Raw genomic sequence first — 57370 nt, forward strand, 5'->3', positions numbered from 1 at the left:
ATGTCCGTATTTGATGATTTGAGGAGATTGGCACTTAGGACAGTTCATCAATTTGGCTGCAATGCTTGATGCTCCTAGCATATCAACTCGCCATTACTATTCATTACTACCCAATGGTAAAGGACCGGCAGGTATGTGCCAAAGACAATGATTTCCGTCAGCAAGTTCACTGACCTTGTCGACTGCCTTCCATCTCTGCCGATAACCGTTGTCTGGCAAGTCGTGAAACGAAAAGCTCGACCCTTCAGGAAACTTTTCTCTGATACTATTGATCGCCATGGTCAAGCGGTCGTGGTATGCCTCTTGAACGGATCGTTGACCGTCGGCGACAATGATCGCAATCTCGGGATCTGCATTAAGTTGCTCCAGAAGAAGAGCGACATCTTCGTCGTCAATAAAACACGAAAGGGCTGGCATCTGCTCTACTTTCTTGTCGTTGAACGGTTCAGATCAGCGGTGGAAAGTAACCTCGAACTCAGTACCGTTGATTTTCGATTGCTTGCCTGCATTCGAAGTATATGCGATCGCACTTTCAAGTTCTGCCTTTCTCCAATACCGAAAAACACTTAGAGGCACAGCCGAGCCTCTAGGATAGGCAAAACACAATTGTGTAAGTTTGGTTGAGGCTCTGGGAAACCCAGCAGTAAGTCTGATAGGCTGCGTTCGCAGAGCGTAACGCATCAAGTTCTAGTATAAGTCTGCATTAGCGCCAGCATAACGTAGACTACCAGTGCTGCTAGGCTGCAAATATGTCTTGAAATCAGCGCTCAACGTTCTGCCGCGTCGAATCATCCCTCCAAAGCAAGTAAGAGTAAATTATTAAAAACAGGCTGATACCAACAGACCCACCTAGAGCCAGCATCAAAAATATCTGACTTGCATTTGTCAGCGCTGCCAAGATGCAGCTAATCCCTAAACCAAACAATAGCCGTCCCCCTAATCTATTTGTTTTGTTCCAGGAGTGCTCACTGCTAAGCGTCCAAGGCGTGCGAACCCCAAAGAAGAAGTTGCTGCGAACTTTTCCTAAATAATTGCCAATGATGGTAAAAAGAACACCGACACCAGCAGAAACGATCGTAACCACATCTACTTGCCAACCTAGTGCTTGGAGAATCATTGCAGCTTGAAGCACTAGAAGTAACACAGTGACTGCTAACCAGGTGATGGAATAGGCTTTTTTAGAACGAATTAGATTGTGGGCACGAGGGTCAATGCGTGGGATGACCGCAAACAGCATGGTCAAAACGGCTGCAATCAGGGGAATCAACAATAATCCTTCAAACTTACCGCCGTAACGGTCGGGGGTGCCATCAAGTCCATAGTGGACTGGCATGGAATAGCCCTCCGGAATCACTGTCCATGCCCATCCTGATAACAACAGCATTCCCAACACAATTAGGCTACTAATGGCGAAAGCATTTCTATTATTCATTGGTAATCTCTGTTGAATGGGAAGTTTGAGGCATTGGAAGATTAAATGTACTCATCAAAGACAAAAGGGCTTCTTCAAGTACGGAAATGTTGAGGTGGTAAATAATGGTTGTCCCAACTTTGTCGGCTTGGATTAAGTCTGCGGCTTTGAGAATGGCAAAGTGGCCTGACAACGTAGGTTTCGCAAGATCAAAATATGCCGCAATTTCACCGGCACTCAAATCACGATCGCGTAGAAGTTCTAAGATCCTACGGCGAGTAGGGTCGGCTAGCGCTTTGTACACAGAGTTCATATTTGCTATTTTGCTAAATACCAAAATAAATGTCAAGATCAGTTTTTAATGTGGCTATGGCCCTGGTAGCACACGGGCAGAGCAGGGTGACTTAAGGCTAACTTCTTATTGAAGGGAAACTTTCCACCTAATGCCCCACAGAGGAAGATTAGGTGGAAAGTTTCTGTAGAGTATTCTGCTGATGTGAGGATTGCTAAAAACTTTCAAACTCTCTTTAGCGTGCTTAGTGTTCAAGGTGCGATCGCACCTCCCCACCCCACCCCACCACCCCACAAAAAAGCGGGCCTCGCTAAGACACCCACTTCCTGATGTATCAGTTTTTACTTGAAATTGAGGATCAAATCGGCTAGGATTTTTCCCTATAGCTGTGTGAGAGCAGCTTGTCTTCCCCCGAAAACTTGGTCTGCGGCACTGGCAAATGCTACCAACATCAACCAGCGCCTAACCCGTTGACAGACAACCCCTGTCTCAGGGCTTTGCCTATTTTAGGTCGCTCTGTTAATTCAGTAATGTCAAGGGCTGCCATTTTTTCGGGGATTCCTACCCATTGATTTCAAAGGAATCCCTGGAATGCTTCAAATTCAATACTTCCTGCCGACTCCTCTAGGAGAGTTGGCACAGCCTCCTGCGTCTGTAAACGTTACAGTTCAGCCGAGGCGCAGACGGTTGCGGCTATATTTGGTCGGCTCCGAAGCTGATACCCGCAGCGCCATCGATAGCCTGCACATCTTGGGTTATGCCGAGCGCTTTGAGTGGAGCCGAGTCATCGCCATTCCCGAAAACGGTTTGCTGATTCGCCCCGACCCCGACGACGTGCTGCGCTATCTGCAACGCTATCGTTCGCCCTGACCTTCCCATTAGAGAAACCGGGTTCCTTCAAGAAACCCGGTTTCTAGGGCCTTTGCAATGTTGGGTTTTCGCTTCGCTTAACCCTACCTACACAACGAGAGAAAACCTACCGCACAAACTGCGGCATTACCTCAGCTGCCGTAAAGACACCATGCTGCCCCCGACGCTGTAGCTGCACACCCGCCTTGAGGTAGCCAAAAGCAGGGCCACAGACATTCGCCGCCATGCTAGTCTCATCGCCCAAGGTAAAGGTGTGCGTTGAGATCTTGCCTTCAAAGGTGCGTCCAGTCACCTGTACATTCGTGCTGAGCGGCTTTTTGGGGTTGCGAGTATCAACAATACCGCCCACCGTCACCTGATCTCGCGAGCAAATCCCGGCCAGCTCCAACATCAGATCGTCGGCGTGCTCCATGTTTTCCAAGTGCAGCAGGCCGTTGGTCTGGTCTAACAGGGCCTCAACTTCGGCGTCGCTCATCTGCTGCGCTGTCGGCACATTGTACCCTGGCATGTGAGCGATATCTTCGCGAATGGTAGCCCGATACGCCTCCCAGTTAGCAATGCCCACGCCAAAGGTGACTTTGACCTGATGGATCTCGGCGTAGCTCTGAGCCGCCAATGCAGCCGCTGCCGTCAGCAGTCCGGGCGTGGCCCCACAGCCAGTCATGTAAGTGATTCCGGCTTTGCGCAGGTCATCGCCCAGGGTCAGCATTTGCTCCATAGCGCTGGTGCGCTTTAGGGCATCTACCAGCACACCTTGCCAGCCAGAGCGAATGAACTGCTCCACCACAGAGGCCATAAAGGTATTGGGCAGGTTGGGCAGCGCTAAGAAATAGCCCTCGACCCCAGCCGCCGACTCAATCAATTCCTGAATGCTCTGCTGGCTCAAGGTGCCGCCGGGCTCTGCATAGCCGACCGACCCCTGCTCCTGGTAAGCGCGAACGCAGGCTTTGCGGTCAATGCCCGCTGGCGCGTACAGATATCCCTGCTTGTCAGCCACCGCCACCAGCGTCATCTCCTGCTTGGGTGCCAGTACTTGGGCTGCCGCCTGCCCCAAACCACCAAATCCTAAAACCCCAACGCGAATGGGAGTCCCCTGTGAATGCATGGGTCTTCGCCTCAAAACTGAACAAAGTTTATTATCGGGTGTTCTTCCCCCGCTTAAGCCATAACTAAAACAACCTTGCCCATGATGCTGCCTGCTTCGAGCTGACGATGGGCTTCAGCAGCCTGCTCTAGGGGGTAGGTCTGCCCGACATGAATCTTTAACTTGCCGACCTCAAAACAGCGGGCCCCTTGCTTCAAGATTCTGGCCTGCTGCTGACGAGCTTCGATCAAGTTTTGCAGCAGGGGGGTCAGCATCAGCTCATAGCTAATCCGCAGATTGTGGCTGCGGGCCGTTTTCCAATCGGTTTCTGCGGTGGTCGCATGCAGCGTTACCACATCGCCGTAGAGCCGCACGGCTGAAAAAGTTTTAGAGAGGATTGGCTCTCCGATCGTATCAAAGGCGGCATCGATACCCCGGTTGCCGGTCAGATGCAGCACTGCCTCGACAAAGTCGATGCGGGGATAGTAAATGCAGTGATCGGCTCCCAGCAGGCCGACAAAGTGGGCTTTTTCCTCAGAACTGATGGTGGTGCAGACCTCTGAACCGCGCATTTTGGCTAGCTGAATCGCCATGTGGCCGACACCGCCCGCCCCACCGTGAATTAAAATTTGCTGCCCCATTGCCAGCCGCACCCGCTCATACAGAGCTTCCCAGGCCGTAATAAGCACCAGCGGTACTGCTGCTGCTTCAGTGAAGCTGAGGGAGCGGGGCTTGAGCGCCACACAGCGCTCATCGACTAGCGTGTATTCAGCGTATGTGCCTGGCCGATCGCCTAGGCCACCATTGCAAAAGTAGACCTCGTCTCCCACGCTGAAGTGTCTGACTTCTGAGCCAACCGCCTCTACCACTCCCGCGCCATCTAGGCCCAAAATGGCAGGCAGACTGTCGGGGTAGTACGGGCCGCGCTGGCGGATTTTGATATCGATGGAATTGACGCTGGCCGCTTTCAGTCGCACCAGCAGATCGCTAGGATGCTGAATTTGAGGCTGGGGCAACTGCTGCACCTGAAGCACTTCCGGTGATCCGGTAGCCGTCATCACGACTGCTTTCATGCAGCGACTTTCTCCTGTTTATTTTGTCTTGGTTGAGTGACGTTTTTGACTGACGGGTGCTGGATAAATGGGTGGGCGGTGACTACTCTCCGCTTGAAGCTAGCGCTATTTCGGCGGCATTTCCCAGTGTTATGAACTGTCACACCCTGGATGTCGGCCTCTGTAGCAAGGCTTACCATGAGGGTGTCTGGTAAAACAGTTTAACCGCTGAAACGCCTGGAATTTGAGTTCTCCACAATGTCAGTCCGCGTTGCCAGATCATTCCGATAGAGATATCCTCCTACCATGTTACGCAAGTTTGCTTACTCGTCCCTGTTACTTGTTCTGTTAGTTTCGGCTGCCTGTGGTGGGACAAAAGCGCCGAGGGTAACTGATTCCTCTGCTTTAGAGGCTGCCCCAGCTTTAGAGGCTGCCCCAACCAAGAGCATGACGGCTCTGGCTAACGAAGCTGCTCTGCAGGATACAGTGGTGGTGCCTGGCGAGCGGGTAGGGCCGATTAGGCCAACGACGAGCCGAGCTGAGCTAGCAGAGCTATTTGGAGAAGAGCAGCTCAGAGATGAGGAGATCAACGTCGGAGAGGGTTTCACAGAGCCGGGAACGGTGGTTGATCTAGGCGAAGATAGGCGCTTGACCGTAGTCTGGACGGATGATAGCCGCTCCAAACCGCTAATGGCAAAGGATTTTGGATCTGACTGGAAGACTCCAGAGGGACTGGGACTGGGCACCTCTATGGCAGAACTTAAGCAAGAGCTGGGAGACTTTGAACTCTTTGGCTTTGGCTGGGATTATGGCGGCAGCATTGTGCTGGAAAACACTGCCCTAGATGAGTATCATGGCGATCTTTTCTTGCGGGTTCGTCCGTCACAAGCGACGATTGAACAGCACCGCGAAGCCTATGAGGCTGTTGTTGGAGATGCGGTTTTTGAGTCTACCGATCCGCACATGGAGCCGCTGGAGCCGGTTGTGTATGATATGACCGTCTATCTCAATCCTCTGGGCAGTTAAGAGTTGAGCCTATGACCGAACCTAAACGCACTGCATCTTTACCTCCTGGCCTAATAGTTCGTTCGGGCAAGTTTGTCTGGACCACGCTCTGGCACACGATGATGTCTCGAATTGCCCCGCGCAGCAAAGGTGGGGAATATATTCGACCTGCCAGCGAGTTTCGAGATTGGGTCGGGGAAGAGCCTTACCCAGCCTCTTCCCAGCGCTACCGGCTGATTGTCGGTCTGGGCTGTCCGTGGGCTCACCGGACGCTGGTGGTGCGGGCCTTGAAGGGGCTGGAGGGAACTGTTCCTACGGTGCAGGTTGCGCCCTCAGCAGATGAAGGGCTCTGGGTATTTAATCAGCCCTTTGAGGAGTGCCGCACCTTACCGGAGCTGTACCAGCTGTCAAAGCTGGGCTACCGGGGTCGCGCTACGGTGCCAGTTCTGTGGGACATGGTGACCCACTCGATTGTTAACAACGAGAGCGCTGACATTATTGTTAATTTGAACTCGGCTTTTAATGACCTGGCGACTCGGCCTGATTTGGATCTTTATCCTCAAGCGCTAAAAGCCGAAATTGATCGGTGGAATGACAGGATCTACCCAGCAATTAACAACGGGGTTTACCGCTGCGGCTTTGCTCAGTCTCAGGCCGCCTATGACGAGGCGTGTGAGGCGCTGTTTGCTGCCCTAGATGAAATTGATGAGGCGCTGGCCCGCCGCCGATACCTCTGTGGTGACAGGGTGACGCTAGCTGATGTACGGCTCTTTACTACGCTTTTTCGCTTTGATGCGGTCTATTACGGGCTGTTTAAGTGCAACCGCCGCCGAATTCAGGACTATCCCAACCTAGGGCCTTATTTGCGAGACCTGTATCAGCTGCCGGGGGTAGCCAGCACCTGCGACTTGGAGGCGGTTAAGCGAGACTACTACGGCAATCTCTTTCCGCTCAATCCGGGCGGCATTATTCCCAATGGGCCGGATATAGCTTATCTGCAAAGTCCTCACCAGCGGGAAACTGTGAGCGTGGGATAGGGTTTGGGTGCGATCGCACCCAACACCGCGCGCTCATACTCCCTAATCTAGAATTTCACTACAGGCCCGCTTGCCCCATGTCCCACTACTGCTTCTGACCTTTGGATTAGCAACATAAGGCTTAGCGTTGCGCTTTGCTAATTCCATTAAGTAATGGTAAGTAATGGTTGCTGTTGTTTATGCAGCTTGATGGTCAGCTCAAGGTCATGCATTGCCAGAAGTGATCTCAACCTCCCAAAAACATTTCAGCAATTTGAGGATTGCTGAGCAGGTTGGGGCCAGTGTCTTCGTAGCGGTTGGTGCCCATTGCTAGTACGTAACCCCGATCCGCCATCCGCAGGGCAGGTTTGGCGTTTTGCTCCACCATTAAAATGCTGACCCCTATTTTGTTGATGTCGTCGATGATGGCAAAGATCTGTTCGACGTAGAGCGGCGAGAGGCCAGCGGTAGGCTCATCTAGCAGCAGCAGCTTGGGATCGACCATCAGAGCGCGGCCCATTGCGACCATCTGGCGCTGACCGCCGGAGAGCGTACCTGCAGGCTGGCTGCGCTTTTCTTTTAGCGGGGGAAAGAGGTCGTAGATCTTGGCAATCTGATGGCGAAAGTCGTCTCTGCGAACAAATGCGCCCATCTCCAGGTTTTCCTGCACAGACAAGGTGGGGAAGACGTTTTGGGTCTGCGGCACATAGCAAATACCGGCTCGCACCAGTTTGTCACTCCGCAGATTGACAATGGACTGGTCGTTGAAAAGAATGCTGCCCTGGCGAACAATGGCGAGGCCAAAAAGGGACTTGAGTACGGTTGACTTGCCTGCCCCATTAGGGCCGACGATGACGACCATCTCCCCTGGCTCAACGCTTAGGTTGATGCCCTTGAGAATATCGACTTCACGGTAGCCGCTGTGGAGGTCGCGGATATCGAGTAATGGCATGGTATTTAAAGGTGGGGGTCAGGAGCAAGGGGCATGAGCGGTAGCGCAGCGCATCAAATTCCCAGTATAGGATGAGGGGGTACGACGACTATCTCAGACTCCATGCAAGGCCTTTTGGGGTTTTAAGTAGGGAGCTTTAAACGTTGCCTAGATAAGCTGCCTGCACTTCGACGTTTTGCCGCACGGTGGCCATGGTGCCTTCGGCCAAGACTTTGCCTTGGGCCATGACGACAATGCGATCGCACAGACGCTCCATCAGCTCTAGGTCATGGTCAATAATGCAAAAGGTGCAGCCGCGCTCTTGGTTTAGCCGCTCAATGATATCTGACAGCTCTCGCAGCAAAGTTTTGTTGACCCCAGCCCCCGGCTCATCTAACAAAATGATTTCGGGATCGATCATCAGCGTGCGGCCTAGCTCCAGCAGTTTTTTTTGTCCGCCTGAGAGCCCTTGGGCCAGGTCGTTGCGCAAGTGAGTCAGGTTTAAATAGTCTAAAACCTCGTCTGCTTTGCGACGAATATTGTCTTCTTCGGCTAACACTTTGCGCCAGCGCAGCCAGGAAGCAATCAGGTTTTCACCTAACTGTTGAGGCGGCACGATCATTAGATTTTCGAGCACAGTCATGCGGCCAAACTCGCGGGGAATTTGAAAGGTTCGCACCACTCCTAGCTTAAACAGCTGATGGGGCTGCAGGCCAGTGACATCTTGATCTTTGAGGGTAATGCGGCCAGCGGTCGGCTTGATAAAGCCAGCAATTATGTTGAAGAGGGTGGTTTTGCCAGCCCCATTGGGACCGATCAGGCCAGTGATTTTGGCCGATTCGACTTGAAAAGAGCAGCCGTCAACGGCGCGAACCCCAGCGAATTGTTTGGAAACGTTGTCGATGGTTAGCAATTGTTTAAGGCGGTAACTTATGCGCTAGTGTGGATCGGCTACTATTATCAACGCTGTATCAATCAAGCAGCAACTTTTAAGATTAAGACTATCAGTCTAATGTGCTCGCAATACACCCCATCGTCAAAGTTGAAATAGGAGGGAGAATGCAATGGCTGGTTCTTCACATAAGTCAATATTACAAACGTCAACACTGCGGCTTTGCCAGTTAGGTTTTACCGCATTTGTCACTGCGACTCTGGTTGCCTGTGGAGGCGGCCAATCTACGACAGGTGGCGAAACTGCTGCTGGAGAGGCGACTTCAACTGAGGCTGCTAGCGGAGAAGCGATTGAAATTGGGGCGCTGATGCCGCTAACCGGCGACCTACAGGCCTATGGCGAAAGCGCCATGAACGGCATCAACCTAGCCATTGAGGAAATTAATGCCGCCGGAGGCGTGCTAGGTCGGCCTATCAAGCTGGCCATTGGGGATACCCAAACGGCCCCTCAGCCCAGTATTGATGCCGCGCAAAAGCTGGTTTCGATCTCTGGGGTGCAGGCGGTGGTCGGCCCCATGTCGAGCGGTGAAGCAATTCCTGTGGCCGAGAGCGTCACCAGCAAAAACAATGTGCTGCAGATTTCTAACTCCGCTACCTCACCCGTACTGACAGACGTTAACGACAACGACTTCTCTTTCCGCACAGTGCCTTCTGATGCGTTTCAGGGGGTGGCGCTAGCCGAGGTCGTGCAGCAAAAGGGCATGGAAAACCTAGCCATTATCTACATCAACAATGACTACGGCCAGGGCCTAGCCGAGAGTTTTCAGGAAGCGTTTGAGGCGGCGGGCGGCGAGATTAGCGGCTCGGTGCCCTATGAACAGGGGCAGTCGTCTTATCGGGGCGAACTGCAGCAGCTGGCGCGGGGCGGTGCTGAGGCACTGGTCCTGATTGGCTACCCCGAAAACGGCATCACCATCTTGAAGCAGTCTCTGGAGGAAAACTTCTTTGATCGCTTTGTCTTTACCGACGGCATGAAAGCCCCTGAGGTGATTAGCGCCATTGGTGCTGACTTCCTCAATGGCTCGGTGGGCACTGCGCCCCAGGCCCTGACGGAAAGCGATGCCTATCAGAGCTTTGTCAAGAGCTATGAAGCCCAGTATGGCGAAATTCCGCCTAAGCCCTACATCGATACGGCCTATGATGCGGTCATGCTGATCGCCCTGGCGATGGAAAAAGCAGGCACCACTGATGGTACGGCTGTGCGAGACGCGCTGCGGGAAGTGGCCAACGCACCGGGTACGGAGGTTCGACCGGGAGAGTGGGCCAAGGCTGTTGAAGCGATTAAAAATGGTGAGACCGTTGACTATGTTGGCGCTTCGGGTTCCCTCGACTTCGACGACAACGGTGATGTGCCAGGCACCTTTGCCGAGTGGGCCATCGAAAACGGTGAAATCGTCACTGTCCGGGTGTTTGACCCAGCCAACAAGTAGGAACCGACTGAGTTAAAGACCTTCTAGAGATGCCATTAAGGGTATCTCTAGGAGGCAACAGAAATGATGTCGGGCAGCCATTCCTGGCGAAGTTTTGCGATCGCATCCTCCTTCCCCTTGGCCTCGACCTCAATCCAGGGCATCTGCCGAAACGCCTCGGGCATCGTCCAGATCAGGTCACTGTGGCGCGGGTCACGTAGAGTTTCGCGCCCGTTTGAGATGTGAACTAGCTGCCAGGTGGGATCAGGCCAGGTGGTTTGAGCCGCTGCGACCATTTCAGCCACGCTGGGATCGTCATAGCTCTCAAGCTGCTCATGAACCAGATGGTGATGGGCATCAAACACCATCGCCACTTGGGCGGCTCTACAAATATCAAAGATTTCAGCAGCGCTGTAGGTATGCTCGTCGTTTTCTAGCGTGAGCCGAGAGCGAATGGTCTCGGGCAGCGCTTGAATGTTCTGTACTAGGCGCTCGGCCCGATCGCCTTTGCCGCCATGAATATTCATCACTGTCCAAGACGACTGGGGTAGCCCCATCAGGTCAAACTGATAGGCCAGGGCCGAGAGCACCAGGATGCTGTTCTCGATCACGGTTGGGTTGTCAGAGTTGAGCACGACAAACTGCTCTGGGTGCAGCACCAGCCGCAGACCCAATTCCTCTGCTCGCTGACCTACCTGCCCTAGCGGCTCTACTAGCTCCTCTAAAACGGCCCGACCTACCGCCATATCGGCAAAGGGAAAGAGGCCAGAGGGCAGCCGATAAAGCCGAATACCCTGCTCCTGGCAAAACGTTAGGGCCAGATGCAGCCGCCGCAGGTTTTCGGCATAGAGCGATCGCAACGCCTCGGTCTGTTCTGCTGGGCTCATCAGCAGTAGCCGCTTGCGCGTGAGCGTCTTGTAGCGAACTGCTTGCGAGGTGGTAATGCAGACCAGACCTAGCTCTGGAGTCAGCGCCTGGGTGGCCGAAGAGGTTTGCAGCAGGCTAGGAGCAGGCATAGGGCAGTAGTTTACAAAGGCTACTACTAGTCTGACAAACCTAAGAGCCTGCTGAAATCGATGTTCGGGGGGATTCTACGGCTCCAAAAGTCGTAGCTGCCGCCTGTGTGCCGAACACTACTAATCAGGCTACAGCCTCAGGGCTGACCTTACATTTGGCCTGAGATCGCTTACCGAAACGCCTACTAGCCGACAACCTTTTCTGTTTTCACAGACAGCGATGCCTCGAATGCGATCTAGGGCTACCAGCGTCAGCACCTGGCTGCCGTAGTCAGCCTGTAGTTGCTGCACCAACCCAATGTAATAAACCCGATCCCCTACCTGGAGCAATGCTGCTGACGGGTCAGCGGCAAGGGCAGATCTAGCCATAGTAATAGCCCTGGTAGGTCGGGTCGCTCACGGCATTCACACACTGGGCTAAAGAGTTTTCAAGGGCGACTCGCTCGGCCGGGCTGAGCAGCAGCAGCTGCAGTCTGCCGTTGATGAAGTGCCGCAGGGCAAGCTGCACGCTTTCCAAATCGGCCCTCAGTCTAGCGGCTTTGAGTGCCTGTTCATGGGTGAGGTAGGTGCGCTCGTCGCTGACGACAAAGTTCTGCCCTGGATGTTGGCACCGAAATGAGTAGCCTGCCTGCCCTCGAACCAGTTCGATCAGCCATCCGTTGTACGGCTCTGCATGACTCATTTCGTGACCTACTTGACTATCTTGCAACAAAGGACTATCCCTAAAACCCCTGTGCCAGGCTCTATCAAAAGATAGGTTTTAGGGCCTTAACCCTGAGGATAAGACACCCCTCTGCAGCAACAGTGCAAAAGAGGTGCAGATTTTGTGCAGATGCCGTCCTATTTGAGGCGGTAGCCTAACCCATGCACCGTTTCAATGAAGTCATCGGCAGCGCCTAGGGCCTTGAGCTTATGGCGCAGCCCTCGCATATGGGAGGTGACGGTTTCTTCGGCTGGGGTATCGCCTACGGGCCAAAGCTTCTCAATGATGCCAGAGCGGCTGAGAATGCGTCTGCCGCTGGCGACTAGCAGCTCTAGCAGGGCATACTCTTTGGGGGTAAGGGTTAGCGGGCAATCGGCGTAGCTAGCTTCGTGGGTGCTGGGGTTGAGCTGCAGCTGACCCCAGCTTAGGCTGAGAGCGCTGTTTGCACTGCCGCGCCGCAGCAAGGCCCGCACCCGCGCCATCAGTTCTTCTAAATCAAAGGGTTTTGTCACATAGTCATCGGCCCCGGCGTCAAGTCCTAAAATTTTATCTGCCACGGTGTCTCGGGCAGTCAGCATGAGAACCGGCACGGCTCCCTGGTCGTGCTTGGGATCGGGCTTGGGGCCAGATATTTCTGCGGCTCGCAGCTGCTGACAGAGCTGAATGCCGTTCAGCTTGGGCAAGGTTACATCTAATACGATTAGGTCGTAGCGGATGGCATCGATCAAATCCCAAGCTGCCCGGCCATCGCGGGCTACGTCCACAACGTACTGCCGCCGGGTCAGCGCTTCGGTCAACACCTCTGAGAGCTGAACATCATCTTCGACAATCAAAATCCGCATGGTCTTTGGCTGAGGTGTATTTGGAGCAAATGTCTGTAGCGCACGAAGGGAACTGGGGAGAAAAAGCGATCGCAACTAGCTTCGGCCTGATCCTGCTGCTGCTAGGGTGGGTAAGCTCAATTTCTTCTAAAAATACAACAGAGCTGGTAGACAGTACGGTTAGGGTGCAGCAGACCTATGAGATTTTGGTCAACCTGACTGATTTCTTTGCCGCGATGAACGTTGCCGAGTCGGGTCGCCGGGGCTACATCTTTACCGGCAAAGACGTTGAGCTAGAGCGCCATAGGCAGGCTATTCGCAGCCTACAGTCTGAGCTAAATCAGCTGCAGCTGCAGTTGCAGCCTGAGCCATTGCAGCTGCAGCGACTGCAGCGGCTAGAGAGCCTAACCCAAGAGCGTTTAATCCTGTTTCAGCAGTCGATTGATCTCTACCAGCAGGAGCGCTCGGCTACCCCGGCTCAAAACGCTTTGACCGACCGTAGTGTGCAGGTAAGAGGTCGTATCCAGGTCGTTTTAGCCGAAATCCAGAATGAAGAGAAGCAACATCTCAATGCCTCTCTAGCAGAATCCAAGAAGACCATTGAGCAGCGGTTCGTGTTGGAGCAGGCGGGCACTGCCCTGATCTTTGTTTTCTTTGGTGTGACTGTTTTTAGCCTCTATCAGGAGCGGCTGCGCCGTCAGCGGCTGCAAACCCTGGAACAGACTCTGGCTCAGGAGCGGGAGCTAAGCGAACTCAAGCTGCGCCTGTTTTCGATGGTTTCCCACGAGTTTCGCACTCCTTTGAGCGTGATTTTGGCTTCTTCCCAACTGCTGGGAGAAATTCTAGAAACTCAGATTGAGCCGAGCTACCTCAAGAATCTTGACCGCATTCAATCATCGGCCAAGCTGATGAACCAGCTGCTGACCGACATTTTGACGCTGACTCGGGCCGAGGCTGGCAATCTTGAGTTCAAGCCAGAATGGCTAGATATCGAAGCCTTCTGTTTGAACTTACTAGAAGATATCCAGTCGGCTAATCTGACTCAGCACCCTTTGAAGTTTGTTAGCCAGGACTGCTGTGGGCGGGTGTACCTAGATGAAAAGCTACTGTATTGGGTGCTCAGCAACCTGCTGCTAAATGCGATCAAATACTCGCCGCTCTATAGCCCGGTGCAGCTGACGTTGAGTTGCGATCGCAACGGCACCCGCTTTGAGGTTCGCGATTGGGGCATGGGCATTTTGGGAACCGATCAGGCCCAGATGTTTGACCCGTTTTACCGAGGTAAAAACGTTGAAGGGGTAACCGGGAGCGGGCTGGGTCTGGCCGTCGTGAAGGAGTGTCTAGAGCTGTTTGGCGGCACCATTAGCTGGACTAGCGATGTCGGCCAGGGCACCACGTTTTTTGTGCAGATTCCTCGGCTAGACTCCTTAAAGGGATCTTCCAGCTAAGCGGGCCAGCACCGTGAGCAGCTGAATCGGCTCAATGGGCTTGGGCACGTGCACGTCAAAGCCAGACTCAAGGGCCTGAATGCGATCGCTCTCACGGGCGTAGGCTGTCAGCGCCACAGCAGGCACCCGGCCCCCCTGCTCTAGCGGCAAAGCTCGAACTTTCTGAATTAGGCTGTAGCCATCTTCACCGGGCATGCCAATGTCGCTCAAGAGCACATCCGGCTGCATCACCGACACCAAATGCAGGGCTTCTTGGGCCGAACTGGTTACCGTTACCCCAACGCCATACTGCTCCAAAAACACCTGCAAGAAATCTCTAGCGTCGGCCTCATCTTCTACCGCCAGGATCTTCAGCCCCTCTAGGCTGAAGGGAACTTCTCGCCGCGTTTGTCGAGGCACCGACAGCCTATTCCAGTCTTTAGGAGCGGCCTCGACGGAGACCAGCGGCAGCTGCACCGAAAACGTCGATCCCTGCCCTAGACCCTCACTGGTAACCGAGACCGACCCTCCATGCAGCTCAGCTAAATTCCTCACAATTGCCAGGCCCAGGCCCAAACCCCCCTGTCTTCTGGCAGTTGTGGCATCGGCCTGACGAAAGCGCTCAAATACGTAGGGCAGAAAATCTGGGTCAATGCCTTGGCCAGTATCGCTGATTGTAATTTGGGCAAATTTTGCAGGCTGATTTAGCGAGCCAGAACCGGCCTTGTCAGTGGCTTGAGACGGTTCTCCACTAGCTGATGACCCAGGCCGCATGACCAAAGATAGCCCTACCTCAACTCGCCCATTTTCTGGGGTAAATTTCACTGCATTAGACAGCAGATTCCAGATGATTTGCTGCAGCCGGTCAGGGTCTGCCGAAATGCAGTCTGCCGCTGGGTCAAACTGGGCTGCAATTTGAATGGCTTTGCTGCTAGCGGCAGGGCCAATCGTGTCTAGAGCTGCTTCGATGATGGGGCTTAGACGGGTGGGGCGCAGATTAAGGCGAATGTGGCCCCGAATAATCCGCGAAATGTCGAGCAGATCTTCAATCAGCTGGGTTTGGGCTTGGGCATTGCGCTCAATGGAGCTGAGGGCTTTTTCAATCACGTCGGGGCTAAGCTGACGAGTTCGCAGCAAACGAGCCCACCCCAAAATGCCGTTGAGGGGCGATCGCAACTCATGGGAAACAATAGCTAAAAACTCATCCTTGGTGCGGCTAGCTCGCTCTAAGGCCAGTCGCGCTGCCCGCTCTCGCTCCAGCAGCTGAACCCGGTTCTCCATCGCCAGCTTTTGGTCGTGGATGTCGGTAGAGGAGCCAAACCACTTAATAACTTGGCCCACCTGGTTGAAGATGGGTAGGGCTTGTCCCAAGTGCCAGCGATAGGCTCCGTCGGCAGCCCGACGCAGGCGATATTCCATGTTAAATTCTGCTTCTTGCTGCAGAGACTGGTGCCAGGCAGTCAGGGTTCGTGGCTGGTCATCAGGATGAATGCAGTCAAGCCATCCATCTCCCTGCAGCTGCTCTAGGGATTTGCCGGTGTAGTCGTACCAGTGCTGGTTGAGGTACTCGTAATTGTTCTGTTGCGGCGAGTCGCCGGGTCGGATCACCCAAACCAACTGCGGCAGGGTCTCTGCTAGGGTGCGGAACATTGACTCGCTGTGGCGCAGAGCTTCGGCCTGCTGCTTTTGCTGAGTTAGATCTAGCACGAAGCAGGCGTACTCATCTTCAGTTCCCGCCAGCAGCGTAAAGCCGATCAAAATCGGCACTCGGCTACCGTCTTTACGGATGTATTCCTTCTCAAAGGGGGCGCAAACGCCTCGGCGCTGCAGTTCTGCAGTGGCCTGTTCATCTAGATAGACGTACTCAGGAGGCGTGATGTCGTGCCAACTCAGCTGGGTGAGCTCGGATTGGCTGTAGCCGACCAGCTGAAGAAATGCCTGGTTGGCCTCTACAAACTGGCCCGTTGAGTTGGAGAAGACAATGCCAATGAGGTTGGAGGCTACGAGCTGATGCGATCGCGCCTCGCTGCGGCGCAGGGCCGCTTCTGCCTGCTGACGCTCTGCCTCGCTGCGCTTGCGCTCGGTGACATCGAAGTTAACGCCGACCATCCGCAGGGGACGGCCCTGATCGTCGTAAAAGATTTTTGCTCGGGCATGGAGCCAGTGAATGCTGCCGTCTTTCCAGACCACGCGCCAGTCAGTAAAAAATTCACCTGTGACCAGCGCTTGCTGAACGTCGGCTTCGGCTTGAGCTAGATCTTCGGGGTGGACACACTGCCGCCAGCTTTCGTAGGAGCCTGCAAACTCGCCTGGTTGAAGGCCGTATAGGGCTTCTAGCTGGGGCGACCAGATGTTGGTGTTGGCTTGAATATTCCACTCAAAGCTGCCAATGCCGGCCGCAGTTTCGGCTAAATCGAGCCGCTCCTGCTTCTGGCGCAGCGCATTTTCTATCTGCTGTCGTTCGGTGACATCAAGAAAGGCCCCAATCACACCGCAAACCGCGCCGGTTTCGTTGAGTAGCGGCACCGCTCTGCCGTGGAGAAAGCAAACATCGCCATTCTCAAAGACAAATTCATAGTCGTCTTCCTCAGCCTGCCCGCTTCTGCCCACACGCTGCATCAGCAGATCTGCAGGCGGGATCTCTTGCCCCTGGCGCTGAATAGTGAACTGAAAGGGATAGCTTTGATCCCTAGGGGTTGCCGTCATGGTCAAGCCTTCTGGGCGACGCATGATCTGGTGAGCAGTGCGGTTAGCGGTGACAGTATGGCACTGCGGATCGTGGGCAATCCAAACGCCTACAGGCACTGCCTCCATAAAGGCTTCTAGCTCGTGGGCCTGGGCTTTGGCACGGGCCTCGCTCTGGCTCAGAATTTCTTGATGACGCTTTTGAGCCTCAATGTCGGTAATGGTGCCCACCCAGCCAGAAACGGCAGACCCGCTCTCTCGCAGGGGTAAACCTCGATTGATAAACCAGCGGTATGCGCCATCGTGACGGTGAAGGCGATGCTCGATCTCAAAGGTGTCTCCAGCAGCTACGGCCTGGTTCCAACGTTGCAGCGTGCGATCGCGATCTTCCGGGTGGACAGCGTTGGAACCAGCTATTCCCATTGACTCAGCCTGGCTTAAGCCGGTGTAGTCGTACCAGTACTGATTAAAATAGTTGACTGCGCCCGTTTCATCGGCTGCCCAGACAATCTGAGGCATGGCCTCCATCAGGGTGCGAGAGCGATACTCACTTGCCTGCAGCTGCTGATTTGCGTCCATCAGCAGATCATTAAGGTAGAGTAGCTTTTGGTCGGGCTGGCGCTGAGCTCGCTCTGCCTTGACCTGCCCCTGTCTGGCTAAAAGAAAGGCCGCAACGCTCGCCAGAATGACTCCCAGCGGCGTGAGCCAGGGAAATGCTGCCGGTTGGACCCAATGAATCAGAACCAGGGTGTGGGCTAGAAAGAGTAGCAGTAGGCCGCCTAGCAGCGTTGGAGAGGGGTTGCGGGCCATAAGGTGCATGGAAGCAACGCAGTAGGTTTAACTAGCAATCTTGGCCAAAAACCGGGGCATACCGGATTATCCAGTCCCGATGCTAACCGAATTAGAAGGAAGACTGCTTCCAACTTAACCGATGTATATCCTCCCTCTAACAGAATAAGGTGTCTACCTTAAGAAAGAGGTTTGCCGCCAACATCCGTTGCAAATGGGCGCTTAATTCTAGCCAGTATACCCACTCTGGCTAAGCTATACCCTTGCTTCAGCTAGGACTTCAAAATTGGCGGGACCACTCCTTGGGCCAGCGCTCGACCACAACTTTGGTTTGGGTGAAGAACTCGATAGCGTGGTGGCCCTGCCCGTGGAGATCGCCAAAAAAGCTTTCTTTCCAGCCGCTAAATGGAAAGAAGGCCATTGGAGCTGCCACCCCAATGTTGATCCCGATGTTGCCAGCTTCGGCCTCGTAGCGAAACTTACGGGCTGCTGCGCCGCTGTTGGTAAACAGGCAGGCCATATTGCCCCAAGGGCTGCGGTTGACTAGTGCGATCGCATCGTCAATCGTCTCGACATGCATCAGCCCCAGCACTGGGCCAAAGATCTCGGTGCGGGCAATTTCGCCCTCTGGCGGCACGTCTTGCAGCAGAGTCGGCCGCACGAAGTTGCCCTTTTCTAACCCAGGAATCGTGGGGCTGCGGCCATCTACCAGCACGGTTGCCCCTTCCTCCACACCCTGCTGGATCAGCGCCTCAATTCGCTCTCGGCTGGCAGCAGTAATCACCGGCCCCATCTGCACTCCGGTATCGAGGCCATTGCCGACTATGCGACTGGCAGCGGTATTTGCGATCGCGTCTGTAAACGGCTCCTTGGCCTCTCCCACCGTCACCGCCAGCGATGCCGCTAGGCAACGCTGCCCAGCACAGCCAAAGGCACTGTCGGCAGCAATACGGGTTGTCATCTCCATATCGGCATCGGGCAGCACGATAATCGGATTTTTGGCCCCACCCTGACACTGCACTCGCTTGCCGTGGGCCGCCGCCTGGCTGTAGATGTAGCGAGCCACCGGAGACGACCCAACAAAGCTAATCGCCCGGATCACTGGGTGCTGCAAAATGGCGTCTACCGCCTCCTTTGCCCCATTGACCAAGTTGACTACCCCCGGCGGAAACCCCGCCTGATCGATCAGCTCAAAGATCTTCTGCATGGTCAGGGGCACCTTTTCCGACGGCTTGACAAGGTAGGTGTTGCCGCAGGCCAGGGCGTAGGGCATAAACCAAAACGGAATCATCGCCGGAAAGTTAAAGGGCGCAATCACCGCCGCCACCCCCAGCGGCTGGCGAATCATAAATTCATCAATGCCTCGAGCAATATCCTCCGACACCGTTCCCTGCATCAGAATTGGAATGCCGCAGGCCACCTCCACGTTTTCAATCGCCCGCTGCAGCTCCCCCCGCGACTCCGCCAGAGTCTTGCCACACTCCTGGGTCACTAGCTGGGCCAGAGCCTCCTGGTTAGCCTCTAGCAGGCCCTTGAGTTTAAAGAGATACTGCACCCGCTCCATAGGCGGCACTCGCCGCCACTCCCGGTAAGCGCTGGCAGCTGCTTGGGCCGCCTGATCGACCTCGGCCACTGGCGACAGCGGCACCGTCGCCAAAACATCTGCTGTCGCCGGATTGTCAACAGGAATCTGCTCCTGGGCGCTGGAGAGGCACCACTGACCGTTGATGTAGTTTTTTAGAAGACTGCTTTGACCCATGCCAAGACCTGTGCTGCTGTCTTCTAGTGAACCACACCTAGAGGAGTCCCCGCGTCTCTATGGCTAACCCAGCCTTCTGCAAACTAGACCACAGGCAATTTCCGCGGGCCAGACTAAAATGCCACACTAGAATGACAGAAGCCCTGTGCTCGGCTGGATCTCCTAACCTCACCCACGCTTTCAGCAGGTTTTTTGATGGCAACTCGCAAAGACACCCTGTTTGAACAGTTTCTGGCTCCTATCTTCAGCCGCTTGCTAGATCGGGAAGCCTTGCTGCGCTACCGCAACAGTATCGACTGGCAGGCGGCTACAGCCGCACTGCAAAACCCTCAGGTGGCCTACCCTAACTATTACCAGACAGCTCATTTTCACGGTATTGAGGGTGGCTACTTAACCCCTGATGCCGCAGTTACCTACGACCCCATCACCCAGCACGTGTTGCCTCCGGGAGAAAACTGGGTGCGGGAGCACGCAGTAAAGACCCTACAGGGCACGCCCCGGCGAATCCTCGATCTGGGCTGCGGCACCGGCTCTACCACGCTGATGCTGAAGCAGACCTTTCCCACCTCTGAGGTGATTGGGCTAGATCTCTCGCCCCACATGCTGGTTGTGGCCCAAGATAAGGCACAACAGGCCGGACTGGCTGTTCAGTTTATCCACGGTAACGCAATGGAGACGGGCCTTCCCCCCGCCTCATTTGATGTGGTGACAGCCTCGCTGCTGTTCCATGAAACGCCCACGGAAGTTGCCTGCACGATCTTAAAAGAGGCTTTTCGCCTGCTCACGGCGGGGGGACAAGTCATGATTTTAGATGGCAACCAGCACACGCTGCGGCGGGCCGACTGGCTCACTAATATCTTTGAGGAGCCGTATATTCAGGACTATGCCCGAGGCAGCGTTGATGCCTGGATGGGGGCTGCTGGTTTTGAGGCGGTGCAGACCGAAGATTTTTGGTGGCTACATCAGATTAGCCGAGCCCAGAAGCCGCTACCGGCCGGGATCAGTGTGGTTAGTCAGTCTGGGGTCGAGGCCACCTGGAACGATGGTTTCAGCGCCGGATCGTCTGCGCCCATGCCTGCCTGATGGGGCCTGTTAAGCTGACACAGCTCGAAAAGAGCCTCACGTAGGTTGGGTTGAGCCTGCGAAACCCGACATTAGACGGGCTGTTGGGTCACGCTGCGCTTGACGCCAACCTACTGCCAAGTTTGGGTTGGCTGCTGACTGCTGTAAAAACCTGGAGACTAGCGATCCCTTTTTCCCCGCGCTCATTATACTTTGGACACTCAGGGGCTTCTGTCTTGATAAGTCCTGATGTGTTGAGGAGTGGTAAGGGGAGTGCGATGACAAGGAATACCTTGAAGCAAGCGAACAAACTAAAGGCTGTGCGGGGACAGGCGGCTTGGTCAATTTCGGCGCGATGGCTGCTCTCGTTAAGTGGTCTTTTGGGTCTGCTAAGTTGGGGACTGCTGGCGGCTGCTAAGGCCGTTGAGCCGAGCGCCAGCCCTACCTCTACAGCGGCAACTTCGCTATTGGCCCAAGTCTCTGCGGTGGATGCGCCATCTTCTGTACCCCCAAGCGAGGCCCCCATCCTGCCCAATCCGGCAGCTGACTACCGGGTGCCTGCGCTCCAGCCCGACTTCACAGGTAGCCTTTGGATCGGCTCCTGGCAGGGGCTTTCTCGCATTAACCCGGAAACTGGGCAGGTGCAGGCGCGGGTCAACGTTCCCAGCCGCACTATTGGGTCGCTGGCCCAAGACCGAGTAGGCCGCATCTGGCTCGGCACCTATGAAGGGCTGGTGCGAGTCGATCCGCGCACTAACGAAATTACGGCTCAAAACTTCCGACTGCCCTCGCGTCGGGTGCTGTCGCTGCTGATTGACACGCGTGGCTTTCTCTGGGCTGGAACTGATGAGGGGTTAGCCATGATTAGCCCCGATCGCGGTCTGCTGATGACTACCGTGAGGGATCTGCCCGGCGTCAGCGCCAACGCTCTGGCCTTAGACAACCGAGGCTTCCTTTGGGTCGGCACCCTCAATGGCCTGGTAGAAGTCGATACGGCCAGTGGCTTCCCCCGCCGCCAGATCACGGGGCTACCGGGTCAAACCGTGCAAACTCTAGCTGTAGATGACCAGGGCCTGCTCTGGGCTGGTACCCCCAATGCCCTGCTGGTGGTTGATCCTGCTACTGGGCAGCTGCTGCGCTCAGTGACAGTGATGCGCGATCGCAACGTCCTCTCTGTCGCCTTCGACCGCTCCAGCAGCGTTTGGGTTGGCACCAGCAGCGGCCTATTCAGGCTTAACCCTCTCACTGGCGCAGTACTGGGCCAAGTGCCCAACCTCCCCTCAGGCCGAGTCTTGGCTGTGGCCCCCAATGTGGGCAACAAAGTCTGGGTTGGCACCAGCGAAGGACTGGCCTGGGTCAGCCTGACTACAGGGGCAGCGACACCCCATTTTGGGTTTGTCAGTCCAACGGTGTTGGACGTGAGGCGGTAGGAGCATCCCCTTGCTTTGCTATGCTGGCAACCATACCCCTATTTCGAGGGAAAATGGCTGTCGGCGTTCACCAGTTTAGGCAGTGGAAACGGGAGGGTCGCCCGGTTGCGGTTTTGACGGCCTGGGACTACATTTCGGCGCAGATTGCTGACCAGGCTGGGGCTGATGTGGTGCTGGTAGGAGACTCGCTAGCAATGGTGGCCTTGGGCTATGAGACGACCCTACCCCTGACCCTGGAGGAGATGCTGTACCATGCGCGGGCGGTGCGGCGCGGCGTCAAGCGGGCGCTGGTGGTCGTAGATCTGCCGTTCTTGAGCTACCAAATTAGTGTTGAAGATGCCTTGCGTTCGGCGGGGCGGGCGCTGCAAGAGGCTGGTGCTCAAGCGGTGAAGCTGGAGGGGGGGCACCCGGCGCTGCTGGAGACAGTTGAGCGTTTGGTGCAGTGCGGTATGCCAGTGATGGGCCATGTGGGTCTAACGCCGCAGTCGGTTAACCAATTCGGCGGCTTTCGCCAGCAGGGCAAGTCGCCTGAGGAGGCAGAGCGGATTTTTGCAGAAGCGATCGCACTTGAAAAGGCGGGCGCATTTTCGATAGTGCTGGAGCATATTCCGGCGGCGCTGGCTCAGAGGATCACTGAGGCGATTGGTATCCCCACGATCGGCATTGGTGCTGGGGCCGCCTGCGATGGGCAGGTGCTGGTCACGACCGATGTCTTGGGGCTCTCTACTTGGCAGCCGCCCTTTGCTCGGGTCTACACCAACCTGCGGGAACAGGCCATAGCCGCGGCTCGGCAGTTCTGTGAGGATGTGCAACAGCGGCAGTTCCCCTAGAAATATCCGTTAAGCTATGAAGGCAACTTAAGCCATTCAAACCGTATTTATTCGATCATGACGACTTCCCTACAACTGAAATACGACATTAAAGATATTGCGCTGGCCCCCCAAGGGAAGCAGCGGATCGAGTGGGCCGGACGAGAAATGCCGGTGCTGCGCCTGATCCAAGAGCGCTTTGCCCAAGAAAAGCCCTTTGCCGGGATTCGGTTGGCGGCTTGCTGCCACGTCACGACTGAGACGGCTCACCTTGCGATCGCACTCAAAAACGGCGGTGCCGACGCAGTGCTCATTGCCAGCAACCCCCTCTCCACTCAAGACGATGTCGCTGCCAGCCTAGTGGCTGACTACGGCATTCCCGTCTTTGCCATCAAAGGGGAAGACAACGACACCTACCACCGCCATGTTCAAACCGCCCTCGATCACCGCCCCAATATCATCATTGATGACGGCAGCGACGTAGTGGCCACTCTCGTGCAGGAGCGCAAGCACCAGCTCGCCGACCTCCTTGGCACCACTGAGGAAACCACGACCGGCATTGTGCGCCTCAAGGCCATGTTCCGCGACGGCGTGCTCTCCTTCCCGGCGATGAACGTCAACGATGCCGACACCAAACACTTCTTCGACAACCGTTACGGCACCGGCCAATCCACCCTAGACGGCATTATCCGCGCTACCAACATTCTGTTGGCGGGTAAAAACATGGTAGTGGCTGGCTACGGCTGGTGCGGCAAGGGCACAGCACTGCGGGCTCGCGGTATGGGAGCCAACGTGATTGTGACTGAAATCGATCCGGTTCGCGCCATCGAAGCAGTGATGGATGGCTTCCGGGTGATGCCAATGGCGCAGGCAGCTGCCGTGGGCGACATCTTTGTTACCGTTACCGGCAACAAGCACGTCATTCGCCGTGAGCACTTCGAGACGATGAAAGATGGCGCAATCGTCTGCAACTCCGGCCACTTTGATATCGAAATCGATCTCAAGTCCCTCAAGGAGATGTCTTCTGAGGTCAAGCAGGTGCGCAACTTCACCGAGCAATACCGGCTGCAGAGCGGCAAATCGGTGATTGTTTTGGGCGAAGGTCGTCTGGTGAACCTAGCTGCTGCCGAAGGTCACCCCAGCGCCGTGATGGACATGAGCTTTGCCAACCAGGCACTGGCCTGCGAATACCTGGTGAAGAATAAGGGATCGCTAGAGCCGGGCATCCACTCGATCCCCACAGAGGTCGATCAGGAGATCGCTCGCCTCAAGCTGGTGGCAATGGGCATCGAGCTAGATACCCTTACGGCTGAGCAGGAGATCTACATCAACTCCTGGACTGCAGGCACCTAACCCAGGGCAAGTTAGCACCCGTAGGATGGGCAAAGGGCGCTAGCCCGTGCCCATCTTTCGCAGGCATATGCATGGATGGGCACGCTTTGCTTTGCCCATCCTACGGGGCTCTACCCTTTTTGGTTTTGCGAGCGGAATCGGCCTTCGACAAAGCCTCGCCGCTGCCGATGTTTTGTTTTGCGATCGCTAACCCGCTTGCGCCACAGACGAAAGCTTGAAGGCTTCATTTCCCGACGCATTAAGGCAATCACGTCCTTCTCCTGAAGGCCGAACTGCAGCTCAATCGCTTCAAAGGGCGTGCGGTCCTCCCAGGCCATTTCAATAACGCGATTGACGGTTTCTAGATCTAAGTTGGGCTGCTTCATGTTTTGTGGCCGACGTGAATGAAAACAGTGAAATGAAAATGGTGAGACGTCCTATGCTGGGCTATGGGGCAATCCCACAGCAGCATCTCGGTAATCGCTATGACTTTCTTTACGGCTGACGCCACCCTGGAGCAAACCCTCAAGTCCGTTCTAGAACAAACCTGGACAGCGTTTCCAGCCCTGGCTCAGAATCAAGTTGCGATCACCTGGATTGTTTACGATTCTCCCTACATCGTAAATACAGGCGGTGCGCTTAGCCCAGAGGCCTTTTGGCAGAACCAACCGCGTGGAGCTAGTTATCGGGGCGTGGAGCGAATCTATCCGGCCAGTGTCGTTAAGCTGTTTTATTTAATAGCGGTACATGAGTGGCTAGAGCAGGGCATGATCTCACCATCGAGCGAGCTAGAGCGAGCCACTCGGGACATGATTGTAGACTCTAGCAACGACGCGACGGGTTTAGTCGTCGATATTTTGACCGGCACGACCAGTGGGCCAGAGCTGCCGACAGGCCCTTTCCAAACCTGGCAGCAGCAGCGCAACATCGTCAATCGCTACTTTCAAGCGCTGCAGTGGCCGGAACTGGCGACTGTCAATATCAACCAAAAGACTTGGTGCGACGGCCCCTACGGCCGGGAGCGAGATTTTTTGGGCGCACTGTACGAAAACCGCAATATGCTGACGACCAATGCTGTAGCCCGGCTGCTGCACAGCATTGTGGGCGGCGTGTCGGTGACGGCGGTGCGATCGCAAGCCATGATGGCCCTTATGCAGCGCAGCCTGCTCCCAGAAGATTTAGCTGCTGATCCCGAAAATCAAGTCAAGGGCTTTTTGGGAGAAGGTTTGCCTCAGGCTGCAAAGCTCTGGTCAAAGGCTGGGTTAACCAGTCAGGTACGCCACGATGCTGCCTACATCGAAATTCCAAACGTAAAACCCTACCTCTTGATTGTCTTTACTGAAGGCAAAGCCCACAGCAATAACGAAGCTATTCTGCCATTTATCTCTCAAACTGTCTGTCAGGCAATGATGCTTTAACGCTATCCAAGCTGCTATTGATGCCTAGGCCACAATGCCGATGTTGATGAGCAAGAAAAATCGCTTAAATCTGCCCTAAGTTCAATTGCGGGATTATAAGCTCAGCAATAAACTCAGCTTAAATTCTTGAAAATCGTTGAAAACTGACCATCTAGGCCAAATTGCTGTCTAGCATTCGAACAGGGGTGGTAGAATCTCAAGCAATTTCATAAATCAGTCAAGAAAGCACTATTTATGTCTTTCCCGATCTCCTTCGAGACGGTAGCATCAAGACACAAGCTGCTGCTTGAATACAGTTGGTGTTCCACGTAAAAGTAGACACAATTTGAAATGTGAGGAGTGAACATAGACATGACACTTATTAAGCGTGTCTCTCTATTGATGGGTTTGGCCGTTGCTGCAACCATCGGTGTTGGCCTGCCTGCTTTTGCTGATATTACTGAAGCTCAAGACATTAACGCTGTCCTTGAGTCTGAATCTGAAATCATCAACATTGCCTTTGATACCGAACTAGACCTGCCTGTTGCCGGCAGCCAGGCAGAAACCGTTGCTTCAGACTCTGAGGAGGTTGCGGTTGAGGAAACTGAAGAGGCTCCTCTAGCCTCTGAGGCTGAAGCCGATGAAGACATCGCAGAGAGCATTGAGGCAGTTGATGATGCAGCCTCTGCAGAAACTTCTGCTGACTTGCTAGCAGAACCGGAAGCGGCTGTGCCTGCCTCTATCACTGAGGTTCTAGAGTCTGCTTCTGTAGAAATGGCTTCCGACTCAGACAGTGAGTGGATTGCTCAAGCGACTGCTCCTACTTTCCAGGGAGTTTCCGGATCTTATTTAGGAGTAGGCGGCAACCTGGGCATTGGCGACAACAGCCCACTCAGTGACTTTGGCTTTGCTGTGATCAGCAAGTTCTCCTTCGGCCCCCGCTTCTCGGTGCGGCCTTCAGCCATCATTGCTGAGAGCGGCGTGTCTTTCTCCATTCCTGTCACCTACAACTTCAATACCACTGAGGTTGGTGGAGTTGGCTTCCAGCCCTATCTTGGTGTCGGGGCCGATATTCCCACTAATGGCAGCGTGGCGCTCTTACTAGATGCGGGTGTCGATGTTCCCATCTCTCCTCAATTCACGCTCAATGCGACCTCTCTCTTTCGAGTGACCAGCGGTTTTGGTATGGGCATTATCGTGGGGGTTGGCTACAACTTCCCCGGCCTATTTGACTAGGTTCTAGACGTTAAGCCTGACACCTTAATGAAGAGGAGCCTGTATAGGCTCCTCTTTGTTTTTGGGCACGCTGATCTGGCCGATCAGGGTCTACTACTGTGCAGTTATCACCGCCTATTGCTTGGGAGCAGGTGCTCAGCGAGTTTCAACGGATTTGGGGCTATTCTGGCTTTCGTTCGCCCCAAGATGACATTGTCAAAGCCCTGCTAGAGCAGCGAGACACGCTGGTGATCATGCCAACCGGTGGCGGCAAGTCAATTTGCTTTCAGCTACCGGCCCTGCTGCAGTCGGGCCTGACGCTAGTGGTTTCTCCTTTAGTTGCGCTAATGGAGAACCAGGTCGAGGAACTGCGCCAGCACGATCTGCCTGCTGCTACGCTGCACAGTCAAATGCTGCCGCATCTACGACGCAACGTCCTCAAGCGGATTGAACATCAGACCCTCCGACTGCTGTACCTATCGCCAGAAACGCTGTTGAGCCCACCTGTTTGGGATCGCATCAGCCAGCCGCAAATTCGCATCAATGGTCTGATTCTGGATGAAGCGCATTGCTTAGTGCAATGGGGTGAAACGTTTCGGCCTGCTTACCGCCGCCTAGGGGCAGTGCGACCTGCTTTGCTAGCTAACCGCCCTGTCGGAACCTCTCTGCCCATTGCCGCCTTTACGGCCACCGCTGACCCTGTAGCGCAAAAGATTCTCAGAGACGTCCTCCAGCTGCAGGCTCCAACTGTAGTAAGGCTCAACCCCCATCGAGCAAATCTGCATCTGTCGGTGCGGGTGGCGCTGACGGTGCGCGATCGCAAACTCACCCTTAAGCGCTACCTGCAAACCCACCCTAATCAACCTGGTCTGGTCTATGTGCGAACCCGCAAAGACAGCGAAGAGCTAGCCGATTGGCTGAGACAGGTGGGCTTTCGCGTTGCCCCCTACCATGCTGGACTGGGGCCAACTGAGCGACGGCAAATCGAGGCTGATTGGACAGCAGATCGGCTTCAATTTGTGGTTTGTACGAGCGCTTTCGGGGTTGGGATCAACAAACCGAACACGCGCTGGGTCATCCATTACCAGGCTCCCTGCCTGATTACAGAATATGTGCAGGAGGTGGGTCGGGCTGGAAGGGACGGCAAACCTGCTGAGGCACTGACTCTGGTGAGTGAGCCAACGGGCTGGCTCGATGGCAGCGATCGACAGCGCGCCCAATTCTTTGAGACCCAGACCCAGACCCTACAGCAAAAAGCGCAGCAGCTCATTGGCAAGATTCCCAAAGAGGGCGATGTGCGAGAGGTGAGCCAGCAGTTTAAGGAGGGTGCGATCGCACTCTCCTGGCTGCACAGCAGTGGTCAACTGCAGTGGCAAGACCCCTTTCACTATCGGCTGAATCCTACAGGGAGTGCTAAATCCCTGCCTCAACAGGCGGCTGCCCAGCAGATGCACCAGTTTCTTCACAGCCGTAGCTGTCGCTGGAAATCCCTGCTCGACCAATTTGGCTTTCGCACTGAGGCCCAGAAGATGGGGAAATGCGGCCATTGTGACAACTGCCGCCGTTCCTAAAAGTAGTTCCTCGGCTCAGAAGCGCCTTTAACCTCGCTGTAATCCTAGGGACGAGCAGCTTCCTAGTGTTGCCTCGACTTGATTGACACCACATACAGGGGTGTGTCAATCTGTTGGTGTTTTTCTCTTCACTTTGGAACCCTGAGGGTATGTGAAATGGTTCAGGAACTCCCCCGTGCCCAGCAGAAGACTTTTCCCGATAGCGCACCTGCAGCCTATCCGGTGTTTTACCGTACCTACAGCCGCCGGGGTGAAGTGACCGAGGGGGAGCGGGAGACCTGGGAACAGGTGTGCGATCGCACTCTAGCGGGCCTGAGCGAGCTAGGCAACCTCACTGAAGCCGAGCAGCAGCTGATCCGCCGCATGCAGCATGAGCTAAAAGCTCTGCCTTCGGGGCGCTGGCTGTGGGTCGGCGGCACCGCTTGGAGCAAACAGCCCGAAAACTTCTCAGGAGCCTACAACTGCACCAGCACCAACGTCACCGACTGGCGCGCCTTTGGCCTGATGATGGATCTGGCCATGATGGGCTGCGGCACCGGAGCGGTACTAGAGCCCAAGTACATCAGTCAGCTGCCTACGATCCGCAATTCCCTAAAGGTATCGCTGCAGGGCGGGCTCGGCGAAACGCCAGCAGGCCAGCGCAAGGAAATCACTAAGATCAGCGTTGACGGTAACCAGGTTTTGATTCGCGTTGGCGACAGCCGCCAGGGCTGGGTACAGTCTTACCAGGGGCTGCTGGAGCTGTGCAGCGATGAGCGATTTACCGGAGAAGTCGAAGTCACCGTTGATCTCAGTGACGTGCGCCCCGCTGGAGAAAAGCTAAAAGGCTTTGGCGGCATGGCCAACCCCATCCGCCTGCCGGGGCTTTACGAGCGCTGCGCCAACATTCTCAACAAAGCCGTAGGCCGCCAGCTCAACTCCGTCGAGTGCTGCCTGCTAATTGACGAAGCTGCCGCCTGCGTTGTGGCCGGAAACATTCGTCGCTGCCTGCCTGAAGATGCCTTGGTGCACACTACTCACGGATTGGTTCCGATCAAAGATGTTCAGATTGGAGATTGGGTACAGACGCCTATTGGATTCCGTCGAGTGGTCAACAAGTTTGATCAGGGTATCCAAGATGTGTACGAGATTGAGACCAACGCCACGCTGCCCAGAGCCACGCTGAATCACCGTATGGCAGTGCTGGCCGATGCGAAAGGACAAATTGCTTGGAAGCGCGTCGGCGAGCTGGCAGTGGGTGATCGCCTGCTGCACAGCACCCAGGTTCTTCCTGGAACGATCACCACGCTACCTGCTGACTTTACAGCAGAGCGGCCTGACCAAAGCCGCACCGCTAAAGGCTTGACCATCCCTGCCTTGACTGCCGATGTGGCTTGGTTAATTGGCTACACTCACGGAGACGGGTATGTCGCTCTAGGACGCAACAAGCACGGCAAGCCCTATGGCCGCGTCGAGTGGGCGATGAACAGTATGGATACTGCTGTAACTGCTCGACTACAGCAGCAGCTAGACCGAGTGTTGGCTCTGTTTGGCTTGACTGCAACCCACGGTACGGTGAATGGAGAGAACACAGCTAAATCAGTGTGTTCCTCGATTAGGCTAGCTGAGTATTTCTACCGCCACATCAAACAGCCGAGCCAGCCTCTGACAGTACCTTCTTTTATTCTGCAAGGCTCAGTAGAGGTTCGGGCAGCATATCTGGCGGGACTGGTGGATAGCGATGGTGCGGTGAACAACAGGCCGCCTCATCTGGTAACGACTGTCTATCCCACCTTTGCTCGGCAGGTCAGTGCGGTACTCTCCAGCCTAGGAGTTGCTGGAAGACTCCTGCTAGTGCGCCCTCAAATAGAGACCTGGCGGGTTAAATACAACGTCACTCTGCCTGCTCTCAAGGGCCAGTACAACAGCCTGATTGCTCCTTACTCGGTAAAAGGAGAGCTGCGCCAAGGGCTGAAGATGCGCGGCTTTACCGTGCCCGGCACCCTCATGCGCGAGGTCTACGCCTACAGCGAAATGCGGGAAATGGGCTTCGAGGGTTCGCGTCAGGTAGATGCCAACTACGAGCGCTACCGGGCCGAATCAGACATTAACCTAGATATTCCAGTCACCTTTAAGGGAACTGGCAGCTATAACTGTATCCAGACTTACGACATAGAGGTAGACGAAGCTCACTGCTTCTACTGTGATGGGTACCTAACCCATAACAGTGCAGGCATGCGTCAGTTCGATAGCAATGATGAACTGGCGGCCTCGGCTAAGGACAACCTTTGGCAGCAGGACGAAAGTGGCAACTGGCGAATCGACCCCGAGCGTGATGTGCTGCGGATGGCCAACCACACCCGTGTCGTCCATCAAAAGCTCTCCCTAGAGGAAGTTACCGATGCAGTTCGGAAACAATTTTATTCCGGTGAAGGAGCGGTGCAGTGGGCCGGTGAAGCCATTGCCCGTTCTAATGCAGATTTGCTCAACAGTCGTGAGAAAAAGGAGGTGTTTTTAAGGCTGTACCGTGAGTCCGAAGAAAAAGCTAGAGCCTATCTTAAAGAGCTTCTGATTGAGCAAAACAATTCTTCTGGCTCCTAAGTTTAGGATTTAAGCGAGATTGAATGGGAGATGGTTAATGGCAATTAGCATGGAAAGCATTGAACTAGAACTAGATAGGAGGATGTCCCGCTACGGACTCAATCCGTGTGGTGAGTGATTTTGCCTCACGTAAAAAACTCGGCAAAAACGGGGAAGGCTGAGACGCTAATCCCGTGGTAACTAGGAGAAGTAATATTCCCTAGCACCGTACAGAGTAGAGGATGAAACTTTAACTTGAAATGAGCCAATAGGTTCAAATATTTTAGTTAAAGAATATAACTCCTCCATGAGTGCCGAGCTATTAATGAATGGAAGAACCTACTGCGGCCATTACAAGGGGCATTATCTCAAGTCTACTTTGGAGTATATTTACGCTCGTTACCTCGATCATGTAGGAATCACCTGGGAATATGAAGTTCAAACTTTTGTGCTATCTACCGGCGGTTCTTACAAGCCCGACTTCCGTTTGAGCAATGGCTCTTATGTTGAGATAAAGGGTGGCTTTAACTACGACACTGATTTGCCTCGCATTAGAACCTTTGAAGCAGACTATGGAACCAGCGTAAAGATTATTCAAGAGAAGGAACTGAGAAAGCTAATTCGTTCGACGCCATTCGTGTTTGAGCACCTCAAGCAGGAATGGAAGCAGACAGCCAACGGTCTTGGAATGGACACGTCAGGAGAAAACAATCCCCGATATGGGGTTGCTCAATCGGAGATAACCCGTTCCAAAATTGCCGAAAAGGCTAAAGCACGGCTGCAAGATCCTGAATATCGAAAGCGATGGGAGGAGGCTAGGAGCAGAAGTGAAAAGGTGCAGCAACAGACCGAACGTCTGAAGCAATACAACCTCCAACGCTACAGGCAGGTCTTTGTGATCTGTCAATACTGTGGCCAAGAGTTTGAGGCTCTCTATCGCAAGAGTAACCCGCCTCAATATTGTTCTCGAAAGTGTTCTGTCAGCTTTGTTCGCGGAAAAACTTCTCCCAAATCCTCTGAAGGTATTCAAGAATTGGCTCTAGCATTTGCTAGAGCAAACTCTGAAGATATTATTTCCTGTAAGCTAAACGCCATTAAACCTGTCCTCAAACCTTTTTATGAGGAGGTTTACAGGCAATACGGTATTCAAGACGAACGAACGCTCAGCAAAGCCCTCTTAGGTGTCCAAGCTAGTCGCAAAGAGATACTCTATTACTTCCGCTCACTGGTAGAAAATGTACTCGGAACTACAGGGAATTGAACCTGTAGAGCTAGAGGATAAAGAGCCTCTAGGGTAACAAAAAAAAATAACTGGAAATTCTTGGCTCCGACTTTCACTGTAATTTAGCTGAGGTTCATCTCAACCAAATTGATCCTTCTAATGAGCAAGAGCAGGAGGACGCTTTCACAGCTGGTGCTCTCTCGGTTGCAGGATTGCTGAACCACCAGTTCAACGAACCACGCTATCAGCAATCTCGGCTGGAAGACCCAATTGTTGGGGTGTCTTTCACTGGACTGTTCGACTTCTTTGTCCATGCCTTTGGAGTAGATTGGCTGAACTGGTGGGAAACGGGTCGGCCCGACACCATGCAGGGGCTTCAGTTCAAGCAGAAGGAGCGGGAGTATCTGACCCGCTGGCGCGAGACTGTGCATCGGGTGGTGTGGGACTATTGCGATCGCAACGGCCTCAAGCGCCCCAACCGCTGCACCACCGTTCAGCCTGCGGGTACTAAGTCGCTGCTCAGTGGGGCTAGCCCTGGCTGGCACCCGCCCAAGGCTCAGCGCTTTATCCGCCGCATTACCTTCCGCAAGAATGATCCGGTGGCGCTGGCCTGCATTGACTATGGCTATGCGGTAGTGCCCTCACAATCTGACAAAGACGAAACCGGCAACCTGCTGAGCGATCCCTTTGATCCGCGCTGCACCGAGTGGCTGGTGGAGTTGCCTGTAGAGGTGTCTTGGGCCAACCTGCCGGGAGCCGATGCGATCGCAATCGAAAAGTTCTCGGCCCTAGCCCAGTTCGACTTCTATATGCAGGTGCAGAAGCACTACACTACCCACAACACCTCAGCCACCATCGAGCTGCGGGAGCCGGAGATCGAAGCGCTGAGCCAGCGTATCTACGATGCCATCCAAAACGATGAGGGCTATATCTCGGCGGCACTGCTGGCTCGGTTTGACGACCTGCAAACCTTCCCGCGTCTGCCCTTTGAGCCAATCGATAAGGCAACCTATGCGGCCCTAGTTGCCCAAGTGGAACAGCGGCGGCGCACCGCAGAATTCCATACGGCCTTGGCTCGTTATGATGCTGGGGAACTGATGGAGGCAGGCCCAGCAGGCTGTGACTCAGACAAGTGTATGCTGCCCGAGAAAAAACCAGAATAAAGCCTCAAAGGTAAGGTGCGTTGCACTTAGCCGCAATGCACCTTACTGCTAAAAAGGCTGTTTTGATGCCGGGATCGGTGCGCCACGCGTTGCGATGGCGCACCCTACTCAATCGGCAGGACCTACCTGCAACCAACGCAAAACGTCACTTTCATTTCGCGCTAGGATTGTCAACAAAGGCTTGGGTTGAGGAGGTACACTATGTTTCTAGATGAATTGACTCCGGTAGTGCAAGAGATCATTGGCCATCCGGCTGCCTTTTTTGGCGGCTTTGTTTCTGGTGTGCTGCGGCTAAACCTGGCTGATGATCCAGTCAAAACCTGGCTGGAGCAGCAGGGCGGTGTGTCGGCAACGACGACTCCCCAAAATACCCATCACCAGAATGGCGGCGGGCCTCAGACTATTTCAATTGAGTAACGTTTGAGGGACAGCTTAGCTGAGGGGCAGCAGGTCGCTCAGCCAACCCTGTACCCGCTCCTGCAGCCGCGCCGTTGCCGCTGACTCGGTGCGGCTCAGGAGTGACAGGGCACGATTGTAGTCTGCGATCGCACAGTTCCAGTCTCCCAGCAGATGATAGGTGCGGCCTCGCTCCACATAAATGTGCTCAGCGAGCTGCTGAAACAGCATGGCTTCTTCAAAGGTTTCCAGAGCACTGTTGTACTGCTCTAGATCTCTTAGAGTAATTCCCAGGTTAATGCGAGCTCGCACGTTGAATGGGTTCAGGTCGATGGCGCGCTCATAGTCGGCAATCGCCTTGGACCAACGCTCTAAGGCAGCGTAGCAGTTGCCCCGGTTGTTGTAGGCTTGGGCCATGTTGGGGTCTAGACTGATAGCGCGATCGCAGTCTGCCAAGCCCATCTCTGCCCGACCACTCCACAGGTAAACCATCCCTCGGTTGCTGTAGTGAGTTGCGGAGGGACTGCGGGCGATTAAGTAATTGAGAATTACTAACGCCCGAGCAAACCGGCGGTGCTGAGCAGCAGATAGAGCAGCCTGGCTGAGAGTTTCGTCCGAAAAGGCATGACATCCCCATGAGGGAATCAGCCGAGGCTCTAGGACATCAGGTTGGCTTGTACGACCCCCTGCGCTTCGACTAGGTGAGCTAGAAACTTCTAATTTTGATGCTTGAGGGGGTTTCCCATAGACATCCATGATGGCTCCTTACTCTGAGGTCCGCTGTATCCGTTAGTTTGCCAGCTAACCTTCGTGTGAGGAAGGTTAGTGTGTGTCAGTTATTTAGTTGTCTAGGTCCGGGTATTCACCCGTAAAGATATCCTGCCATTGAACCTTCATGAGCTAAACCGGGAAAGGACTGAGTTTAGAGCTCCCTCTACTGGGGGATGCCGGCTAAAAGGGCAGACTCTGCGTGTTTCTGCGGGGATTAATGTTGAACTAAGTAAAGCAAACAGCAAACTTCACCTTGAATAGAGATATTTCTTTATTCTTTGTGACAGATTTCAGCAGTGGTTCTAGCGAGACAAGATAAGACGCTACAATTCGACTTGGGTATCAGTTTTATCGATGTTTGAATCTAATTAACTGACCCCTACAAACAAAAAACATCAGGCAAAAGGTAGAACGCCCTCTGGGCTGAACCGCCCCTGATCAACTCCCTGCATAGCCTGAATAGATTTTATGAGCCCGGCAACTGTCATTTCCAACGCCCCTGACCTATCCACCGACGACTACACCGTTATCGGAATGTCTACTTGTTTTCTTCGAGAAGAGGGAGAGGTCAAAGAAGTTACGGTAGCAGAACCCGTGCCTTCAGCCTATTTAGAAGCCGTGTTTAAGGGCGTGCCCACTTCCTACAAGAGCCTACATGGCGTTACCCTAGGGGAGATTTTGCCCGACGGCAAGCCAACTTTGCTCAAAGACGCGCCTACCGATGCCCAACTTTGCACCGACTTCACAAGCCGAGTGATTGCTGCGACTCGCACCTACAAGTCGCGCCCTGTTGCGAAGGAACTGCTGCCCCTAGGGACAACTCGCACCGACCTGAATTATTCAACTGCTAAGAAACGGGTACTCAATGCTGAGCACAAGGTGTCTGCAGAAGACAACGTGAAGCAGCACGAACATACCCATAAGGTTTTGTAATGGTTTCTCCGTAAGGTTACTTGAGGGTTCTTCTACTTAGCTAGAAGAACCCTCTTTCTATTTCTTTTCATAAAGGTCTACGTGAGAGAAACAGCCGAGAAGAGACGAGGGGGATGCTGTAGTTAGCATCCCCCTCGCTTTAATGGGGTTTTGATTTAGTTTTGCTAATTGAATCGAGCATTCACGCAATGCCGAAACAAAACTTGACAAAAGCCTTATCTGAATCCGACAGATGCCTGCCAAACAAAGGCAAGCAGCAGGAAGAACAGAGGAATGATCGGCAGCACGTCTACCAGGGGATCAAAAATAGCGTAGGCCTCGGGCAGCTTTGCCAGCAGCAGGGCAGCGTCCATAGAAATCTCCATCTCTCAAACACAGGCTTAAGAATTGCATTACATCGTAACATGCTCGGGAGGCACCTCTGACGTAAGCGGTGCAGGCTTTAGCCATTCTGCAAACTCGGTGGTGAAGCGGTCAGCCAAGATCGCCTCTCGAATGCGTTGGGTAAAGCGGATCAGCTCTGTAATGTTGTGAATCGACAGCAGGGTGTAGGCCAAAATTTCCTTGGCATGGAGCAGGTGGCAGAGGTAGGCCCGGCTAAAGTGCTGACAGGTGTAGCAGGGGCAGGTGTCGTCTAAGGGGGTATGGTCGCGCCGGAACCGAGCATTTTTAAGATTCCAGCGGTCGCCCTGCACTAGGGCACTGCCATGCCGAGCTAGGCGTGTGGGAATAACGCAGTCAAATAGATCTACGCCCGCCGCAATAGACTGGGCCATTTCTCGGTAGGTGCCCACCCCCATCAGGTAGCGGGGCTTGTGCTCTGGCAGGCAGGGCGTAGTAGCCGCCACGATTCGAGCAATCAGTTCGGGGGGTTCGCCAACGCTGACGCCGCCAATTGCGTATCCGGGCAGATCCAGCTCTGCTAGGGCTGTAGCCGCCTCTTGCCGCAAATCGGGGTAGACACCGCCCTGCACGATACCAAACAGGGCCTGGTCGGGCCGCTGGTGGGCTTCAATGCAGCGCTTTAGCCAGCGGTAGGTGCGCTCAGTGGAGGCAATGATGGCATCGCGCTCTGCCGGGTAGGGCGGGCACTCGTCAAAGGCCATGATTACATCTGCGCCCAGGTGGTTTTGGATCTCGATGGATTTTTCGGGGGAGAGGTGGATCATGCTGCCATCGCGGGGGGACTTGAAGGTGACGCCCGCCTCGGTGATGGTGCGAATCTGGCTCAGGCTAAATACCTGGAAGCCACCAGAGTCGGTCAGCATGGGGCCATGCCAGCCCATGAAGCGATGTACGCCGCCTGCCTCAGCAATGAGATCTTCACCCGGCTGCAGGTGCAGGTGATAGGTATTGGCCAGCACCATTTCGGCCCCGGTGCCCTGGAGCTGGTCGGGGGTGACAGTTTTGACATTAGCCAGTGTGCCCACTGGCATAAACCGAGGCGTGTGGACAGGGCCGTGGGGAGTCTGAAACACGCCAGCTCTGGCCTGTGTGTGGCTACACCGGGCCTTGCAATCGAACGAAAACGCCTGCGCCAATCTTCAACTACCTGTGCGATCGCATCTGCAAAGCACCGCCACCTCAGCGGCCGATGCTCCGTTCTCCACAATACGACATTTTTAATGGGGTGTAGGGACGCGGCTAGTTCTTCGGGCTGTGGGCAATGGTCGTGCTGGGTAGAACTGTTGCCCCCTCGCCTAACGCCCGCTGCATCAGCACAACGTCAAGCCACCGCCCGGCCTTAAACCCCACTCCCTTTAACACCCCAACATAGTGAAACCCCAGCGCTTGATGTAGGGCGATAGAGGGCTGGTTGCAGCTATCGCCAATGACAGCAACCATCTGCCGAAAGCCCAGCTCAGCTGATTCTTCTAGCAAGGTCGTCAGCAGCAGTTTGCCCAACCCGCAGCCTTGAAAGCCCGGCTTCACGTAGACCGAATCTTCCACTGCGTAGCAGTAGCCAGCGCGGCTGCGGTAGGGGCCTACGTAGGCATAGCCTGCGATCTCGCTGTCCCGCTCAACCACGACGTAAGGATAGCGCCGTTGGGCAAATACCAGGGCCTTCATGCGCTGGGCCATTTCGGCTTCGCTAGGCGCTTCCCACTCAAAGGAGGCCAGCCCATGGCGAACATGGTGAGCATAGATAGCTGTAATGGCTGAAATATCCTGCAGTGTAGCCGGACGGACGACATCACCCATACCCTCAAACTCTCTTAAAAACCCCTAGGGAAACCTGATTGTAGGGCCAGGTATTTTAAGAATCTGTAAGGGATGTGGCTTGCTCAATGAACTGCTGCCAAATCGAGTTGGGCTGCCAAATTCGGTGCAGGTCTTGACGGGCCTGGGCTTCGTCTAGCTCTAGCCGCAGGCAGCGGTAGAGATAGACAAAGACCGAAACCCGCATGTTAGCAGCACAGTGGACAAACACCTTTTTGTCCTGGTTGGCCTCCATGACCGCAAAGAAGCGATGCAGGTCGGCCAAGGTGGGCTCTTCCCAAATAACGGGAATGGGTACGTACTGCATTCCCAGCGACTCGACCAGCGCGGGCTCCTGGGGCAGAGCATTGTCAGAGGTGAGCAGAGCCAGGTTCACAACGACCTGATAGCCTGCCTGACGAATTGCCTCAAACTGCTCTGCTGTGGGTTGGCCAGCGGTGGCGATCGCATCTGAAATCGGCAAAAAGTGGTAGATCGACGCGAGGGGCTCAGTAGACACGGCGGCTAATTTCCTTCGCCCCAAAAGGACAGGAGCGCGCGGGCGCGTTCGGCTCCTTCTGAGTTGTCCTGCTGCTGGTAGAGGGAGACTGACGTTCTCACATTGGAGATAGCCTGGGCCTGTAGCCCCTGCCCCCAGAGCGCTAGCCCTAGGTTGTAGTGGGCCCCGGGATCATTGGGCACGGCTTCTATGAGACGACGGTAGGACAAGACGGCCTGAATATAGTTTCGCCGTTCTAGCAGGAGTTTGCCTAGCAGCGCGTGGGCTGGCACCAGGTCGGACTGTAGCCGCACTGCCCGTAGCAGGTAGTCAAAGGCGTCATCTTCATTGCCCTGCTGGTAGAGCAGCTCGCCGACTCGGTACTGGACTTCGGCATTTTCGGGCATTAAAGAACTGGCCTGGCGCAGGTTTGCTAAAGAGGCTGTCGGGTTGTTTTGAGCCCGGTAGATGTTGGCCAGCCCCAGATAAACGTTGCCGCGCTTGGGGTCAATCCGCTGGGCCTGCTGGTAGTTGCGTAGGGCTTCGGTATAGTTTTCCTGGTCTAGGTAGAGGGTGCCGATGGCCTCGTAAACTCTGGCGTTGCCAGGGGCTACTCGAGCCAGTTCCTGGTAAGTCGTGAGGGCTGCCTCGTAGTCGCTCCGCAGGACTTGAATGCCGCCGATGCCGAGGTAGGCATTGGCCTCTCGCGGAGCCACAGCCAAAATAGCGCGGTAGGCTTCGATAGCCTCGTCAAAGCGTTCGGCGCTATAGAGGCTGTGGGCCATGCCGTAGCGAAAGGGCAGGTTGTTGGGCTCTAGTGCGATCGCAGCTCGGTAGGCATCAACAGCGGCAGTGTAGTTCCGCTGCTGAATTTGCAGGTAGCCAATACCGGAAAACAGGCGGGCATTGCTGCGGTCGATTTGGGTGGCCTGCTGGTATAGCGAAATCGCCCCTGCGTAGTCTTTGGCGTTGACCTTATCCTCGGCCTGCCGTAGGAGTTCATCAACCTGATCTTGCTGGGCGCTGCTGAGGGTGGACTGAGCTAAGAGCGAACCTTCCCAAGGCAGGTCTAGCTGAGTATCTGTCAGGGCTGGCAGGGTGGCTGAGGTCAACCGGGCACTCGCGGGCTGGGATAGGCTAGCCAAAAGGCCCAGAGCAGCTAGGGCAGAAACAACGGAAAGCTGAGTTCTCACAGGGAATTCTCCTACGGCAGGAAACAGCGGCAGATGAACAGCTTCAGTCGGCCAATGTTACGTTTTGTGTGATTCAACCCCTGATTGTACCAACATACATCGCCCTCTTGAGGGTATCGGGACTGCTTAGATCCGCTCAAATACGACAGAGAGATTATTAGCAGGCATGGCGATCACCTCTTTAAGGATGAGCTGTTGGTCTATGGCAGCGGCAGCAACATCCTCCAGGTGACGCAGGCCCCAATCAGGATTTTGCGATCGCAGTCGTTGGTCAAACGCCTCGTTGCTGGGAGCGGTGGGTTGGCCCTGCCGCCGGAAGGGGCCGTAGAGATACAGTACCCCGCCCGGTGACAGAATTCGACCGGCCCCGGCCATCAGGCCCAGGCAGCTTTGCCAAGCCGAAATATGAATCATGTTGACGTTGACGATGGCGGTAATGTCGGGCACGAGCGGCTGAACGCTATCGGGCCAGGTTGGATCGGCGGCATCTAGATTGAGGGGGGGCAGCAGGTTGTCGGCGGGGCAATGGGCGATCCATGCCTGAATGCTCTCGCGAGCAAAGGGGCTAGGATCGCTGGGCAGCCAACGGCGGGGCTGCAAGCGGGGAGCGCAGTAAACGGCGTGTTGGCCGCTGCCGCTAGCGATTTCCAGCACGCATCCAGTAGGCGGCAGCACTCGCTTCAAAACCGTTAGGATGGGTTCTCGATTGCGCTCTGCCGCCGGAGCATATTGCCGCAGATCCGGGTCGTCCTTCATGATGGCCTTGATTTTTGTCCTCTCGGTATTGTCTCGCGTCTGGGATCGCCGTGCCGCTGCGCTTACCTCAAGTTGCCTCCACCAACTTTCTTAAAGCAGGACTGATTGCCCTGTTCCTAGTGGGCTTGGGGCTGCGGCTGTGGGGTCTGGGCCGGTTCAATACCCTTGCTTTTGACGAGACTTACTATGTCCGCTTTGCCGTGGACTACCTGCAGCAGCGGCCCTTTTTTGATGCCCACCCACCGTTAGGCAAGTACCTGATCGCCCTCGGCATTGCCCTGGTCAACCCGCTAGCTGGGTATCTAGATTTAACTGGTAACACGTTGACTGGCGTTTGGCTTAGCCCCTGGAGCTACCGCTGGATGACCGCCCTGGCTGGAGCCTGCCTGCCGCCGTTAGCCGCAGCCCTGGCCTACTTACTGGCGTCTGGCTACCCGCAGCGGCATCGCCTGATCTTTGGCGCTTTGGCGGGGGGGCTGATGCTGATGGAGGGGCTGTCGCTGGTGGAGTCTCGCTTTGGGCTGATCAACCTGTTTTGGGTGGGGCTGGGGCTAGGGGGGCAGGTTTGCCTGCTGGCAGCGGGGTCAATGAATCGTCCAGGGTATGCGTACACGGCAGCGGGCGTGGCTTTTGGGGGTGCGATCGCAGTCAAGTGGAACGGCGCGGGCTTCCTCCTGGGCCTGTATCTGCTGTGGGGTTTGGGCCGCTGGTGGGCTAGCCGTTTTGAGAAATTCTCTGGTCAAAACCCGGTGCCTTTGGCCCTGCGGCGGCTTCGCCTGTCGCAGCTGCTGGTCTACTGCTGTGGGGTGCCCCTATTCACCTACGGGCTGATCTGGCTGCCCCACCTGCACCTGACCGGCACCTCACTGATCGAAATCCATCGCCTGCTTTGGCAGGCCCATCAGTCTATGGGGGACGCCGTTCACCCCTACTGTTCTGCTTGGTATACCTGGCCTTTGCTGCTGCGTCCGGTGGCCTATTTCTACCGCACTGTGCCGCTTGGCTCCGCTGAACCTGCCGTTTACTCAGTGCAAGGTCTGGGAAATCCGGTGCTCTGGTGGCTTTCGACAGCGGCTATGGTGGCGCTGGCGGGGCAAGTCTTTAGCCAAGGGCGGCGGGGCCTGCGCCCGGGGATGGGGCCAGATCCGATAGCGGTATTTTTGCTGGTCAACTATGGGGCTAACTGGCTGCCCTGGGCAATGGTGCAGCGGTGCACTTTTCTCTATCACTACCTGGGGTCGCTGGTCTTTAGTGGAGTTGCGATCGCATACCTACTAGCGGGCTGGCTGACTCACCCCCGCCCAGATTTTCGCCGCTTGGCCTGGGGGCTGCTGCTGCTGATTGGGGCGGCTTTTATCTTCTGGCTGCCGGTTTACCTGGGGCTGCCGCTGTCGCCTGAGGCGCTGCGCTGGCGCTGGTGGCTCAGGCTCTGGATTTAACGCACTAAATACGGGTGAAGATGGCTCGGTAGACGGGCTGGCCTTTTTCCAAGGTGACCCTCTCCCGATCAGTTTGGGCGGGGAACGGGCTGGTGGGCAGCCAGTCACTAGCGGTGCGGTCAAAGGCAGTGTGTTCAGAGAAGCGCTCTACCATGTCTTCGGCGACCTCTTGCACGTCTGACTGCAGCACGACCTGACCGTGAGCAGGGAGGGAGGTTGCGATCGCATTCACCAGTTCAGGCTGCACCACGCGCCGCTTTTGGTGACGCTTCTTGAACCAGGGATCGGGAAATTGAATGCTGACGCGCTGCAGCGAGGGCATTGGGAAACTCTCGATCAGCCCCTGAAGCGATGTATTGACGTTGCAAAAGAGAAAGTGCAGGTTAGTCAGCCCCGCCTCGTCTCGCCGCCTCAGCGCCTGATCGACCAGCGGTTCGCGAATCTCCAGGCCCAAAAAGTTCCAGTCTGGCTGCAGCGCCGCCATCTGCGTCACAAAGATTCCCTTGCCGCAGCCGATATCGATGTGGAGAGGCTGCTCAGGACGGGCAAATACCTTTGCCCAGTCCGGCGGCGTGGTCTTCTGCTGGTACTTGTCGCTGAGGGGATTGACGTGTTGACGAACGCGGACAACGGCCAAGGGGATCTCCTTTAGTCAGGGGTGCTTTTGGAACGCTCGGTGCGGCGATGGGGTGGTTTGGGATGGCAGGCGGGTGTGTGGCTTTTTAAGGTGTGCCCACTATCTAGAGCCGTTTCAGCAGGGTGGGTGTCGAAGGCGGTGGCAAGAGAGTAGGCTGGTAAGGACTTCTTAGCCCCTTTAAACCTGCGGTTTGTCTCATGGGATTGCGCTTTCGCTTCGCTGTTATCAGTGATCCGCATATTGCTTTGCCCGAAACCATTTGGGATTCGCCCAATCGGTTTCACCTGGTGGAGGTGAGCCTTCCGGCGCTAGAGCAAATTTTGGATCATTTGGTGACGCTGGATCTAGACTTTTTGCTGCTGCCGGGGGACTTGACCCAGCACGGCGAACGAACCAATCACCAGTGGCTGGCCCAGCGGCTGCAAAAATTGCCTTTTCCAGTCTACGTGGTGCCGGGCAATCATGATGTCATTGCGCGAGACGGTGCAGATCCGGCCATTGGCTTTGAAGAATTTCCCGAGATTTACCAGGCCTTTGGTTACCGTGACGGCAAGACGCCTTACTACCACACAGAAATTTTGCCCGGTCTGCAGCTTATTGGGCTTAACTCCAACAGCTTCGATGTAGCGGGAAACCTGCTGCCGATGGGCTATTTAGATGAGGCTCAGCTGACCTGGCTAGATGAGGTGCTGCCCACACTGCAGAGCGATTTGGTGTTGGTGATGCTGCACCATAACGTGCTAGAGCACCTGCCAGGACAGTCTCAAAGTCCCTTAGGGCAGCGCTATATGCTGCAAAACGCGGCGGCGCTAATCCAACGACTAGAAAAGGCGGGAGTACAGCTGCTCTTTACCGGGCATTTGCACGTTCAGGATGTGGCCCGCCAAGGCAGTTTGTGCGAAGTTCTGACGGGTTCGCTGGTGAGCTACCCTCACCCTTTTCGGGTGTTGGCGGTAGAACAGGACGATGATGGCAAGCTCAAAATAGAGATTCAGTCTCAACATTTAGCATCGGTGCCGGGGTGGCCCGATCTGCAGGGATTTTCGCGCGAGTGGATGTGCGATCGCGCTACCCCTTTCATGGTGAAATTTCTTACTAGCCCGCCCGTAAACTTATCTATGGCAGAAGCGGAAGCCATTGCCCCCGGTCTCAGGCACTTCTGGGCCACCATCGCCGCTGGCGATGCACAGTTTGACTTTTCTCACCTGCCGCTTCCTACTCAGCGCCTGCTGCAAGCTTTTAATGCAACCGACGCTGAGGGTAAGCCTCAGCAAATTGATAATAGTGCCGTATTGGTGCTGTAGGGGATGGGAGAAGACGCGGAGAGGTGGGGAAGGGGTGGGGAAGGGGTGGGGAAGGTGGGGAAGGGGTGGGCGATAGGGCCGAGGTATTAGTTGGAGTATTCGGTGTTTAGATGTAGAGCGCCAAAATCTCCCCCATCCCCCCTACCTTCCTCACCTCCTCAACCTCCTCCACGCCTCCTCAACCTCCTCCACGCCTCCCCCTCTCCTACCCTAAGCGTTCTCCCACAGCTCCCGAACAGTGCCCTGCGGCATCCACTCGGCTAACTCCTGGATGCGCTCCTGGGAAAGCTCATCCTTAGTGGCTGAAAAGACTGCCGTGACAACTTTTTTCGCATTGGAGGTAGGAGGCACGCTGGCTTCAGTGTCTACCCGCTTTAGGAACAGGTCAGAGCCGATGCCTGTCCAGCCTGGGCCTCGCAGCGGCGGACGAATCCGGCTAAGGAAGCTGACGATGGGGTTGGTGTCGTGCCAGAGGTCGGCTACTTCCATCCTCAGTGCTTTTTCATCGGTGTCTAGCGCTTCAGTGTGAAGCTCTGACTCTACTCGGTCAGCCTCTTCGGTGGTCATCACGTCGCGCATGACTCGGAAGACGACCTCAGCGATATCACGTGCATCGTAGGGGTCGGGGATGCTGCCTTTGACCATGACTTTCTCTAGGAAAGGCATGTGCTCGTCGGGCAGCGGCACTTGAGGACCCTGCTTGAGGTCCTGGGGTGGGTTGGCCTCCATTTCCTGCAGCATGCGCTCACCCTTTTCGGTCAGCTCTGCTTTTTGAAAAGTAATCAGGTGGGGCAGCGGCCCATCAGATGCGCCAAAAGTATTGGCAATGCGGAGATCAAACTCCTTGGGATTGGCCGTATCGGGTACATCTTCCTGGTTGCCGTAAGCGTTGCCGCTAAATTCGGCGTTGATGTACTGCTTTTGGTTCAGGTAGTCCAGATGCCCCAGTAGATCGACTGGAGTTAGGTTAATACCTGCAAAGTCTGTCTGAGTGAAATTGACTGGATCAGGGCCGGGAGCGCGATCGCAATCATGAACCTTTTTCAAAATGATATAAACCACATCATCCCGAATCGGAATTGGCATAGTTTACTCCTATAGATGAACTGAAAAAATTAGCTAAGAAAAGATGTCAACGGGATGAAAAGACGCCTTTATTTCTGGTTATTCCTCGACATACATCGGCGGTTCAACCGCGAAGTTGTCAATCTTGCCAGACTCGTCAATTACAAAGCCGTGGCTGGTCGGCAGCGTGCCTTCTTCCTGCTTTTCGTATTCCTCAAGCTGATGCTCATTCAGCCCAACGTCCACATTGGAAGGAATCTCTGCTTCGGGGTCGTTGACCATAGGATTTTGCGCCATTTGCACGGCCCACTGGCTCCCTGAAGCGCCTTTCCCAGGCTCAGCCTCATTGGGATCTCCTGGCTGATCCTGGCGGCCTTGATCGTTATCCATAATGCTTTCCTCTTTATCGACGGCAAACCGACCAACAACCTCATCGGCTGTGCCGGATTGCTAGCAAGGTACCGTCATTTCTGTTAGCTCGAGTACTATCTCGGGTAACAGTCTTGTGCTTAAAAACTTATCTCTTAAGTTAGGGAGCCCCTATAGTTTGCGGGTTTGGAAAAAGACAAAAGAGAGAAAAGAGGCAGAAGCTTCCCCATCTCCTTCACCTTCCCTATCCTCCCCGCTCCCCGTGGCTCCCCTGCTCCCTCGTCCCCATCATCCGTTAAATTGCATAAGGGACACTTCGCGGAAAACCATCATGACAACGCAAACGCAAATTCCAGTGGTCGTTAATGGAGCCTGTGGCAAGATGGGGCGCGAGGTTGTCAAAGCCGTCTCTAAGGCCGAGGACCTGATCTTGGTGGGGGCGGTTGACAAGAATCCGACGGTGCAGGGAGAAGACATTGGCGAAGTGATTGGCTGCGGCCCGCTGGAGGTGCCGGTGCTGAGCGATCTGGAAGCGACGCTAGTGATGGCCCAAAGCCAGGGGCTAGCGGTCATGGTGGACTTTACTCACCCCGATACGGTGTATGAAGCGGTGCGCTCTGCGATCGCATATGGCGTGCGTCCTGTTGTCGGCACTACGGGCCTGAGCAACCAGCAAATTCGGGAACTGGCCGAGTTTGCCGACAAAGCCAGCACAGGCTGTTTGATCATTCCTAACTTTTCAATTGGTGTGGTGCTGATGCAGCAGGCGGCCCTACAGGCAGCCCAATATTTCGACCACGTAGAAATTATCGAGCTGCACCACAACCAAAAAGCCGATGCTCCTAGCGGTACCGCTGTGCAGACAGCGCAAATGCTCACAGAACTGGGCAAGCCCTACAACGTTTCTCAGGTCAATGAAACCGAGTCAATGCCGGGAGCGCGGGGCAGTGTCACCGAAGACGGCATCCGCATCCACAGCGTGCGGCTGCCGGGGCTGATCGCGCATCAGGAGGTCATTTTTGGCGCATCGGGGCAGATCTATACCTTGCGCCATGATACGAGCGATCGCGCTTCCTTCATGCCGGGGGTGCTGCTCTGCATTCGTCGGGTCATGCCTCTGAAATCCTTAATCTACGGGATGGACAAGATTCTGTGATGCGCGTTGGGTTGAGGTTACGCCTGTAGGGGCGCGTTTCGCAAAGCGACGGGGAACGCGGAGCAGACTAGCGCGTCTAAGGGATTTGCGATCGCATCTCTATGCCTGAGCATGGCCGCAGCAGGCGACCCGTACATTTAGATAGATGGTTCACGCCTAAATAATTGCCAGAATGAACCCAGTCCATCGACTGACAGCATGAACGAGGCAGCATTTCAAACCCTTTGGGGCGTTTTGGGCGGCATCTTAACCCTTAATCCAGATGCGTTTAGCGCCCTTCGGAGCCTTCCAGACGTCAATGTTGACACCGCCAGCCTAACCATCGTGCTGCTTGCAGGGCTATCCCAGGAGCTGGCCCAGGCGATTATTCTGTTTGTCAATCGGGTTCAGCCGCTGCGCTTTGTCGTTAGCCTGCTGCTGGGAGCGGTTCTATTTGTCTTTGGCTACATCTTTTGGGGGCTGAGTGTTTGGGCCGTGGGGCTGGTGTTTCTTTCGCCAGCAATTCCGCTGCAGACAGTGGCCGATGTTCTGGCCTTTAGCTACTTGCCCCTGGTGTTTAGCTTTTTTGGGGCCATGCCCTACCTGGGAGTGCCGATTTTGCGACTGCTGGCGGTATGGAACCTGCTGGCAATGGTCGTTGGGTTTTCGGTGCTGGCCGATTTGTCGGCGCGGGTCGCTTTTGGCCACGTGCTGGGGGGATGGGTAGTGCTGATCACGCTGCAGCAGACGGTAGGCCAGCCCGTGGCCAACCTGGGGAAGTGGCTCTTTAACAAAGCCGCTGGAGTGAAGATCGTGCGCGATCAAGAAGCGGTCAAAGAGCTGATCTATGGGGCTTTCCCCGAGCTGGAGCAGGCACCTCAGGCAGGTGCCTTGACGCAGGGGGCGGGAGCAGGCAGCGATTTATCTCTGGAACTGGGGCAGGGGGCCAATGCGCTTGAAGGCCCGGTAATGCGAGAGTCAAAGGCCAGCGCGGGACCATCGTACCCCCCGGCTCTAGATCCAGCCGTCTACGGCCCAGAGACTCATCCCCCAACCGATCTCGCCCCCCGTCCTAAACATCGCCGGGTAGATCGCAGACTGGTTCAGCGGCTGCTGCAGCTGTTGGGGCTGGCCTTGCTGGCGCTGTTGATTGTGGTGTCTCTAGACCCGCTACGCAACGTTTTAGACAACTGGTACAGCCAGTCAGATCCGCTGCTGGCTTTTGTCTTTGACCTGTTTTGGATCAGTCTGGTAGCCCTGGCATTTGGAGCCTTGCTGGCCCCAATTGAGGCGCTGGGCTGGTGGGCAGGGTGGTACGGCGACGACATCCAAACCACTGAACCCAGCGACGTCAGCCTTCCCGATGAGCCCGACTCTGCCTGCAACCGCTACATCGTGTATCTAGACGGTATCGGCCAGACAGATCAAGACTATCAGCCTGCTGTAGCTCACTTTCTAGAAGAGTTAGAAAACAGCCTACCGCAGGATATGCAGCTGATTAAAGGGCTGATGTCTTACTCAGTGCTCAACCGGGCCTTGACCCAAGATCGGCCTCTGGCCTTTTTCTGGCGGCTAGCCGATCAGTTCAAGGATTGGCGGCTTGGAGGCTGGCTGCTGTCTCTTCTGATCAACGTGCGGAACGTCCTGGTCGTGAGCGTTTCGGCAGACCTGCGCTATGGCCCTATTTTTAACCGGGGGATTGCCCAGCAAATCTACACTACGCTGCTGGAGGAGGGCTACCCAGTGCAGGGCGGCATCCCCATTACGTTGATTGGCTACAGCGGCGGCGGGCAGATTGCAATGGGCGTGCTGCCGTTTCTCAAGCGAGCTTTGAGAATTCCGATTGAAGTGGTCTCTTTGGGGGGCGTGATTAGCGGCAACGTTAGGGCCTTAGAGGTGGAGCAACTCTATCACCTGGTGGGCAAAAAGGATGTTGTGGAGCGGCTAGGGCCGATTTTCTTTCCCCGCCGCTGGCCGATTTCTAAGCTCTCCTACTGGAACCGGGCCAAGGAAAAGGGCCGCATCAGCTTTATCAGCCTAGGGCCGGTGGGCCATCAGATTCCAGGCGGCATCATGGACCCCGATGCTTACCTAGACGATGGCCGCAGCAACCTGCAGCAAACCCTGGATCTCACCCTGGATATTCTCAATGGCGACATGCGAAAACTGCTGGAGGCTCGCCGCCTGAATTTGGAAGACCCAGGCACCTACTACTTTTACCAGGCCGCTGCCTTTAACCAAATCTCTAACTACCCGCTACACCAAACTGTTGACTCAACCCTCTACCGTCCGATTGGGGAGTGGGTAGGCCGACTGATCTTGCCTGCACGGGAAAAGCGACGCAAGTTAGGTGGGGTGCTGTTTGAGATTCATCAAGCCCCGCTCGACTTTGCCCACTATGTTGGTCAAGTTGTGCCGCTGCGCTGGGCCCACAGTCCGGGGGTGAAGGATCGGCTGCGGCGAGTGATACGAGACATCCATTTCAGTGCCGAGACGGAGTATTCCTACCGTCAGGGGTTGATCCACCCGATTCGTCTGAACCATTGGCGCATGGTCGATCCGCTGGAATCGCTGGCTGGAGCCCGTCCGCTCAATGACATGGTGGTTAAGCTGTCTGGCTCGGTGCAGGTGTGGGAGCAGCGGCTTGGGGAAAACGAGCCGACTGAGATGGGTGCGATCGCACTTCACATCAGCCAAGACCCCGTTCAGGTCAGTGGTCGCTTCTACGCTCTGGTGAAGTTTGTGGGGCCGGTCAACAACTCTCTGGAAGATTATCGGGTTGTTCACTACAGCCGCAAGACCCAAGACTTTACTGGGCCGGAAGACGTGGTTTGCCTGCCGGAGGTCGTGCCCGACCTCAACGACACCCGAGCTGCCGTCAATCAGGAGATTGAGCACTCCCCCGCCAATCCGCAGGGCTGGTATATCTATGGGGCCAAAGACACCAGCGGCCGATTTGTCGTGCAGTCGTTGCTGCCCCGCTCCCTGCTGCGGCTCCAGCCAGACCAGTTCATTACCGATGCTAGAGATGGGTACCACTTTATTCGGCAAGATGCGTGGCACGATTTAGTCAAGCAAAAAGGGACCACTCGCTCGGTGCTGATCAGCCCTCATCACACTACCCCAGAGGCTGCTCTGGCTGACTGGCGGGAAGGTGACCAGGCGCTGCTAGTTCACGTCTATGGCGGCATTGGCGGTAACAAGAGAGAGCCCGCTGCCAAAGGCCCGGTCTACTTCGGCCACTTTGCCTACGGCATGGCTACGGTGGTGCGAGAGCCTTTGGCCGACGAGCTGATATTTGACATTGTCTACCGCCAGGTCTACACCCACAACGCCTTCGGTATTGTGGCGGGCAGGCTGCACTGGTCGCGCTATATGGGCGATCGTCAGTGGGGCTTTTTGGGCACCCGCCCCGTCTCCGATATATTGATCAAGCTGCCCGCCTACACCCAACCCTTTGATTTCGATGGCCACAGGCGCTGTGCCCTAACCGGGCTGATCAACCAGCTCGATGTTATGACTGCGCGCTACCGCACAGGCGACGGCACGGGCGGCACCTTCATCGGCCCGGCCAACAACTGCGCCCAAGACTCCAACCAGGCGCTCTATGCCAGCGTCAAGCGGCTAGAGGAGGCAATTAACCGAGACCAGGCTTATTTCCGACAGTGGGCCGATGAGCACCCAGAGCAGGCCCAGCGCTTTGCTCAACTGCTCAAGCTGCGCCGATCTATTCAGCGGCAGCTGCTGCCTTTTGGCAGTGCTCGGGCCGACTGGGAGACAAGCGATCGCACCTTGGGCAGCAACATCGAGGACTTTCCTCTCAAATCCTTGGGCCGAGGACTGGTGAGCTGGCGCACTATGCTGCCCCGTAAAGCCAGCGACACCGTGACTAAAGTCTTTCTCGACCACGGGGCCACTCTTTGGGTGCTACGCACAAATCAAGTTGGCGGCTATGATCCCGATATTGAGCCCATTTCCCCCCTTACCCTGTAGCCATGCCCATTGATATTGCCCTGCTCGCTCATAACGGCAAAAAAGACGACATGGTGGCCCTAGTAGATCACTATCGGGCCATTCTTTCGCGCTATCGGTTGGTGGCTACTCAAACCACAGGCCAGCGCATCATCGAGGGTACCGGCATGGACGTTACCTGCCTAGCTCCCGGAGCCTTGGGCGGCGATGCTCAAATTGCTGCCCGCATTGTCGAAGGCCAAATTGGGGCAGTCATTTTTCTAATCGACCCACTTTACGCCCAGTCTCACGAACCCTACGTCCAGACCATCCTGCGAGTCTGCGAACTGCACAATGTACCCTTAGCAACGAACCTAGCCACCGCTTCGGCAGTGATCACCCAGTTTGGCAAATTCCGGGTGGGTCACCTGATCTATAACCCCGTTTCTGGGCAGGGCAACCCCGACAGCGACTTAGCCCTGATTCGCCGCCTGTTAGAACCTCAAGTGCAGCTCAACGTAGTCTGCACCAAGGCCGGGGTTGACCCAGCAGCTCAGGCCAAAGCAGCCCTAGAAGTCGGCACAGATCTCGTTATTGCCTCTGGGGGCGATGGCACCGTCTCTGCCGTGGCTGGAGCCGTGATGGGCACTGACATTCCTCTGGGCGTAATCGCCAGAGGTACTGCCAATGCCTTTGCCACGGCCCTGGGTATTCCCACTGATATCCAGGGAGCCTGCGAGACAATTTTGGCGGGCACTACTCTTGAGGTAGATGGAGCGCGCTGCAATGACCAGCCTATGATTTTGCTGACTGGCATTGGGTTTGAGGCCGGGTTTGTAGAGCGGGCTAACCGAGATTTGAAAAATCGGCTGGGGCCGCTGGCCTACCTGCTGGCTGGGGTGCAGCAGTTTAACGAAACTGAGATCTTTCAGGCCACTATTCAGATCGATGGCAAAGAAACCGAGGTGCAGCCAGGAGCCATCACCATTGCCAATGCGGCCCCGCCCACCTCAGTTTTGGCTCAGGGATTTGGCCACGTTGTGTTTGATGACGGTTTGCTAGATGTCACTATCGCTACTAGCCAGACTCGGCTTCAGAGCTTCAACGCGCTGACCAGCCTGTTTGCCTCTGCCCTAGTCAACTCGCCCACTAACCGAGAAGACATCATCTGCCTGAGAACGGCCAAAATCAAAGTCACCACCGATCCACCCCAAAAAGTAGCCGTGGATGGAGAAATTGTTGGAACTACCCCGATCGAGGTGGAGTGTCTGCCCAAAGCGTTAACCGTGTTTGCGCCCCTGTCTGCAATGACGTCTTAAGTTCTCGGCATCTATCTAGCTGTGACTGGCCCTACCCTCTGCCCTAAAGGGGCGCTAATAGTGCACTATAGGGGCGGATAGCGATTGCCACAAAGCCTGCGGCAACCGCCTCAGCAGCCTACTCAGACTGTAGGTTGAGCCGTTCAGCCCAGTCCTGAGCTTGCTGAGCCGCTGTGTATGGGGAGATTGGTTTTTGGAGCAGCTTTCACGCTATGGCGACGAAATTCAACAAAATCTGGATACCTGGCGCAAAAAACCGGCGCTCCAACAGGTCTATAGGGGGTTTCACCAGCAGATTGCCCGGCGGCTGGCCCAGCTACCCAGTGGTTACAATGTTGAGCTGGGGTCGGGTATTGGCAATATTCAGGCGGTTATTCCTGACTGCATTCGCACCGATCTCTTTCCCAATCCGTGGATTGATCAGGTCGAAAATGCCTATCAGCTCTCCTTTGCCGATGACGCTGTGGCTAACCTGATTCTATTTGATGTCTTTCACCACCTCAGGTACCCCGGTTCGGCCCTGCAGGAGTTTTACCGAGTGCTGGCCGATTCGGGTCGCCTCCTCCTGTTTGAACCCTGTCTCAGCTTGCTGGGTCTGTTTGTCTATGGGCCTCTGCATTCTGGACCGCTGGGCCTCAGTCAGGCTATCACTTGGTTTGCCGGGGCTGGCTGGTTTCCCGCCGATATTGACTACTACGCTGCCCAGGGCAATGCCTCCCGCATTTTTTTGCGAAACCCATCGCCGCAGCTGCTGTCAGGCTGGTCGGTGGTGGAAGTGAAGCGGCTATCGGCCATTTCCTATATGGCGACAGGCGGCTATTCCAAGCCTCAACTTTATCCGCTCTTTGCTTTGCCGCTGATGCGGGCCATTGATGCTGTGTGTGATTGGCTGCCCTGGCTGTTTGCTACCCGGCTGCTGGTGGTTCTGGAGAAAAAGCCAGCTGCAAAACCTGGCAGTTGAACGGTGCATTGGGCCTGCTTTTTAGTTTTCTAGCGTGTGAAGGGAGCCTGACGATTGCTGATTTTTGATTGGCTGCTGCGCTATCGAATTGGGGCCTTTCTGGTGCTGTGGGCTGGGGTTTTGCTGCTGCTGCACAGTTCCCAGCAGAGCTATTTGGCCCACGATGAGGGCTACTATGCCCAGCAGGCCCGCTGGATTTTAGAGAACAATGACTGGCTGACGGTGGGTTGGTGGGGCGATATATACTACGATCGCACCTTAGCCGTTCAGTGGTTAATTGCGCTTAGCTTTAAGCTGTTTGGCTTTAGTGAGTGGGCAGCTCGTTTGCCCAGTATGCTGGCCTGTTTGGGGGCGGTGCTGCTGACTTGGCGCATTGGCCTGCACTTTTCGCGCAAGCAGATTGGCGGCTGGGGGGCCGCAATTTTGGTGGTCATTCCGGTGTGGATGCAGGCCAGCTACCTGGCGGTGCAGGACATTGTTTTGGTCTGCATTGAGCTGGTAGGCATTTGGGCTTTGCTTGAGGCGGAGCAGCGCCGGTTCTCGGGGCGCTTTGGGCTGGGGCTGCTGGCAGGCATCACGGTGGGTCTGGGCTTTTTGGTCAAGACATTTATGATTGTGCTGCCGGTGGTGGCGCTGCTGCCTTATCTGGTGCTGGAGCAGCCGCGCCATCGCCATCTAAGCAATCGGGGGCTTTATCTGGGGCTGCTGCTGGGTTTTCTGCCTACCGGTGTGTGGCTGGGTCTGAGCATCAATCGCTATGGCCTGCTGCCGGTGGAGCAGCTGTTTGGCAAGCTGCTGGCCCTGTCTGAAAATGTCTATCAAATCTACACCACACCTCTGTTTTATTTCTGGAATATTCCGGCTAACAGCTTTCCTTGGGCCTTTTTTGCGATCGCAGGTTTTCTTCTCACTTGGCGCACTCCTGGCCTTAGCCGTAAGTCGCTTTGGCTGGGCTACCCGCTGCTGCTATTCATCCTGCTGACGGTGTTTAGAACGCGCACCTGGTATTACCCGCTGCAGATCCATCCCTTTATGGCCCTGCTAGCGGCCTTTGCTCTAAATAGCCTGACCCAACGCTACCTCTCAGATCGCCCCTACCGGCGACGGCTGGCAACGCTGCTGAGCTGGCTGGTGGGCATTGTGGCGATTCTGCTGCTGTCGGCTGGGCTGACGGCGCTGCTGGCCCCGCTGCCAGAGCTAGTGCCGCTGCGAACCTACGGCTGGATTGGTCTAGCAGCCGGACTGGGCTGGCTGGTGCCCTTTGGGGTAATGCTGCGCGATCGCAGCCAGCCCTGGATCAGTTCGCAGGGCGAGCTGTGGCGGTTAGGCTGGCTGCTGGGGCCGTGGCTAGCCATTGCCGCGCTCTTTCTCACCGGGCTTTGGGGCAACTATGCGCCCGATATCAAAACTGCTGTCGAGTCGCCGCCGCTGCAGCCCGTTTTGGCCCAGCAAACGGTTCACTTCGTTCGCCCCGACGCCAACGCTGAATGGGTGCTGCTAACCGCCTATACGCCTAACCTGGGGGAAAATCTAGACGACCTCAGCGCCCTTACGCCGGGAGACTATGCCTGGGTGCAGATTGATCAAGCACCGCCCGAACCCGCGCAGTACCTTGTCATCGGCCAAATCAGAGACTGGCAGCTGGTTCAAGCTCAAGACTCAGTTGACCCGGTGCCTGCTCCCAGCCAGCCGCCAGTGAACGAAGCGCCAAGTTGAATAAACAACTTCTTTCTTCAACCCTGCTTCTAAACCCGTCCTTGGCAGGTTGTGCCGTCGACGAGCTTCAGAGAGGCTTTTACCAGCACTGCGTGAAGTGTCGCAGCCTGATTGTGAGGTAAGCCAATGGCACTGGTTTTAGAACAGATCAACGTTGAAGGACTGGCTCAACTGTCGTACATCGTGGGAGATGATAAAGCTGGGGTAGCCGCCATCATCGATCCGCGCCGAGATGTTGATGTATACCTACAGCGAGCCAGAGAGCTAGGCGTAAAACTAATAGCCAGTGTAGAGACGCACATCCACGCTGATTTTGTCTCGGGTGCCCATGAACTCAAAGCCCGCATGGGCGTTCCTATCTACGGCGGCAAAACGGAAGACTATCAGTTTGATCTGCACCCGCTTGAAGAGGGGGATACGCTCAAGCTTGGCAGCGTTACCCTCTGCGCTCTGCATACGCCAGGGCATACGCCCGAACATATTTCTCTGCTGATCTACGACTCAAAACAGGGCCAAGAGCCGTTTGCGCTGTTTACCGGCGACACGCTGTTTAACCTAGATGTCGGTCGGCCTGACTTGCTAGGGGGCGGCACTGAGCACCGGCTGGCGGCACAGCTTTATCACACGCTGTTTGACAAGATAGTGCCCTTGGGCGATCGCATCGAGATCTACCCCTGTCATGGAGCCGGGTCTTCCTGCGGCAAATCTATTGGCGATCGCAGACAAAGCACAATTGGCAACGAGCGAATTTTCAATCCTGCTTTGCAAGAACGCTCTGAAGCTGAGTTTGTGGAATGGCTGATGAGCGACATGCCAGAACCGCCTCGGCACTACGCCCGGCTCAAACAGGTAAATGCGAAAGGTGCCCCAATCTTGGGCTGCCCTCCTACCCTGCCGCCGCTGATGCCCAGCGAATTTCAGCAGAAGATGCAGGATGGCAACACTGTAGTTATTGATGCTCGCTCGATTTTGGCCTTTGGTGGAGGCCACATTCCGGGTGCCCTCAATATTGCTTTGCGTCCAGAGTTTCCCAGCTGGGTTGGTTGGATGATCGACCCAGCGCAGTCGCTCTTAATCGTGGTAGAAAGCAAACGGGATGTGAAGCTGATTACAGAGCAGCTTTTCCGCATTGGCTACGACAACCTAGCCGGCTATCTGCACGATGGCATGACCAGCTGGCAGAACGCTGGGCGGCCCCTAGAGCAGTTGGGCGAGTGGACCGCACAAGACTTAAACCAGCACAAAGACGACCCAACGGTAACAGTGTTAGATGTTCGAGGTGACGATGAGTATGAAAAGGGATTTGTCCCAGGAGCCAAGCATATTTTTGTGGCCCATTTAGAAGAACACCTTGATCAACTCGATCGCAACCAAACAATTGCGGCCTACTGCGGCAGCGGCTATCGCGCCTCTATTGCAGCCAGCCTCCTGAAAAAGCATGGCTTTGAGCAGGTAGTTAATGTGCCTGGCTCCTGGATTGCCTGGAAAAATGCGGACTTGCCAATTGAAAAGCCATAAGCCCAAAATTGGGTAGGTTAACTTTGTTTTAATCTCTCACCTGAGAGGCTGACTTATTCTCAAGGTATTGAAGCCTGTAGAAATCATTTTTCTCAGGTCATTTCTGTGCCTTGAAAACTTCTGTCTCTAGCTCCATTACCTACAACCTCATGAGCAACGCACCTATTACGCCCGAGCAACTGCTACAGCAGCTTAACTGGCGCTACGCCACTAAAAAGTTTGACCCCACCCGCCTCATCCCCGACGACGTCTGGAATGCGCTGGAGCAAAGCCTGGTGCTGTCGCCCTCTTCCTTTGGTCTACAGCCCTGGAAGTTTTTTGTCGTTAAAAATCCCGACATCCGCAAGCAGCTCGTGGAGCATTCTTGGGGTCAACCTCAGGTGATTGACGCATCTCACCTAGTGGTGTTTGCCATCAAAAAAGATGTCGATGCCGCCTATATTGATCGCTACATGGAGCGCACAGCAGAGGTCCGCCAGACCTCAGTGGAGAGCCTACAGGGCTTTTCTAACGTTATTAAAGGCTTTATGGAGAAGCCGCCCTTCCCACTGGACATCAATGCCTGGTCAACCCGACAGGTCTATATTGCAATGGGTGTGTATATGACCAGTGCTGCGCTGCTGGGTGTCGATACCTGCCCAATGGAGGGCATTGTGCCCGCTAAGTACGATGAAGTGCTGGGTCTGGCTGAGCAGGGCTATGCAACGGTTGCAGCTTGCCCAGCAGGTTACCGGGCTGAGGGTGATAACCACGCTACCCTGGCCAAGGTGCGGTTTAAGACCGAAGATATGATTCAGTACATTTAATATTGAGTCTCTTTTAGGTTGCACTAGACTCTGCTTTGGGTGCAAACCTCTGCACTCCTACCAAGCACTCTGTTTTGCACAGACGGCTCATATTAAACGGGCATAAACCCGTGAAGGCAGAGAGATGGCCCTAGTGTCACCCCTCTGCCTTACTACCTTGCTAAGCCTGAGCTAACGCTTTGACCAGATCGTCTTTTTTCATTTTGCTGATGCCGGTGATGCCTCGCGTCTTAGCCATCTTTTTCAGGTCGGTTACGGTCAGGGCCTTGAGAACAACAGCATCACCAGCATCCTTAGCATTCTTAGTAGCATGGGTTGCTTCGGGCATGGGCTGGGGAGTCAGGTAGAAAACCTGCTTGAGGGCTTCTAATTTGGCTTTGGTGATGCCACACTTGAGCTTGACAACAGAGTCAAAGTTTTTCCAATGCTGCCGGGGAGCTTCATCAATGCGGTTGGTCGCAACAGCGAGTTTGACGGCCTTGAGCGGACTACCCGGTTGGCTGATCAGGTATTCCAAAGCTGCCATGATTTCTTCTCGCGTAGCTTTGGAGAGGTTGATTTTGGGTGTTTTTTCCCCCGCCAGCACTTGGGTCACTTCGAGAGTGTCGGCACTGTCGTCTGCAACAATGCACCAGACTCGTTCTAGCCCCGCTTCTTCAGCCACGGCATAGATAAACGAGTTGCCAATCACCTGATAGCTATCTTCGCCGGTTTCTTTGACAATCAAAGGAACCCAGTTACGGCCACCTTTTTGGTTGAGTAGATGGGCTGAGGCTTTCACCAAAAACTCAGAAACCTTGATACTCTCTCCGGGCTCAATTTCATCTAGATATAAATGCATCAAGTTACCGATATCACTGAGGCTGCTCATTGTAGAAAGTACTCCTTAGCCAAGTTTTTATAGTATTCGTGGGCTGATCGGTCTCGATACACTGCAGGGACACGGGCGAAAGCAGAACTGGCTATATTAGCGTAACTAGGTACTTCGAGAATAGACAGGTCTTCTCTAGCTTTGGTATGGCGCGGGTAGAAGTAGGGCAGTAGGTTGATCTTTTCCTTCTTCCCAGCTTTGATGATACTGTTGATTTCCTTTCTAGCTACGGCTATCTGAGGGTTGGTGGTCTTTTCTCCATTAAAGAAAATTGGCAAGGGTATGGGGCTGCCGTCGTTTTTCTCCTGCTGCACTTCGGGAATGAATTTCTTGATTGCGATCGCAGCATTCTCCAATGAGAACAAGTTATTGTGTTTGGTAGGAATCAATACAACGTCCGCTGCATAAACAGCCAACTGACTAAATATTCGCCAGTTGGGAGGAGCATCAATCAGAATATAATCATATTCCTGGCGAGAAGGCTCTAGTTTACGGTGCAGCGTGCTTCTTTTGAAGATATTGCGTAGTTTCTCTTCAGGCTCATCTGCCAA

The 57370-nt window shown here is 55.1% G+C and carries 51 protein-coding genes and 2 pseudogenes (1 of these 53 cut by a window edge); 26 read left to right on the forward strand and 27 right to left on the reverse strand.

Annotation, left to right across the window (positions count from 1 at the left end; genetic code table 11):
- Positions 1-96: 96 nt before the first annotated feature.
- From H6G13_RS03130 to H6G13_RS03140, 3 genes are all read right to left on the reverse strand, one after another.
- Entirely contained in the window at positions 97-417 is a 321-nt protein-coding gene (locus H6G13_RS03130) for a hypothetical protein (protein ID WP_190481726.1), read from the reverse strand.
- A gap of 343 nt (positions 418-760) precedes the next feature.
- Positions 761-1432 (reverse strand): SdpI family protein, encoded by a 672-nt coding sequence (locus H6G13_RS03135; protein ID WP_190481727.1) that lies wholly within the window; start codon positions 1430-1432, stop codon positions 761-763.
- On the reverse strand, positions 1425-1724 hold the full coding sequence (locus tag H6G13_RS03140; RefSeq protein WP_190481840.1) for an autorepressor SdpR family transcription factor: 300 nt from the start codon (positions 1722-1724) through the stop codon (positions 1425-1427). Before H6G13_RS03140 ends, H6G13_RS03135 begins: the two co-directional genes overlap by 8 nt.
- A 570-nt stretch (positions 1725-2294) precedes the next feature.
- On the opposite strand from H6G13_RS03140, the gene H6G13_RS03145 reads away from it, so the two are divergent.
- On the forward strand, positions 2295-2573 hold the full coding sequence (locus H6G13_RS03145; RefSeq protein ID WP_242028125.1) for a hypothetical protein: 279 nt from the start codon (positions 2295-2297) through the stop codon (positions 2571-2573).
- A gap of 106 nt (positions 2574-2679) precedes the next feature.
- On the opposite strand, the gene H6G13_RS03150 is transcribed toward H6G13_RS03145, so the two are convergent.
- Positions 2680-3678, reverse strand: a complete 999-nt coding sequence (locus H6G13_RS03150) for a saccharopine dehydrogenase-like oxidoreductase (protein WP_190481728.1) — start codon at positions 3676-3678, stop codon at positions 2680-2682.
- Between the two features lie 53 nt (positions 3679-3731).
- Positions 3732-4730 carry a zinc-dependent alcohol dehydrogenase family protein gene (locus tag H6G13_RS03155; RefSeq protein ID WP_190481729.1) on the reverse strand — a complete coding sequence of 333 codons (999 nt, stop codon included), beginning with the start codon at positions 4728-4730 and terminating at the stop codon, positions 3732-3734.
- Between the two features lie 426 nt (positions 4731-5156).
- On the opposite strand from H6G13_RS03155, the gene H6G13_RS03160 reads away from it, so the two are divergent.
- Both H6G13_RS03160 and H6G13_RS03165 read left to right on the forward strand, forming a co-directional pair.
- The gene (locus H6G13_RS03160) at positions 5157-5735 is read left to right on the forward strand and encodes a hypothetical protein (RefSeq protein ID WP_190481730.1); all 579 of its coding nucleotides are present in this window, start codon (positions 5157-5159) and stop codon (positions 5733-5735) included.
- 11 nt (positions 5736-5746) lie between these two features.
- Positions 5747-6751: a glutathione S-transferase family protein gene (locus H6G13_RS03165; protein WP_190481731.1), complete on the forward strand. Its 1005-nt coding sequence runs from the start codon at positions 5747-5749 to the stop codon at positions 6749-6751.
- A gap of 226 nt (positions 6752-6977) precedes the next feature.
- On the opposite strand, the gene H6G13_RS03170 is transcribed toward H6G13_RS03165, so the two are convergent.
- Positions 6978-7682: an ABC transporter ATP-binding protein gene (locus H6G13_RS03170; RefSeq protein WP_190481732.1), complete on the reverse strand. Its 705-nt coding sequence runs from the start codon at positions 7680-7682 to the stop codon at positions 6978-6980.
- A 136-nt stretch (positions 7683-7818) separates the two neighbouring features.
- Positions 7819-8574, reverse strand: a complete 756-nt coding sequence (locus H6G13_RS03175; RefSeq protein ID WP_190481733.1) for an ABC transporter ATP-binding protein — start codon at positions 8572-8574, stop codon at positions 7819-7821.
- 151 nt (positions 8575-8725) lie between these two features.
- Here H6G13_RS03175 and H6G13_RS03180 point away from each other — a divergent pair, with 151 nt between their 5' ends.
- Positions 8726-10042 (forward strand): ABC transporter substrate-binding protein, encoded by a 1317-nt coding sequence (locus H6G13_RS03180; RefSeq protein ID WP_190481734.1) that lies wholly within the window; start codon positions 8726-8728, stop codon positions 10040-10042.
- Positions 10043-10089: 47 nt separating this feature from the next.
- On the opposite strand, the gene uvsE is transcribed toward H6G13_RS03180, so the two are convergent.
- The 4 genes from uvsE to H6G13_RS03200 all read right to left on the reverse strand — a co-directional run bounded on the left by uvsE (position 10090) and on the right by H6G13_RS03200 (position 12582).
- Entirely contained in the window at positions 10090-11037 is a 948-nt protein-coding gene (gene uvsE, locus H6G13_RS03185; RefSeq protein ID WP_190481735.1) for a UV DNA damage repair endonuclease UvsE, read from the reverse strand.
- Between the two features lie 129 nt (positions 11038-11166).
- Complete coding sequence (locus tag H6G13_RS03190; protein WP_190481736.1) at positions 11167-11406, reverse strand: hypothetical protein; 240 nt, start codon at positions 11404-11406, stop codon at positions 11167-11169.
- The gene (locus H6G13_RS03195; protein ID WP_190481737.1) at positions 11399-11719 is read right to left on the reverse strand and encodes a hypothetical protein; all 321 of its coding nucleotides are present in this window, start codon (positions 11717-11719) and stop codon (positions 11399-11401) included. Before H6G13_RS03195 ends, H6G13_RS03190 begins: the two co-directional genes overlap by 8 nt.
- A 158-nt stretch (positions 11720-11877) precedes the next feature.
- Positions 11878-12582 (reverse strand): response regulator transcription factor, encoded by a 705-nt coding sequence (locus H6G13_RS03200; protein ID WP_190481738.1) that lies wholly within the window; start codon positions 12580-12582, stop codon positions 11878-11880.
- 29 nt (positions 12583-12611) lie between these two features.
- Here H6G13_RS03200 and H6G13_RS03205 point away from each other — a divergent pair, with 29 nt between their 5' ends.
- Positions 12612-14009, forward strand: coding sequence for an ATP-binding protein (locus tag H6G13_RS03205; RefSeq protein ID WP_190481739.1), 1398 nt, complete (start codon positions 12612-12614; stop codon positions 14007-14009).
- Here the strand turns inward: H6G13_RS03205 and H6G13_RS03210 are convergent.
- Complete coding sequence (locus H6G13_RS03210; protein ID WP_206756506.1) at positions 13989-17492, reverse strand: PAS domain-containing protein; 3504 nt, start codon at positions 17490-17492, stop codon at positions 13989-13991. The genes H6G13_RS03205 and H6G13_RS03210 overlap by 21 nt on opposite strands.
- A gap of 250 nt (positions 17493-17742) precedes the next feature.
- A complete protein-coding gene (locus H6G13_RS03215; protein WP_190481741.1) occupies positions 17743-19221 on the reverse strand; it encodes a CoA-acylating methylmalonate-semialdehyde dehydrogenase in 1479 nt (492 codons plus the stop codon).
- A 195-nt stretch (positions 19222-19416) separates the two neighbouring features.
- Between H6G13_RS03215 and H6G13_RS03220 the strand changes: the two genes are divergently transcribed.
- The 4 genes from H6G13_RS03220 (at position 19417) to ahcY (ending at position 23875) form a co-directional block, all read left to right on the forward strand.
- Positions 19417-20304: a class I SAM-dependent methyltransferase gene (locus H6G13_RS03220; RefSeq protein WP_190481742.1), complete on the forward strand. Its 888-nt coding sequence runs from the start codon at positions 19417-19419 to the stop codon at positions 20302-20304.
- Positions 20305-20576: 272 nt separating this feature from the next.
- Entirely contained in the window at positions 20577-21713 is a 1137-nt protein-coding gene (locus H6G13_RS03225) for a two-component regulator propeller domain-containing protein (RefSeq protein WP_242028127.1), read from the forward strand.
- Between the two features lie 53 nt (positions 21714-21766).
- Positions 21767-22543: a 3-methyl-2-oxobutanoate hydroxymethyltransferase gene (gene panB / locus H6G13_RS03230; protein WP_190481842.1), complete on the forward strand. Its 777-nt coding sequence runs from the start codon at positions 21767-21769 to the stop codon at positions 22541-22543.
- Between the two features lie 54 nt (positions 22544-22597).
- The gene (gene ahcY, locus H6G13_RS03235) at positions 22598-23875 is read left to right on the forward strand and encodes an adenosylhomocysteinase (RefSeq protein ID WP_190481843.1); all 1278 of its coding nucleotides are present in this window, start codon (positions 22598-22600) and stop codon (positions 23873-23875) included.
- A gap of 110 nt (positions 23876-23985) precedes the next feature.
- Here ahcY and H6G13_RS03240 read toward each other — a convergent pair whose 3' ends face one another.
- A complete protein-coding gene (locus tag H6G13_RS03240) occupies positions 23986-24240 on the reverse strand; it encodes a TIGR03643 family protein (protein ID WP_190481744.1) in 255 nt (84 codons plus the stop codon).
- A 99-nt stretch (positions 24241-24339) separates the two neighbouring features.
- Here H6G13_RS03240 and H6G13_RS03245 point away from each other — a divergent pair, with 99 nt between their 5' ends.
- From H6G13_RS03245 to H6G13_RS03275, 7 genes and pseudogenes are all read left to right on the forward strand, one after another.
- The gene (locus H6G13_RS03245; protein WP_190481745.1) at positions 24340-25272 is read left to right on the forward strand and encodes a serine hydrolase; all 933 of its coding nucleotides are present in this window, start codon (positions 24340-24342) and stop codon (positions 25270-25272) included.
- Positions 25273-25623: 351 nt separating this feature from the next.
- Entirely contained in the window at positions 25624-26487 is an 864-nt protein-coding gene (locus H6G13_RS03250; RefSeq protein WP_190481746.1) for a hypothetical protein, read from the forward strand.
- A gap of 98 nt (positions 26488-26585) precedes the next feature.
- The gene (locus H6G13_RS03255) at positions 26586-28037 is read left to right on the forward strand and encodes an ATP-dependent DNA helicase RecQ (RefSeq protein ID WP_347277430.1); all 1452 of its coding nucleotides are present in this window, start codon (positions 26586-26588) and stop codon (positions 28035-28037) included.
- Positions 28038-28193: 156 nt separating this feature from the next.
- A pseudogene (locus tag H6G13_RS03260) lies at positions 28194-30581 on the forward strand (LAGLIDADG family homing endonuclease); the annotation flags it as partial.
- A gap of 322 nt (positions 30582-30903) precedes the next feature.
- Complete coding sequence (locus H6G13_RS03265) at positions 30904-31857, forward strand: hypothetical protein (protein WP_190481748.1); 954 nt, start codon at positions 30904-30906, stop codon at positions 31855-31857.
- Positions 31858-31910: 53 nt separating this feature from the next.
- Positions 31911-32981: pseudogene (nrdJ, locus tag H6G13_RS03270) on the forward strand (ribonucleoside-triphosphate reductase, adenosylcobalamin-dependent); the annotation flags it as partial.
- A gap of 201 nt (positions 32982-33182) precedes the next feature.
- A complete protein-coding gene (locus H6G13_RS03275; RefSeq protein ID WP_190481749.1) occupies positions 33183-33398 on the forward strand; it encodes a hypothetical protein in 216 nt (71 codons plus the stop codon).
- Positions 33399-33413: 15 nt separating this feature from the next.
- Here the strand turns inward: H6G13_RS03275 and H6G13_RS03280 are convergent, their stop codons facing one another.
- Positions 33414-34133: a tetratricopeptide repeat protein gene (locus H6G13_RS03280; RefSeq protein ID WP_190481750.1), complete on the reverse strand. Its 720-nt coding sequence runs from the start codon at positions 34131-34133 to the stop codon at positions 33414-33416.
- A 483-nt stretch (positions 34134-34616) separates the two neighbouring features.
- On the opposite strand from H6G13_RS03280, the gene H6G13_RS03285 reads away from it, so the two are divergent.
- Positions 34617-35081, forward strand: coding sequence for a hypothetical protein (locus H6G13_RS03285; RefSeq protein WP_190481751.1), 465 nt, complete (start codon positions 34617-34619; stop codon positions 35079-35081).
- Positions 35082-35296: 215 nt separating this feature from the next.
- Here H6G13_RS03285 and H6G13_RS03290 read toward each other — a convergent pair whose 3' ends face one another.
- The 6 genes from H6G13_RS03290 to H6G13_RS03315 form a co-directional block, all read right to left on the reverse strand.
- Positions 35297-35434 carry a photosystem II reaction center protein K gene (locus H6G13_RS03290; RefSeq protein ID WP_190481752.1) on the reverse strand — a complete coding sequence of 46 codons (138 nt, stop codon included), beginning with the start codon at positions 35432-35434 and terminating at the stop codon, positions 35297-35299.
- Between the two features lie 39 nt (positions 35435-35473).
- Positions 35474-36622: a tRNA guanosine(34) transglycosylase Tgt gene (gene tgt / locus H6G13_RS03295; RefSeq protein WP_190481753.1), complete on the reverse strand. Its 1149-nt coding sequence runs from the start codon at positions 36620-36622 to the stop codon at positions 35474-35476.
- Between the two features lie 103 nt (positions 36623-36725).
- Complete coding sequence (locus H6G13_RS03300) at positions 36726-37283, reverse strand: GNAT family N-acetyltransferase (protein ID WP_190481754.1); 558 nt, start codon at positions 37281-37283, stop codon at positions 36726-36728.
- 55 nt (positions 37284-37338) lie between these two features.
- Positions 37339-37800 carry a sulfur transferase domain-containing protein gene (locus tag H6G13_RS03305; protein WP_190481755.1) on the reverse strand — a complete coding sequence of 154 codons (462 nt, stop codon included), beginning with the start codon at positions 37798-37800 and terminating at the stop codon, positions 37339-37341.
- Positions 37801-37805: 5 nt separating this feature from the next.
- Positions 37806-38972 (reverse strand): tetratricopeptide repeat protein, encoded by a 1167-nt coding sequence (locus H6G13_RS03310; RefSeq protein WP_190481756.1) that lies wholly within the window; start codon positions 38970-38972, stop codon positions 37806-37808.
- Between the two features lie 126 nt (positions 38973-39098).
- Positions 39099-39728, reverse strand: coding sequence for a DUF938 domain-containing protein (locus tag H6G13_RS03315; RefSeq protein WP_190481757.1), 630 nt, complete (start codon positions 39726-39728; stop codon positions 39099-39101).
- Between the two features lie 50 nt (positions 39729-39778).
- Here H6G13_RS03315 and H6G13_RS03320 point away from each other — a divergent pair, with 50 nt between their 5' ends.
- Entirely contained in the window at positions 39779-41167 is a 1389-nt protein-coding gene (locus H6G13_RS03320) for a phospholipid carrier-dependent glycosyltransferase (protein WP_190481758.1), read from the forward strand.
- Between the two features lie 4 nt (positions 41168-41171).
- Here H6G13_RS03320 and trmB read toward each other — a convergent pair whose 3' ends face one another.
- A complete protein-coding gene (gene trmB / locus H6G13_RS03325; protein ID WP_190481759.1) occupies positions 41172-41804 on the reverse strand; it encodes a tRNA (guanosine(46)-N7)-methyltransferase TrmB in 633 nt (210 codons plus the stop codon).
- Between the two features lie 11 nt (positions 41805-41815).
- A complete protein-coding gene (locus H6G13_RS03330; RefSeq protein WP_190481847.1) occupies positions 41816-42043 on the reverse strand; it encodes a hypothetical protein in 228 nt (75 codons plus the stop codon).
- Here H6G13_RS03330 and H6G13_RS03335 point away from each other — a divergent pair.
- On the forward strand, positions 42002-43108 hold the full coding sequence (locus tag H6G13_RS03335) for a metallophosphoesterase (RefSeq protein ID WP_190481760.1): 1107 nt from the start codon (positions 42002-42004) through the stop codon (positions 43106-43108). The two genes, H6G13_RS03330 and H6G13_RS03335, sit on opposite strands and share 42 nt — an antisense overlap.
- Before the next feature lie 210 nt (positions 43109-43318).
- Here the strand turns inward: H6G13_RS03335 and H6G13_RS03340 are convergent, their stop codons facing one another.
- Positions 43319-44194 carry a DUF2267 domain-containing protein gene (locus H6G13_RS03340; RefSeq protein ID WP_190481761.1) on the reverse strand — a complete coding sequence of 292 codons (876 nt, stop codon included), beginning with the start codon at positions 44192-44194 and terminating at the stop codon, positions 43319-43321.
- 78 nt (positions 44195-44272) lie between these two features.
- Positions 44273-44563 (reverse strand): hypothetical protein, encoded by a 291-nt coding sequence (locus tag H6G13_RS03345; RefSeq protein WP_190481762.1) that lies wholly within the window; start codon positions 44561-44563, stop codon positions 44273-44275.
- Positions 44564-44873: 310 nt separating this feature from the next.
- On the opposite strand from H6G13_RS03345, the gene dapB reads away from it, so the two are divergent.
- The 7 genes from dapB (at position 44874) to H6G13_RS03380 (ending at position 55948) form a co-directional block, all read left to right on the forward strand.
- A complete protein-coding gene (gene dapB, locus H6G13_RS03350) occupies positions 44874-45698 on the forward strand; it encodes a 4-hydroxy-tetrahydrodipicolinate reductase (protein ID WP_190481763.1) in 825 nt (274 codons plus the stop codon).
- Positions 45699-45896: 198 nt separating this feature from the next.
- Positions 45897-49670: a CAAX protease gene (locus tag H6G13_RS03355; RefSeq protein WP_190481764.1), complete on the forward strand. Its 3774-nt coding sequence runs from the start codon at positions 45897-45899 to the stop codon at positions 49668-49670.
- A 2-nt stretch (positions 49671-49672) separates the two neighbouring features.
- Entirely contained in the window at positions 49673-50947 is a 1275-nt protein-coding gene (mgsA, locus tag H6G13_RS03360; protein WP_190481765.1) for a methylglyoxal synthase, read from the forward strand.
- A 193-nt stretch (positions 50948-51140) separates the two neighbouring features.
- Positions 51141-51908, forward strand: coding sequence for a methyltransferase domain-containing protein (locus H6G13_RS03365; RefSeq protein WP_190481766.1), 768 nt, complete (start codon positions 51141-51143; stop codon positions 51906-51908).
- A 54-nt stretch (positions 51909-51962) separates the two neighbouring features.
- Positions 51963-53624 (forward strand): glycosyltransferase family 39 protein, encoded by a 1662-nt coding sequence (locus H6G13_RS03370; protein WP_190481767.1) that lies wholly within the window; start codon positions 51963-51965, stop codon positions 53622-53624.
- Positions 53625-53750: 126 nt separating this feature from the next.
- Entirely contained in the window at positions 53751-55142 is a 1392-nt protein-coding gene (locus H6G13_RS03375) for an MBL fold metallo-hydrolase (RefSeq protein ID WP_190481768.1), read from the forward strand.
- 149 nt (positions 55143-55291) lie between these two features.
- Complete coding sequence (locus H6G13_RS03380; RefSeq protein ID WP_190481769.1) at positions 55292-55948, forward strand: NAD(P)H-dependent oxidoreductase; 657 nt, start codon at positions 55292-55294, stop codon at positions 55946-55948.
- A 160-nt stretch (positions 55949-56108) separates the two neighbouring features.
- Here H6G13_RS03380 and H6G13_RS03385 read toward each other — a convergent pair whose 3' ends face one another.
- On the reverse strand, positions 56109-56819 hold the full coding sequence (locus tag H6G13_RS03385; RefSeq protein ID WP_190481770.1) for a Rho termination factor N-terminal domain-containing protein: 711 nt from the start codon (positions 56817-56819) through the stop codon (positions 56109-56111).
- Positions 56816-57370, reverse strand: the 3' end of a protein-coding gene (locus H6G13_RS03390; protein WP_190481771.1) for an AAA family ATPase. Its footprint extends 786 nt past the window's final position; 555 of the gene's 1341 nt are visible here — the last part of the coding sequence; its start codon lies beyond the right edge, outside the window; its stop codon occupies positions 56816-56818. Before H6G13_RS03390 ends, H6G13_RS03385 begins: the two co-directional genes overlap by 4 nt.

This window comes from Pseudanabaena sp. FACHB-2040, assembly GCF_014696715.1.
GTDB lineage: Bacteria > Cyanobacteriota > Cyanobacteriia > Phormidesmidales > Phormidesmidaceae > JACVSF01.

Excerpts from the sequence above, each read along its gene's own strand:
- H6G13_RS03205 (WP_190481739.1), top strand. The coding sequence starts at position 12,612 with ATGTCTGTAGCGCACGAAGGGAACTGGGGAGAAAAAGCGATCGCAACT.
- H6G13_RS03375 (WP_190481768.1), top strand. The coding sequence starts at position 53,751 with ATGGCACTGGTTTTAGAACAGATCAACGTTGAAGGACTGGCTCAACTG.
- H6G13_RS03165 (WP_190481731.1), top strand. The coding sequence starts at position 5,747 with ATGACCGAACCTAAACGCACTGCATCTTTACCTCCTGGCCTAATAGTT.
- H6G13_RS03250 (WP_190481746.1), top strand. The coding sequence starts at position 25,624 with ATGACACTTATTAAGCGTGTCTCTCTATTGATGGGTTTGGCCGTTGCT.
- H6G13_RS03285 (WP_190481751.1), top strand. The coding sequence starts at position 34,617 with ATGAGCCCGGCAACTGTCATTTCCAACGCCCCTGACCTATCCACCGAC.
- dapB (WP_190481763.1), top strand. The coding sequence starts at position 44,874 with ATGACAACGCAAACGCAAATTCCAGTGGTCGTTAATGGAGCCTGTGGC.
- H6G13_RS03290 (WP_190481752.1), bottom strand. The coding sequence starts at position 35,434 with ATGGACGCTGCCCTGCTGCTGGCAAAGCTGCCCGAGGCCTACGCTATT.
- H6G13_RS03140 (WP_190481840.1), bottom strand. The coding sequence starts at position 1,724 with ATGAACTCTGTGTACAAAGCGCTAGCCGACCCTACTCGCCGTAGGATC.
- mgsA (WP_190481765.1), top strand. The coding sequence starts at position 49,673 with ATGCCCATTGATATTGCCCTGCTCGCTCATAACGGCAAAAAAGACGAC.
- H6G13_RS03215 (WP_190481741.1), bottom strand. The coding sequence starts at position 19,221 with ATGGGTCAAAGCAGTCTTCTAAAAAACTACATCAACGGTCAGTGGTGC.
- H6G13_RS03275 (WP_190481749.1), top strand. The coding sequence starts at position 33,183 with ATGTTTCTAGATGAATTGACTCCGGTAGTGCAAGAGATCATTGGCCAT.
- H6G13_RS03210 (WP_206756506.1), bottom strand. The coding sequence starts at position 17,492 with ATGCACCTTATGGCCCGCAACCCCTCTCCAACGCTGCTAGGCGGCCTA.
- H6G13_RS03240 (WP_190481744.1), bottom strand. The coding sequence starts at position 24,240 with ATGAAGCAGCCCAACTTAGATCTAGAAACCGTCAATCGCGTTATTGAA.
- H6G13_RS03380 (WP_190481769.1), top strand. The coding sequence starts at position 55,292 with ATGAGCAACGCACCTATTACGCCCGAGCAACTGCTACAGCAGCTTAAC.
- H6G13_RS03280 (WP_190481750.1), bottom strand. The coding sequence starts at position 34,133 with ATGGATGTCTATGGGAAACCCCCTCAAGCATCAAAATTAGAAGTTTCT.
- H6G13_RS03265 (WP_190481748.1), top strand. The coding sequence starts at position 30,904 with ATGAGTGCCGAGCTATTAATGAATGGAAGAACCTACTGCGGCCATTAC.
- H6G13_RS03130 (WP_190481726.1), bottom strand. The coding sequence starts at position 417 with ATGCCAGCCCTTTCGTGTTTTATTGACGACGAAGATGTCGCTCTTCTT.
- H6G13_RS03155 (WP_190481729.1), bottom strand. The coding sequence starts at position 4,730 with ATGAAAGCAGTCGTGATGACGGCTACCGGATCACCGGAAGTGCTTCAG.
- H6G13_RS03340 (WP_190481761.1), bottom strand. The coding sequence starts at position 44,194 with ATGCCAATTCCGATTCGGGATGATGTGGTTTATATCATTTTGAAAAAG.
- H6G13_RS03195 (WP_190481737.1), bottom strand. The coding sequence starts at position 11,719 with ATGAGTCATGCAGAGCCGTACAACGGATGGCTGATCGAACTGGTTCGA.
- H6G13_RS03355 (WP_190481764.1), top strand. The coding sequence starts at position 45,897 with ATGAACGAGGCAGCATTTCAAACCCTTTGGGGCGTTTTGGGCGGCATC.
- H6G13_RS03330 (WP_190481847.1), bottom strand. The coding sequence starts at position 42,043 with ATGCGGATCACTGATAACAGCGAAGCGAAAGCGCAATCCCATGAGACA.
- H6G13_RS03335 (WP_190481760.1), top strand. The coding sequence starts at position 42,002 with ATGGGATTGCGCTTTCGCTTCGCTGTTATCAGTGATCCGCATATTGCT.
- H6G13_RS03300 (WP_190481754.1), bottom strand. The coding sequence starts at position 37,283 with ATGGGTGATGTCGTCCGTCCGGCTACACTGCAGGATATTTCAGCCATT.
- H6G13_RS03220 (WP_190481742.1), top strand. The coding sequence starts at position 19,417 with ATGGCAACTCGCAAAGACACCCTGTTTGAACAGTTTCTGGCTCCTATC.
- H6G13_RS03315 (WP_190481757.1), bottom strand. The coding sequence starts at position 39,728 with ATGAAGGACGACCCGGATCTGCGGCAATATGCTCCGGCGGCAGAGCGC.
- H6G13_RS03385 (WP_190481770.1), bottom strand. The coding sequence starts at position 56,819 with ATGAGCAGCCTCAGTGATATCGGTAACTTGATGCATTTATATCTAGAT.
- H6G13_RS03200 (WP_190481738.1), bottom strand. The coding sequence starts at position 12,582 with ATGCGGATTTTGATTGTCGAAGATGATGTTCAGCTCTCAGAGGTGTTG.
- H6G13_RS03170 (WP_190481732.1), bottom strand. The coding sequence starts at position 7,682 with ATGCCATTACTCGATATCCGCGACCTCCACAGCGGCTACCGTGAAGTC.
- H6G13_RS03135 (WP_190481727.1), bottom strand. The coding sequence starts at position 1,432 with ATGAATAATAGAAATGCTTTCGCCATTAGTAGCCTAATTGTGTTGGGA.
- H6G13_RS03145 (WP_242028125.1), top strand. The coding sequence starts at position 2,295 with ATGCTTCAAATTCAATACTTCCTGCCGACTCCTCTAGGAGAGTTGGCA.
- H6G13_RS03150 (WP_190481728.1), bottom strand. The coding sequence starts at position 3,678 with ATGCATTCACAGGGGACTCCCATTCGCGTTGGGGTTTTAGGATTTGGT.
- H6G13_RS03160 (WP_190481730.1), top strand. The coding sequence starts at position 5,157 with ATGACGGCTCTGGCTAACGAAGCTGCTCTGCAGGATACAGTGGTGGTG.
- H6G13_RS03190 (WP_190481736.1), bottom strand. The coding sequence starts at position 11,406 with ATGGCTAGATCTGCCCTTGCCGCTGACCCGTCAGCAGCATTGCTCCAG.
- H6G13_RS03180 (WP_190481734.1), top strand. The coding sequence starts at position 8,726 with ATGGCTGGTTCTTCACATAAGTCAATATTACAAACGTCAACACTGCGG.
- uvsE (WP_190481735.1), bottom strand. The coding sequence starts at position 11,037 with ATGCCTGCTCCTAGCCTGCTGCAAACCTCTTCGGCCACCCAGGCGCTG.
- H6G13_RS03245 (WP_190481745.1), top strand. The coding sequence starts at position 24,340 with ATGACTTTCTTTACGGCTGACGCCACCCTGGAGCAAACCCTCAAGTCC.
- H6G13_RS03345 (WP_190481762.1), bottom strand. The coding sequence starts at position 44,563 with ATGGATAACGATCAAGGCCGCCAGGATCAGCCAGGAGATCCCAATGAG.
- panB (WP_190481842.1), top strand. The coding sequence starts at position 21,767 with ATGGCTGTCGGCGTTCACCAGTTTAGGCAGTGGAAACGGGAGGGTCGC.